Source organism: Variovorax sp. TLI9-5A, from assembly GCF_056867935.1.
Genome location: NZ_CP200310.1, coordinates 2,847,547 through 2,905,217 on the forward strand (window position 1 = coordinate 2,847,547; position 57,671 = coordinate 2,905,217).

At 67.1% G+C, this 57,671-nt stretch carries 48 protein-coding genes (2 of these 48 only partly in view); 34 read left to right on the top strand and 14 right to left on the bottom strand.

Annotated features, from left to right (window positions below):
* The 4 genes from AC1VNX_RS13555 to pip all read right to left on the bottom strand — a co-directional run.
* On the bottom strand, positions 1-185 hold the 5' end (the start) of the coding sequence (locus AC1VNX_RS13555) for a Fe2+-dependent dioxygenase (protein ID WP_483157148.1). The gene continues 502 nt to the left of window position 1, outside the view; only the first 185 of its 687 coding nucleotides appear in the window; the start codon lies at positions 183-185; its stop codon lies beyond the left edge, outside the window.
* Positions 186-218: 33 nt separating this feature from the next.
* Entirely contained in the window at positions 219-2,522 is a 2,304-nt protein-coding gene (locus AC1VNX_RS13560) for a TonB-dependent receptor (RefSeq protein WP_483157149.1), read from the bottom strand.
* Positions 2,523-2,718: 196 nt separating this feature from the next.
* Positions 2,719-3,141: a cupin domain-containing protein gene (locus tag AC1VNX_RS13565; RefSeq protein ID WP_301511418.1), complete on the bottom strand. Its 423-nt coding sequence runs from the start codon at positions 3,139-3,141 to the stop codon at positions 2,719-2,721.
* A 79-nt stretch (positions 3,142-3,220) separates the two neighbouring features.
* Positions 3,221-4,174, bottom strand: a complete 954-nt coding sequence (gene pip / locus AC1VNX_RS13570) for a prolyl aminopeptidase (protein WP_483157150.1) — start codon at positions 4,172-4,174, stop codon at positions 3,221-3,223.
* A 105-nt stretch (positions 4,175-4,279) separates the two neighbouring features.
* Between pip and AC1VNX_RS13575 the strand changes: the two genes are divergently transcribed.
* From AC1VNX_RS13575 to AC1VNX_RS13605, 7 genes are all read left to right on the top strand, one after another.
* Positions 4,280-4,738: an ArsR/SmtB family transcription factor gene (locus AC1VNX_RS13575; RefSeq protein ID WP_483157151.1), complete on the top strand. Its 459-nt coding sequence runs from the start codon at positions 4,280-4,282 to the stop codon at positions 4,736-4,738.
* Complete coding sequence (locus AC1VNX_RS13580) at positions 4,627-5,088, top strand: SRPBCC family protein (protein WP_483157152.1); 462 nt, start codon at positions 4,627-4,629, stop codon at positions 5,086-5,088. Before AC1VNX_RS13575 ends, AC1VNX_RS13580 begins: the two co-directional genes overlap by 112 nt.
* A gap of 11 nt (positions 5,089-5,099) precedes the next feature.
* A complete protein-coding gene (locus tag AC1VNX_RS13585) occupies positions 5,100-6,683 on the top strand; it encodes an MFS transporter (RefSeq protein WP_483157153.1) in 1,584 nt (527 codons plus the stop codon).
* 47 nt (positions 6,684-6,730) lie between these two features.
* Positions 6,731-6,916 carry a hypothetical protein gene (locus tag AC1VNX_RS13590; RefSeq protein WP_483157154.1) on the top strand — a complete coding sequence of 62 codons (186 nt, stop codon included), beginning with the start codon at positions 6,731-6,733 and terminating at the stop codon, positions 6,914-6,916.
* A gap of 32 nt (positions 6,917-6,948) precedes the next feature.
* Entirely contained in the window at positions 6,949-8,067 is a 1,119-nt protein-coding gene (gene aroC, locus AC1VNX_RS13595) for a chorismate synthase (RefSeq protein ID WP_483157155.1), read from the top strand.
* A gap of 17 nt (positions 8,068-8,084) precedes the next feature.
* The gene (locus tag AC1VNX_RS13600) at positions 8,085-9,263 is read left to right on the top strand and encodes an MFS transporter (RefSeq protein WP_483157156.1); all 1,179 of its coding nucleotides are present in this window, start codon (positions 8,085-8,087) and stop codon (positions 9,261-9,263) included.
* A 93-nt stretch (positions 9,264-9,356) separates the two neighbouring features.
* Positions 9,357-11,543 carry a LamG-like jellyroll fold domain-containing protein gene (locus AC1VNX_RS13605; protein ID WP_483157157.1) on the top strand — a complete coding sequence of 729 codons (2,187 nt, stop codon included), beginning with the start codon at positions 9,357-9,359 and terminating at the stop codon, positions 11,541-11,543.
* Between the two features lie 53 nt (positions 11,544-11,596).
* On the opposite strand, the gene AC1VNX_RS13610 is transcribed toward AC1VNX_RS13605, so the two are convergent.
* The 3 genes from AC1VNX_RS13610 to aspT (AC1VNX_RS13620) are packed head-to-tail and all read right to left on the bottom strand — an operon-like array spanning position 11,597 to position 16,720.
* The gene (locus tag AC1VNX_RS13610; protein WP_483157158.1) at positions 11,597-13,240 is read right to left on the bottom strand and encodes a bifunctional aspartate transaminase/aspartate 4-decarboxylase; all 1,644 of its coding nucleotides are present in this window, start codon (positions 13,238-13,240) and stop codon (positions 11,597-11,599) included.
* 52 nt (positions 13,241-13,292) lie between these two features.
* Entirely contained in the window at positions 13,293-14,981 is a 1,689-nt protein-coding gene (gene aspT / locus AC1VNX_RS13615) for an aspartate-alanine antiporter (protein WP_483157159.1), read from the bottom strand.
* 44 nt (positions 14,982-15,025) lie between these two features.
* Complete coding sequence (gene aspT / locus AC1VNX_RS13620; protein ID WP_483157160.1) at positions 15,026-16,720, bottom strand: aspartate-alanine antiporter; 1,695 nt, start codon at positions 16,718-16,720, stop codon at positions 15,026-15,028.
* Between the two features lie 310 nt (positions 16,721-17,030).
* Here aspT (AC1VNX_RS13620) and AC1VNX_RS13625 point away from each other — a divergent pair, with 310 nt between their 5' ends.
* From AC1VNX_RS13625 to AC1VNX_RS13685, 13 genes are all read left to right on the top strand, one after another.
* A complete protein-coding gene (locus AC1VNX_RS13625) occupies positions 17,031-20,030 on the top strand; it encodes a type VI secretion system Vgr family protein (protein WP_483157161.1) in 3,000 nt (999 codons plus the stop codon).
* A gap of 61 nt (positions 20,031-20,091) precedes the next feature.
* Positions 20,092-24,873 carry an RHS repeat-associated core domain-containing protein gene (locus AC1VNX_RS13630; protein WP_483157162.1) on the top strand — a complete coding sequence of 1,594 codons (4,782 nt, stop codon included), beginning with the start codon at positions 20,092-20,094 and terminating at the stop codon, positions 24,871-24,873.
* 92 nt (positions 24,874-24,965) lie between these two features.
* Positions 24,966-25,352: a hypothetical protein gene (locus AC1VNX_RS13635; RefSeq protein WP_483157163.1), complete on the top strand. Its 387-nt coding sequence runs from the start codon at positions 24,966-24,968 to the stop codon at positions 25,350-25,352.
* Entirely contained in the window at positions 25,349-25,687 is a 339-nt protein-coding gene (locus AC1VNX_RS13640) for a hypothetical protein (RefSeq protein WP_483157164.1), read from the top strand. Before AC1VNX_RS13635 ends, AC1VNX_RS13640 begins: the two co-directional genes overlap by 4 nt.
* Positions 25,688-25,767: 80 nt before the next feature.
* On the top strand, positions 25,768-26,022 hold the full coding sequence (locus AC1VNX_RS13645; protein ID WP_483157165.1) for a hypothetical protein: 255 nt from the start codon (positions 25,768-25,770) through the stop codon (positions 26,020-26,022).
* Positions 26,023-26,048: 26 nt separating this feature from the next.
* Positions 26,049-26,543 carry a pentapeptide repeat-containing protein gene (locus AC1VNX_RS13650; RefSeq protein ID WP_483157166.1) on the top strand — a complete coding sequence of 165 codons (495 nt, stop codon included), beginning with the start codon at positions 26,049-26,051 and terminating at the stop codon, positions 26,541-26,543.
* Between the two features lie 46 nt (positions 26,544-26,589).
* Positions 26,590-26,985 (top strand): hypothetical protein, encoded by a 396-nt coding sequence (locus AC1VNX_RS13655; protein WP_483157167.1) that lies wholly within the window; start codon positions 26,590-26,592, stop codon positions 26,983-26,985.
* A 53-nt stretch (positions 26,986-27,038) separates the two neighbouring features.
* A complete protein-coding gene (locus AC1VNX_RS13660; RefSeq protein WP_483157168.1) occupies positions 27,039-31,715 on the top strand; it encodes an RHS repeat-associated core domain-containing protein in 4,677 nt (1,558 codons plus the stop codon).
* Entirely contained in the window at positions 31,712-32,113 is a 402-nt protein-coding gene (locus AC1VNX_RS13665; RefSeq protein WP_483157169.1) for a hypothetical protein, read from the top strand. The genes AC1VNX_RS13660 and AC1VNX_RS13665 overlap by 4 nt, the downstream gene beginning before the upstream one ends.
* A gap of 418 nt (positions 32,114-32,531) precedes the next feature.
* Entirely contained in the window at positions 32,532-33,548 is a 1,017-nt protein-coding gene (locus AC1VNX_RS13670) for a substrate-binding domain-containing protein (protein WP_483157170.1), read from the top strand.
* Positions 33,549-33,580: 32 nt separating this feature from the next.
* On the top strand, positions 33,581-34,540 hold the full coding sequence (locus AC1VNX_RS13675) for an ABC transporter permease (protein WP_483157171.1): 960 nt from the start codon (positions 33,581-33,583) through the stop codon (positions 34,538-34,540).
* Entirely contained in the window at positions 34,540-35,340 is an 801-nt protein-coding gene (locus AC1VNX_RS13680; RefSeq protein ID WP_483157172.1) for an ATP-binding cassette domain-containing protein, read from the top strand. The genes AC1VNX_RS13675 and AC1VNX_RS13680 overlap by 1 nt, the downstream gene beginning before the upstream one ends.
* Complete coding sequence (locus tag AC1VNX_RS13685) at positions 35,333-36,562, top strand: ROK family transcriptional regulator (RefSeq protein ID WP_483157173.1); 1,230 nt, start codon at positions 35,333-35,335, stop codon at positions 36,560-36,562. The genes AC1VNX_RS13680 and AC1VNX_RS13685 overlap by 8 nt, the downstream gene beginning before the upstream one ends.
* On the opposite strand, the gene AC1VNX_RS13690 is transcribed toward AC1VNX_RS13685, so the two are convergent.
* The 6 genes from AC1VNX_RS13690 to AC1VNX_RS13715 all read right to left on the bottom strand — a co-directional run bounded on the left by AC1VNX_RS13690 (position 36,559) and on the right by AC1VNX_RS13715 (position 42,258).
* A complete protein-coding gene (locus AC1VNX_RS13690; protein ID WP_483157174.1) occupies positions 36,559-36,957 on the bottom strand; it encodes a DUF6194 family protein in 399 nt (132 codons plus the stop codon). The two genes, AC1VNX_RS13685 and AC1VNX_RS13690, sit on opposite strands and share 4 nt — an antisense overlap.
* 23 nt (positions 36,958-36,980) lie before the next feature.
* Positions 36,981-38,000 (bottom strand): tripartite tricarboxylate transporter substrate-binding protein, encoded by a 1,020-nt coding sequence (locus AC1VNX_RS13695; protein WP_483157175.1) that lies wholly within the window; start codon positions 37,998-38,000, stop codon positions 36,981-36,983.
* A gap of 13 nt (positions 38,001-38,013) precedes the next feature.
* Positions 38,014-39,438 (bottom strand): sensor histidine kinase, encoded by a 1,425-nt coding sequence (locus AC1VNX_RS13700; protein ID WP_483157176.1) that lies wholly within the window; start codon positions 39,436-39,438, stop codon positions 38,014-38,016.
* Between the two features lie 137 nt (positions 39,439-39,575).
* Entirely contained in the window at positions 39,576-40,241 is a 666-nt protein-coding gene (locus tag AC1VNX_RS13705) for a response regulator (protein WP_483157177.1), read from the bottom strand.
* Between the two features lie 130 nt (positions 40,242-40,371).
* Positions 40,372-41,382 carry a Bug family tripartite tricarboxylate transporter substrate binding protein gene (locus AC1VNX_RS13710; protein WP_483157178.1) on the bottom strand — a complete coding sequence of 337 codons (1,011 nt, stop codon included), beginning with the start codon at positions 41,380-41,382 and terminating at the stop codon, positions 40,372-40,374.
* Between the two features lie 81 nt (positions 41,383-41,463).
* Positions 41,464-42,258 (bottom strand): IclR family transcriptional regulator domain-containing protein, encoded by a 795-nt coding sequence (locus AC1VNX_RS13715; RefSeq protein WP_301511666.1) that lies wholly within the window; start codon positions 42,256-42,258, stop codon positions 41,464-41,466.
* Positions 42,259-42,457: 199 nt separating this feature from the next.
* Here AC1VNX_RS13715 and AC1VNX_RS13720 point away from each other — a divergent pair, with 199 nt between their 5' ends.
* The 14 genes from AC1VNX_RS13720 (at position 42,458) to AC1VNX_RS13785 (ending at position 57,104) form a co-directional block, all read left to right on the top strand.
* Positions 42,458-43,381: a shikimate dehydrogenase family protein gene (locus AC1VNX_RS13720; protein WP_483157179.1), complete on the top strand. Its 924-nt coding sequence runs from the start codon at positions 42,458-42,460 to the stop codon at positions 43,379-43,381.
* 145 nt (positions 43,382-43,526) lie between these two features.
* Positions 43,527-44,360, top strand: a complete 834-nt coding sequence (locus tag AC1VNX_RS13725; protein ID WP_483157180.1) for a shikimate dehydrogenase family protein — start codon at positions 43,527-43,529, stop codon at positions 44,358-44,360.
* Between the two features lie 26 nt (positions 44,361-44,386).
* Complete coding sequence (pcaB, locus tag AC1VNX_RS13730; RefSeq protein ID WP_483157181.1) at positions 44,387-45,601, top strand: 3-carboxy-cis,cis-muconate cycloisomerase; 1,215 nt, start codon at positions 44,387-44,389, stop codon at positions 45,599-45,601.
* Positions 45,598-46,029, top strand: a complete 432-nt coding sequence (locus AC1VNX_RS13735) for a carboxymuconolactone decarboxylase family protein (RefSeq protein ID WP_483157182.1) — start codon at positions 45,598-45,600, stop codon at positions 46,027-46,029. Before pcaB ends, AC1VNX_RS13735 begins: the two co-directional genes overlap by 4 nt.
* Complete coding sequence (locus AC1VNX_RS13740) at positions 46,026-47,258, top strand: Bcr/CflA family efflux MFS transporter (protein WP_483157183.1); 1,233 nt, start codon at positions 46,026-46,028, stop codon at positions 47,256-47,258. The genes AC1VNX_RS13735 and AC1VNX_RS13740 overlap by 4 nt, the downstream gene beginning before the upstream one ends.
* Positions 47,255-48,019: an alpha/beta fold hydrolase gene (locus tag AC1VNX_RS13745; protein WP_483157184.1), complete on the top strand. Its 765-nt coding sequence runs from the start codon at positions 47,255-47,257 to the stop codon at positions 48,017-48,019. Before AC1VNX_RS13740 ends, AC1VNX_RS13745 begins: the two co-directional genes overlap by 4 nt.
* A 134-nt stretch (positions 48,020-48,153) precedes the next feature.
* On the top strand, positions 48,154-50,031 hold the full coding sequence (locus tag AC1VNX_RS13750; protein WP_483157185.1) for a bifunctional sugar phosphate isomerase/epimerase/4-hydroxyphenylpyruvate dioxygenase family protein: 1,878 nt from the start codon (positions 48,154-48,156) through the stop codon (positions 50,029-50,031).
* Between the two features lie 76 nt (positions 50,032-50,107).
* Positions 50,108-51,517: an MFS transporter gene (locus tag AC1VNX_RS13755; protein ID WP_483157186.1), complete on the top strand. Its 1,410-nt coding sequence runs from the start codon at positions 50,108-50,110 to the stop codon at positions 51,515-51,517.
* A gap of 83 nt (positions 51,518-51,600) precedes the next feature.
* Complete coding sequence (locus AC1VNX_RS13760; RefSeq protein WP_483157187.1) at positions 51,601-52,287, top strand: DsbA family oxidoreductase; 687 nt, start codon at positions 51,601-51,603, stop codon at positions 52,285-52,287.
* Between the two features lie 121 nt (positions 52,288-52,408).
* A complete protein-coding gene (locus AC1VNX_RS13765; RefSeq protein ID WP_483157188.1) occupies positions 52,409-52,879 on the top strand; it encodes a hypothetical protein in 471 nt (156 codons plus the stop codon).
* A 44-nt stretch (positions 52,880-52,923) separates the two neighbouring features.
* Positions 52,924-54,489 (top strand): DUF1800 domain-containing protein, encoded by a 1,566-nt coding sequence (locus AC1VNX_RS13770; protein ID WP_483161950.1) that lies wholly within the window; start codon positions 52,924-52,926, stop codon positions 54,487-54,489.
* A 43-nt stretch (positions 54,490-54,532) separates the two neighbouring features.
* A complete protein-coding gene (locus AC1VNX_RS13775) occupies positions 54,533-55,744 on the top strand; it encodes a DUF1501 domain-containing protein (RefSeq protein WP_483157189.1) in 1,212 nt (403 codons plus the stop codon).
* Positions 55,745-55,810: 66 nt separating this feature from the next.
* Positions 55,811-56,320, top strand: coding sequence for a hypothetical protein (locus AC1VNX_RS13780; RefSeq protein WP_483157190.1), 510 nt, complete (start codon positions 55,811-55,813; stop codon positions 56,318-56,320).
* Positions 56,321-56,357: 37 nt separating this feature from the next.
* Complete coding sequence (locus AC1VNX_RS13785) at positions 56,358-57,104, top strand: tRNA-uridine aminocarboxypropyltransferase (protein ID WP_483157191.1); 747 nt, start codon at positions 56,358-56,360, stop codon at positions 57,102-57,104.
* Positions 57,105-57,122: 18 nt separating this feature from the next.
* Here AC1VNX_RS13785 and AC1VNX_RS13790 read toward each other — a convergent pair whose 3' ends face one another.
* Positions 57,123-57,671, bottom strand: partial view of an HDOD domain-containing protein gene (locus tag AC1VNX_RS13790; protein ID WP_483157192.1) — the 3' portion only. Its footprint extends 282 nt past the window's final position; 549 of the gene's 831 nt are visible here — the last part of the coding sequence; the start codon falls outside the window, past its right edge; its stop codon occupies positions 57,123-57,125.

Genomic DNA, 57,671 nt, shown 5'->3' on the forward strand with positions numbered 1-57,671 from the left:
ACGATGGACTGGCACTCGTGCGCCACCGCCGAGGCTTCGTCGATCTGCTGGTTGAACTTGACCGGTGCGCCCTGGTGGCCCGCGGTGACACGGCCGTCGACCCACGCGTCGCCGGCAGCTTCCAGGCGCGAGCGGATCGATGCGAGCGCCTCGCGGTCGAGGATGCCGGGAATGCAGACCAGCATGGCGTGTCTTTCTCTCGAATGCTCCTGCGGACCTCAGAGCCGGTAGGTGAACGACAGCGTGGCGGCGCGGCCCGAGCCCGGCACCGCGCGGCCGCCGTCCGAGGGGATCAGCGCGTCGTAGTAGTGCCGGTTGGCCAGGTTGAACAGGTTCAGCCGGATGTCGTACTTGGGCTGATGGTAAGCGAGCATCGCATCCAGCCGCACGTAGCCGCCGACCTGCACGAGGTCGGTGTTGTTGGCGAAGCGCTTCGCGCTGTAGGTGGTGCCGCCGCCGATCTCCCACTCGGGCGTGATCGCGTAGGTGGCCCACAGGCTGGCCGCGTCCTTCGGCGTGTTGGCGGGCACCTTGCCGAGCGTGCCGGGCGCGATGCCGTCGACGATGGTCGCGTCCAGGTGCGTGTAGGCGCCGAAGAGCTGCAGCTTGTCGGTCACGCGGCCCGCCACGCCCGCGCGCGCGCCGTTCACGCGCACGGTGCCGGTCGCGCTGTAAGTGCCGTCGCTGTTCTGCGAGCGTGCATTCGTCTGCGTGATCTGGAAGGCGGCGGCGGTCAGCGAGAGGTTGCCGTCGTTGAAGTCCCACTTGCCGCCGAGTTCGTAGGCCTTGTTCTTCTGCGGCGGCAGCGGCTGCGTGGCGCCGGTGGTGGCCACGAGCTGCTCGAGCGAGGGGTTGAACGAGGTGCTGTACGACACGTAGTACGACTGCTCCGGTGTCGGCTGCCAGATCGCGCCGGCGCGCACGCTGGTGAAGTCGACGGTCTGGCTTTCGGAGGCGAGTGTGGTCGCGGTCGGAATGCTGTTGTAGATGCTCGCGCGATAGTGGTCCTGCCGCACGCCTGCCACCAGCTTCCATTGCGGGCTCAGCTCGATGGTGTCGTTCACGTAGCCGGCGACGGTGGTCGCGCTCGCGGTGGCCAGATTGCCGGGCAGCGAGGGCGCGGTGCTCGGCGTGTTGCCCTGGTAGGGCGCGAGCAGCGGTGAGCAGGTCGCGTAGCCGCTGGTGCCGCTCGCCGGGTTCAGTGCCACGCCCGCGCAGGTGCCGTTGCGGTAGTAGGCCTGGTTGGAGTAGGTGTCGTGGCCCAGCTCCAGGCCCGCGAGCAGCGTGTGCTTGACGGAGCCGGTGTCGAACTTCGTGTTGAGCTCGGTCAGGTTGAACAGCGACTTGTCGTGGATCGTGCGGTCGTGGCTCTGCTGGCGCACCCAGAGGCTGCTCAGCGGCAGCGAGGAGAACGCGGCCGCCGGCACGGCCGTGGTGCCGGTGGAGAAGGGCGTGAACACGCCCTTGGACGACAGCGTGCCGATGCTCTGCGGCGCGGTCTCGCGCGCGTCGGTCGTCACGTCGTTGTACTGGGTCTGGTTGCGGATCGAGGTGTCGGGCGTGAGCTTGTGCTGCACCACCGCGCTGAAGGCCTGGATGTCGGAGATGGTGCGGTCGTCGCTGAAGCCGTAGGCGGTGTCGCGGTCGACCTTCACCGGATGGCCGTTGAGCGGCGGCAGGCCGTAGTCGGGCTGGTCGCGGTTGTGCTGCACCAGCGCCGAGAGCGTGACCTGCGTGGGCGTGTTGATGCCGAACTTCAGCGAGGCGTCGAGGCCGAAGTCCTTCAGCTTGGTCTGCTCGCGCGTGCTGGCGTCGCCCTGCTGGCCCATTGCGGCGATGCGGAAGGCCGAGGTGTCGGACAGCGGGCGGTTGATGTCGACCGTGGAGCGCACGAGGCCGGTAGTGCTCGCCGACACCGAGACTTCGCCCGAGGGCGTGAGCGAGGGCTTCTTCGTGACCTGGTTGATCACGCCGCCGGTGGAGCCGCGCCCGAACAGCATCGACGAGGGGCCCATCAGCACCTCGACCGACTCGAGCGCGAAGGTGTCGCGGTAGTACTGCGCGCGGTCGCGGGCGCCGTCGAGGTAGATGTCGGTACGGGCCGAGAAGCCGTTGAGGTTGATGTTGGTGCCGATCTGCCCGCCCTCGGCGCCGCCGATGGTCAGGCCCGGCACGTTGCGCAGCGCGCTCGCCAGCGAGGTCGCACCCTGCGACTGCATCACCGCCTGGTTGATCACGGTGATGGACTGCGGCGCATCGCGCAGGTCGGCCGGCAGGCGGCTCAGCGAGGACGCGTTGGCGCCGAAGCTGTCCTTGTCCTGGGCGCCCTGGACCTGCACTTCACGCAGCGTGCCGGGGACCGAGGTGCCGGGCACGGGGGAGGACTGGGCGGCTTGTTCCTGTCGTGGCGGCTGCTGCTGTTGCTGCTGGGCGAAGGCGGCGGGAAGGGGAGAGGCGCACAGGCCGATCAGGGCAAGTGCGACCGGCGTGCGGCGACGCGAGGGAAGTGAGGTGCTGGTCATCGTCGAATCTCGGAAGGTGCGGACAAAAGCACCACCGGCCGGGATTCTGGCTGCGAATGACTCTCGTTTGTGGCTTGCTTGCCCCTGGTGTCTGGCTGAGGAGACAGCTTGCCTTCTTTACCGTGGAGGTCAGGTGGAAGACAGGTTTTCTGCCGTCGGCTTCAGGCCTGCCGTCTTCCGGGCGATCGACCCGGTTTCACTTCCAGGGCGTAGGCGCCGGCACCTCGCACACCGGCTCCACGTCGACGCTCTTGAAGTCCGCAGGCGAGACGATCTCCAGGTACTCCATGTCGGGCGAGTAGTCGAACAGGAAGTGCCGGATGCCCGGGCGCTGGTGCACCACGTCGCCGGCCTCGACCAGCGTTTCCTTGTCTTCGTACATGAAGCGGGCCCAGCCCTTGACCATGATCACGATCTGGAAGTCCGCCTCATGGCGGTGCCAGCCGGTGCCCGTTTCCGGTGCCATGTTGGCCTTGACCAGATGCGCGATCACCTTGCCGTTGGTGGCTTCGGCGATGCCCAGGTCGCGATAGAGAAAAAAGTCACGCAAACCACCCGATACGAACTCGGTGTCGCCAGGCTTCACGTGGGAGAACTGGGTGGCGGTACGGTCCAGCATGGGGCGCTCCTTCGCAGGTGGTGGGTGTTGCGGTGCAACACGCATAAAGCGTTCCCGGGCTGGGCCGGCTGCGAGCGATTCAGCGGCTTGCGAAACCGTCGGTCGCGCGCAGCAGCCGGTCGAGGATGCCGGGCTCCGAGTAGGCGTGCCCCGCGCCCTCGATCAGATGGAACTCCGCCTGGGGCCAGGCCTTGTGCAGTGCCCAGGCGTAGCGCGCGGGGCAGGGCATGTCGTAGCGGCCGTGCACGATCACGCCGGGGATGCCGTGCAGCCGGTGCGCGTCGCGCAGCAGCTGGCCTTCTTCCAGCCAGGCGTCGTGCACGAAGTAGTGGTTTTCCAGCCGTGCGAAGGCCAGCGCGAAATGATCTTCGCCATGCGCCGCGGCAATCGCCGGGCTGGGTAGCAGCGTGATGGTCTCGGCCTCCCACACGCTCCAGGCGCGCGCCGCCTCGATGCGTGCGACCGGGTCGTCGCCGGTGAGCCGCTTGCGGTAGGCGGCGATCATGTCGCCGCGCTCGGCCTCCGGAATGGGCGCCTGGAACTTCTCCCACTTGTCGGGGAACATCTCCGACACGCCGAACTGGTAGTACCACCGGAGCTCCGCCCGGGTCACGGTGTAGATGCCGCGCAGCACCAGTTCGCTCACGCGTTCGGGATGTTTCTGGGCGTAGGCGAGGGCGAGCGTCGAGCCCCAGGAGCCGCCGAACACCAGCCACTTGTCGACACCGGCGCGCTCGCGCAGGCGCTCGATGTCGGCGACCAGATGCCATGTGGTGTTGGCCTCCAGGCCGGCGTGCGGCAGCGAGCGGCCGCAGCCGCGCTGATCGAAGAGTGTCAGGTCGTAGCGTGCCGGATCGAAGAGGCGCCGGTGCTCCGGCGAGATGCCGCCGCCGGGGCCGCCATGCAGGAACACCGCCGGCTTGGCACCGGGCGTGCCGCAGCGCTCGTAGTAGATCCGGTGGCCGTCGCCCACGTCGAGCATGCCGCTTTCGTACGGTTCGATCGGAGGATATGGTTGGCGCAGTTCGGTCATTGGAGGGGCCTTTGCCTGTCGATGATTCAGGATGAATGGTCGCACGAAGGGGCTTTGGGGAAGCGCTGCTTGACGGGCCTGCAGGCCTTCCAGATACTCAACCGCATGGTTCAGTCAACCACCCAACCCGACGCCGACACCCTCGACGCAGTCTTCGCCGCGCTCTCCGATTCCACGCGGCGCGCCGTGCTCGAAACCCTTGGCGAGCGCAGCCTCAGCGTGACCGAACTGGCCGGGCCGCACGACATGTCCCTCACCGGCTTCATGAAGCACCTGCGCGTGCTCGAAGACGCGGGCCTGATCTCTCGCACGAAGGAGGGCCGCATCGTGCGCTGCGAGCTGTCGCCCCGGCCCATGCAGGAGGCCGCCGTGTGGTTGTCCCGCTATGAGAAGTTCTGGACCGGGCGCCTCGATGCACTGGCGCGCTTTCTCTATCACCAGGAGGAGACCGAATGGAGAACCCTTCCGCCGGCGACTCAGAGCGCCCCTCGCTCACCCTCAGGCGGCACTACCGCGTCTCGCCCGACAAAGTCTGGCGCGCGTGGACCGACCCGCAAGCGCTGAGGCTCTGGTTCGGCCCCGACGAAATCGTCTCGGTGCCGATCGCCGAAGTCGATCTGCGCGTGGGCGGCCGCTTCCGCGTCGCCATGCTTGCCAATGACGGCGAAACGCACGACGTGAGCGGCACGTATCTCGAAATCGTTCCGAACCGCAAGCTGGTCTTCAGCTGGGCCTGGCGCAGCACGCCGCAGCGCGAGTCGCGCGTCACCCTGCGCATCGAGCCCGATGCCGAGGGCTGCGAGCTGGTGCTGCTGCACGAGCAGTTCTTCGACGAAGCCGCGCGCGATGCCCACAACCATGGCTGGACCGGCGCGCTCGTCAAGTTGGAAGGCTGGCTGAGCCTCGCCGCCTGAGACCTTTCTCGATGGAACGAATGAAGAACACGCCGCCACCGGCCCGCGCCACGATGCGCGAATGGACCGGCCTTGCCGTCATAGCGCTGCCCTGCATGCTCTATTCGATGGACCTCACGGTGCTGAACCTCGCGATCCCGTCGATCAGCGAAGAGCTCAGGCCCACGGCCTCGCAGCTGCTGTGGATCGTCGACATCTACGGCTTCTTCGTGGCCGGGCTGCTGGTCACCATGGGCACGCTGGGCGATCGCATCGGCCGGCGGCGCCTGCTGCTGATCGGCGCGGCGGCATTCGGCGTCGCCTCGGTGCTCGCGGCCTTCTCGACCAGCGCCAACATGCTCATCGCCACGCGGGCGCTGCTCGGCGTGGCGGGCGCGACGCTGGCGCCGTCCACGCTCTCGCTGATCCGCAACATGTTCCTCGACCCGGCGCAGCGCACCATCGCCATCGGCGTGTGGATTTCGAGCTACTCGGCCGGTGCCGTCATCGGCCCGGTGCTGGGCGGCGTGCTGCTGCAGTTTTTTCCGTGGGGCTCGGTGTTCCTGATCGGCGTGCCGGTGATGGTGCTGCTGCTGGTGCTCGGGCCCTTGTTGCTGCCCGAATACCGCGACCCTGAGGCGGCGGGGCTCGACCTTGCCAGCGTGGCGCTCTCGCTGGGGGCGGTGCTGCCGGTGATCTACGGCGTCAAGCAGATTGCCGAGCACGGGCCGGACGTGGTGCCCTCGCTGTCGATCGCGCTGGGCCTGGCCCTGGGCTGGGTGTTCGTGCGCCGTCAGAAGCGGCTGGCCAACCCCATGATCGACCTGGGCCTGTTCCGCCTGCCGGCCTTCACCGTTTCGCTCGGCGCCTACATGCTGGCCTGCTTCGTGATGTTCGGCATCTTCCTCTACAACGCCCAGTACGTGCAGCTGGTGCTGGGCCTGTCGCCTTTGCATGCCGGCCTCTGGAGCATGCCGGGGGCCGGGGCGTTCATCGTCGGCTCCATGGTCGTTCCGGCGCTGGTGCGGCGCATGCGTCCGGCCTTCGTGATGGGCGGCGGGCTGGCGGTGGCTGCGCTGGGGTTCGGCATGCTGGCCGTGCTGCCATCGCAGGGCGGTTTGGCCTGGATGGTGGGCAGCGCGGTCGTCTCCTCGCTCGGGCTGGCACCGGTGTTCACGCTGGCGACCGACCTGGTGGTGGGCAGTGCGCCGCCGGAGCGCGCGGGCGTGGCCTCCGCGATTTCCGAGACCAGCTCGGAGTTCGGCGGTGCTTTGGGCATCGCGATCCTCGGCGCCATCGGCGCGGCCATCTACCGCGGCACCATGGCCGATGCCGTGCCCGCGGAGCTGGCGGGTACTTCGGAGGTTGAAGCCGCCCGCAGCACGCTGGGCGGAGCGGTCGCGCTGGCCGGGCAGATCGGCGGCAGTGCGGGTGTGGAACTGCTCGACGCGGGCCGCGATGCCCTGATGCGGGGCATGCGGCTCACGGCGGGCGTCTGCGCGGCAGTGCTGCTTTTCGTGGCCGGGCTGGTGGCGATCCGGCTGCGTGGGGCGGGTGGGGCAGGGCAGGCACTCCCCGTGGATTCCCCGGGTGCCGCCGCATTGCCGGAGCGCTGACGAAACCCCATACTGGGGCTTCCACGACGCGACCACCGGAGCCTTCCATGAGCAACGAACTGCGCAAGAAGCTGCACGACCTGGCCGAACTCGGCGACAAGGCCCCAGACCCGCAGACCAAGGCCCTCATCGAGGCGATCCGGCTCCAGACGGCCGTGTTGAACGAGCGGCTCTTTGCCATCGAACTGCAGGTGGCGGCCTTGTCCAAGCGCCTCGAAAACACGACCAACTGAGAGGGGAGCGCTTTGGCGGGATAATCCCCGCCATGAGCGGCAACACCTTCGGAACTCTTTTCGCGGTCACCAATTTCGGCGAGTCGCATGGCCCGGCCATCGGCTGCGTCATCGACGGATGCCCCCCGGGCATGGAACTCAGCGAGGCTGACATCCAGGGCGACCTGGACCGCCGCCGTCCCGGCACCAGCCGCCACGTCACCCAGCGCAACGAGCCCGACACCGTGCAGATCCTCTCGGGCGTGTACGAAGGCAAGACCACCGGCACACCCATCGCGCTGCTGATCCAGAACACCGACCAGCGCAGCAAGGACTACGGCCAGATCGCCCAGCAGTTCCGCCCGGGCCACGCCGACTTCACCTACTTCAAGAAATACGGCATTCGCGACCCCCGCGGCGGCGGGCGCTCCTCGGCGCGGCTGACTGCACCCATGGTCGCCGCCGGCGCGGTCGCCAAGAAGTGGCTGGCCGAGAAGTACGGCATGGTCTTTCGCGGCTGCATGACGCAGATCGGCGAGATCGCCATTCCCTTCGAGAGCTGGGACCACGTGCCCAACAACCCCTTCTTCGCCCCCATCGCCGACGTGAGTGCGCTGGAGGACTACATGGACCGCCTGCGCAAGGCGGGCGATTCGTGCGGCGCGCGCATCCGCGTGAGCGCCTCGAACGTGCCGGTGGGCCTGGGCGAGCCGCTCTTCGACAAGCTCGACGCCGAGATCGCCTACGCCATGATGGGCATCAACGCGGTGAAGGCGGTCGAGATCGGCGCAGGCTTCGACAGCGTCACCCAGCGCGGCACCACGCACGGCGACTCGATCACGCCCACAGGCTTCGTCACCAACAACGCGGGCGGCATCCTCGGCGGCATCAGCTCGGGGCAGGACCTGGAAGTGACCATCGCGATCAAGCCCACCAGCTCGATCATCAGCCCGCGCCAGTCCATCGACATCCACAACAACCCCGTCGAGGTGGTCACCAAGGGCCGCCACGACCCGTGCGTGGGCATCCGCGCCACGCCCATCGCCGAGGCGATGCTGGCGTTGGTGGTGATCGAGCACGCGCTGCGCAACCGCGCCCAGTGCGGCGATGTTTCTCAGGGCCCGCTGGGCAGCAAGACAGAAGCCGCGTCGCCGCAGGCGTCCTTCCTCTAGTGCCCGCGCCGCCACCAGTGGCCGCCGCCAAACGCGGCCACCTGCTGGCGTTCGCTGGCCTTTCGGCCAGCTATTTCGCGCACATCGGTTTCTTCAACCCCTACCTGCCGCTCTGGCTGAAGGACCTGGGGCTGCCGATCTTCACCATCAGCCTGCTGGCGTCGGTGCAGTCGATCACGCGCGTGTTCGCGCCCTATGCATGGGGCGCGCTCAGCGACCACACGGGGCAGCGCGTGAAGCTGCTGCGCTTCAGCGCGGCGGTGGCGCTGGTCAGTTCCTTCGGCTTGTGGTGGCACGGCGGGGCGTGGTGGCTTGCGCTGGTGCTGCTGGTGATGTTCACCCACACCAGCTCGATGATGTCGCTCACCGAGGCAGCGATGGCGCAGCTCGTGGCCGGCGACTGGGGGCGCTACGGGCGCATCCGGCTTTGCGGCTCGGCGGGCTTTCTGCTCACGGTGTTCGTGGCGGGCGAGTGGTTCGACCGCTTCGGCATGAAGCACTTTCCAGCATGGGCTGCGGGCACGCTGGCCATCGTGCTGATCGCTACGATGAAGCTGCCCGACGTGCGAGAGCCACCCGCTGCGCACGACGCGGTGAAGGAGCCCATCGGGCCGGTGTTGCGCAACCCCTCGGTGCAGTGGTTCTTCGCGGCACTGTTCTTCCAGGTGATGTCGCACTTCTCGGTGTACGCGTTCTTCTCGCTGTATCTCGATTCGATCGGCTACGGCAAGAGCACCATCGGGCTGCTGTGGGCGCTGTCGGTGGTGGCGGAGATCGTGTGGTTCTTCCTGCAGGGCCGGCTCATCGGCCTGATGCCGATGCCGCGATGGATGCTGGTGTGCGGCATCGCGGCCGTCGCGCGGCTCGGGCTGACCGCGGGCCTGGGCGGATGGATCGCTGCGCTCATCCTTGCGCAGTGGCTTCATGCACTGAGTTTCGCGGCGCATCACACGACCTGCATCGCGGTGGTGTCGCGGCGATTCCCTGGTCATCTGCGCGGGCGCGGGCAGGCGCTGTTTACGGTTATCGGCTATGGCTTCGGTGGCGTGCTGGGTGTTCTGCTCGGTGGCGCAGTCGCGCAGGCCTTTGGATATCGCACGATGTTTACAGCTGCGGCCTTGCTGGCGGTGCTTGGCAGTGCATGTGCGTGGCGGGTGATGAAGTTGGATCGGATGGAGCGCGCGGTCAGGGCCTGACCTGATCTCCCGGCAAAGTGTCATGGGCCTTACATGCCCACGTCACCGCGAATTTTTACGCTGCGCGCTCCGTAATCCTTTCTCCTGATTTCCATGTCCGTTTCAGACGACTCGCGCGGCGCACGCACGCCGCGCCTCCTTGCTCCTGCCGCATCGAACGCTTCCGAACAGAACAACGACAACAACACGCCGCCGCGCCGGCAGGTGCTCAAGCTCGGAGCTTCGCTTCTCACGGTCGGCAGCAGCGGAGCCTTGCTTGCGGCCTGCGGTGGTGGCGGCAGCGATGGGCCGGCCCTTGGTCCGTTCCCGGCCTCGACGCCTGCCCCGGCTCCCGCACCCGCACCTGCGGCAACGCCCGCTCCTCCGGCGGCCGCAGCCAAGATATCGAGCTTCTCGATCGCAGTGATGCCCGACACGCAGTTCTATGCGCGCTACGCCACGGTGGCCGAGAGCGACCAGTACAACAAGCGCTTCGGCAGCGCTCCCTTCGCCGCGCAGACGAAGTGGATCGCCGACAACGCCAAGGGGCTGAACATCCCGTTCACCATCCACCTCGGCGACGTGGTCGACCAGGTCGGAAAGCCCGACCAGTGGAAGGTGGCCGATGCCGCCATGAAGATCCTCGAAGACGCGAAGCTGCCCTACAGCGTGCTGGCCGGCAACCACGACGTGCTGAGGGATGTCGACTACAGCGTCGATTCAGTCGGCGGCACCGATAAGGACCGTACCCCGGCCACCGAGCCCTACATACAGTGGTTCGGCACGGAGCGAGCGAAGAAGCAGGCCACCTTCGGCGAGCGCGACACCAGCGGCTTCCACGAATACCACGTGTTCGAGGCGCAGGGCCAGAAGTTCATGGTGCTGTCGCTGTCGTGGCGCATTTCCGATGCCGGCATCGCGTGGGCCCGCCAGGTGATCAGGAAGAACCCGACGCTGCCGGTGATCCTGGTGAACCACCAGCTGCTCAACATCGCGCCCGACGGCACGAGTCCGCTCGAAACCGACTACGGCAAGATGCTGTGGGAGAAGCTGATCCGCGACAACGACCAGATCTTCATGACGCTCAACGGCCACCACCATGGCGCGGCGCACCTTTCGAAGATCAACGACTTCGGCCACAAGGTCGAGGAAATGGTGGTCGACTACCAGATGGCTTACCAGGGCGGCAACGGCCTGATGCGCCTATACGAGTTCGACCTGACCAACAAGAAGATCAAGGTGCTGTCGTTCTCGCCGTGGGTTCCGCAGAAGCCGGCGGCCACGCTCAACAGCTTCGACCAGGCGGTGCTCACCACCGCCAACGAAGCCTTCACCATCGACATGGACTTCGCGCAGCGTTTCTCGGGCTTCAACAAGAGCTTCGGCACCGGCAGTGCCACTATCGAAGGCTCGCTGGTGGACAAGGCCCGCGCGATGATCCTTGCGAACTACAAGGAGCCGGCGACGGTCGCGCAGCGGCCCGCCGCGAACTCGGACGACTACCCCAAGGTCGCGAACACGCTGGCGCACTGGCGCTTCTTCGGCGGTACGGCCAACCAGCCTGTGCTGCCCGGTGCTGTCATTGCAGACGTCACGGGCAACAACCCGCTGCACCGCGACGCGCTCAACCAGGGCGCCGTCGTGGGCGCTACCGATGGTGACATCGTGTGGACGGACGATCGCCATTACCTTTCGGCTGCTCCTGGCTCGGTGCGTTTCCTGAACACCAACAAGAACACGCCGCGCCTGAGTTATTTCCTCACCGAAGCTGCGGCGCCGATCAATGCACAGACGCTGGAGAACGGGTACACCATCGAGGCGTTCATCAAGATCGATAAAGCCTGGACCTCCGACAACAACGCCTGGATGAACATCATGACGCGCGACGGACGCAGCGGTGATCTACCCGGCTACGCGGGCGATGGCGATGCGCCGCCGATGTTGTTTGCCATTTCGAGCTTGCGTGAGGTGCAGTGGGAGGTAGTTCCGAGCCCCGCCGGGCCCAATGCAAAGACCAACTGGTCGGGCGAGGTGATTGCCGACCGCTGGATCCACATAGCAGTTGTCAACGACCCGGTGTCCTACGATACGACCATGTATGTAGAGGGCGCACCGGTGCTGCGCAACGTCACAGCGGCCAAGGGGCTGGCGACCCTCTCGGCCACTTCGCAGTGGGTCGTGGGTGGCGGTTCATGGAATCTCGTGCGGGGGGACGGCTTCTTCGGCAACATCGGCGAAGTCCGCGTCGTGGCCGCAGCGCTGACTCCGGCCCAGTGGCTCACGGCACGCAAGCCGACCTAAGCAGAGCCCCCGACCTTCCCGCTATCCGTGATGCGGGAAGGCCGGCTCGTCTCCTATTTCTTCTTGCCGGCCTTCCCCGCCTTTGCCGTCTTCTCCGCCTTCACGGCACCCTTGCCGTTCTCCTTCTCGAACATCGCAAAGTACTCCGAAGCCAGCTTCCGCAGCGACCGCCCGATGTTCGCGTAGTCGTATTCGTTGAGGTTCGCCAGCGACACCCGCCCCGACGCGTGCTTGCCGCCGAAGCCACGCCCCGGCAGCAGCACGATGCTGGTTTCCTCTGCGATGCGGAATAGGGCTTCGTTAGGCTGCAGCTTCGTCACGATCCATTTGCCAAAACGTTCGCCGTGCATCTGCGTTGCGATCTCCTGCAGGTCGAGCAGGTGGTAGTAGCTGACCGAATTGGGGTCCACTTCCAGCGGCAGGCCGAGTTCGCGGTACAGCGCTTCCTTGCGGCGAAGGACGATGCGCTTCATCGATTTCTTGTACGCCTCGGGTTCGTCCATCAGGCAGAACAGCGAGAACATCACCATCTGCGCCTGCACCGGCGTCGAGAGGCCGGCCGTGTGGTTCAGAGCCACGGTGCGGCTGTCGGCCACCAGGCGGTCGATGAACTTCAGCTTGCGCGGCTCGGTGGTGATGGAGCTGTAGCGCGCGTCCAGCTCCTTCAGCCTGGCCTCGGGCAGTTGCGCGATCTTGCGGTCGATGATGTTGTCGTCGTGCGTGGCTACCACGCCCATGCGCCAGCCTGTCGCGCCGAAGTACTTGGAGAACGAGTACACCAGGATCGTGTTGTGCGGGCAGATCGCGAAGAGCGAGCGGAAGTTGTCCGCGAAGGTGCCGTACACATCGTCCGTGAGGATGATGAGGTCGGGCCGCTGCTTCACGATGTCTGCGATGTAGCCCAGCACCTCGTCGCTGATCTTCACCGACGGCGGATTGCTCGGGTTGCACAGGAAGAATGCCTTGACCTTGGGGTCGAGCAGCTTCTGCAGTTCCTTTCTGGTGAACTGCCAGTTGTTCTCGGACGGCGCGTCGATCAGCGTCTCGATGAGCTGGTAGTCGTTCAGGTGCGGAATCTCGATGTACGGCGTGAAGATCGGCATGCCCAGCGCGATGGTGTCGCCGGCCTGCAGCAGGTGGTTCTCGCGCAGGCTGTTGAACAGGTAGGTCATGGCGGCCGTGCCGCCTTCCACCGCGTACATGTCGAAGGTGCCCACGAAGGGGTAGGTGCCGATCATCTCCTTGTGGATGTACTTACCCACGATGATCTCGCTCAGGCGCAGCATGCGGTCGGGCACCGGGTAGTTGCAGCCGAGGATGGCCTCGCACATCTCGTAGATGAAGTCGCCGGCCGACAGGCCGAGCTGGTCACGCACGTACGACACGGCCGCCTCGATGAAGCGCACGCCAGGCTCGCCCTCGTGCGACTTGGTGAAGATCTCGAAGCGCGCCTCGATGCCCTCGCGCTGCGGGAAGCCGCCCACGCCCTCCATGTAGATGTAGGAACGCTCGCTCTCGGTCATCGCGAAGAGGCCGAACTGGAAGAAGCCGTGGCGCGGCGTGGTCGCCAGGAAGTTCGGGTTGCCGCGTCCCGCGTTCAGCATCAGCCGGTCGCTCTGCCGGGCGACCTGGATGAGGGCATCCTTCAGTTCGAAGGGGCTCAAGCCGCCGAGTTTTTTCACGTCGCTGAAATCCATTGGATGCTCCTGGTTGAATGGATGGGAAAAGAAGGAAGGTCGTCTGTCGCGTTCAAACGAGCGCGACGATCAGCGGGCCGAGCAGCGTGAGGAACACGTTCGCCAGCGCATAGGTGATGGCGAAGGGCACGGTGGGAATGGAGTTCTCGGCCTTGTCGAGTACTTCGCCGAAGGCCGGGTTGGCGCTGCGCGAGCCGCTCAGCGCGCCCGCGAATATGGCCACGTTGCCGTAGCGCAGCACGTAGCGGCCGAACAGCATGGTCAGCAGCATCGGCACGATGGTCACGACCACGCCCACGCCGAAGATGGTCAGGCCCAGCTGCTTGATGGTCTGCACCGCCTGCAGGCCGGAAGACAGCCCCACCACCACCACGAAGCCCGCCAGGCCCAGGTCCTTCAACAGTTGCACCGCGCTCGGGGGCAGGGCGCCGAAGGTCTGCCGCTTCGCGCGGTACCAGCCGAAGAGCAGGCCCGAGAGCAGCGCGCCGCCTCCCGCGCCCAGCGTGAGCGGGATGCTGCCGATCTTCACGCTCAGCAGTCCGACCAGCAGCCCCACGACGAGGCCGGCGCCGAGGTAGACGAAGTCGGTTTTCGCGCTGGGCACGATCACGTCGCCGACGACGGCGGCCACGCGCTTCACGTCTTGTTCGGCACCGAAGATCGAGACCAGGTCGCCGGTCTGCACCACGGTGTCGGGCTTCATCGGCAGCACCTTGCCCATGCGGCTGATCTGCACCACGAAGATGCCGTGGCGCACGCCGCCGGCGGTGGCCTTGCGGATCTCGTTGACCGTCTTCTGGTCGAACTCCCTGTTGGTCAGAACGATCTCGCGCTTCTGCATGGTGAGCTCCATGCCGTCGACCCCGTAGACCTCCTTGCCCAGCAGCGGCGCGCTGGCCACCACCGCGTCGCGCCGGCCGACGGCGAGCACGATGTCGCCCTGCTGCAGCATGAGTTCGGGCCGCACCTCGACGAACTTGCCGTCGCGCTTCACGCGTTCGATGGTGATGGTGGTGGCCGGGTTCGCGTTCTCGATGTCGGCGATCGTGCGCTTAGGGTCGGCCACGAGCTCGTAGATGCGGCCCACCAGCGAGGGCGCGGCTTCTTCCTGGTCGGGGCCCAGCACCTTCACGCCGGCCTGCTGCGCAGTCTCGGCCGCGATGGCGTCGTCGCGGATGGTGCGGCCCATGAACTTCGGCAGGATGTTGACGCACACGATGATCGCGCCGAAGGAACCGAACACGTAAGTCACCGCATAGCCGATGGCCACGTTGGCCTGCAGCCGCGCTGTCTCGGCGGCATCGAGACCGAGCTTGCCGATGGCGTCGCCCGCCGTGCCGATGATGGCCGACTGCGTGAGCCCGCCCGCCGCCACGCCCGCGGCCAGGCCCTTGTCGAGCTCGCACAGCTTGGCCATGACCACTACCGTGGCAAGGCCGGTGGCCGCCATCACCGCGGCCAGGATGATCTCCTTCACCGACTGCCTGCCGAGCGAACTGAAGAACTGCGGCCCGCTCTCGAAGCCCACCGCGTAGATGAAGAGCGCGAAGAGCACGGCCTTCACGCCCGCGTCCACCTGCACGCCGACCTGGCTCACCACCACCGCCACCAGCAGCGAGCCCGCCACGCCGCCGAGCTGGAACTTGCCGAACTTGATCTTGCCGATCCAGTAGCCGACCGCCAGCGAGAGAAAGAGCGCCATCTCCGGCGACTTCTTGAAGAGTTCGTGCAGCCATTCCATGAGTCAGGGTCCTTTCGGTTTGCCGATGTCTTTCTCGTCCAGGCTCATTTCGCCGCGTGCGCCACCAGCCCGGCCAATGCCACGATGAGCGGGCCCATCAGCGGCAGCACCACGTTCGAAATTGCATAGGTGATCGTGTAGCCCAACAGCGGCGTCGCGTTGCCGGCGGCGTTCTGCACCGCGCTGAGCGCGGGCGTGCTGCACTGCTGGCCCGCGATGGCGCCCAGCAGCACAGGGGCCTCGAGCTTGAGCAGCCGGTGTCCGACGAACAGCGAGATGCTGGCCGGCACCACCGCGACGGCCACGCCGACCAGCGGCAAGGCAACGCCGAACTTCTTGACGAGCGCCAGCGCCTGTGGCCCCGAGGCGAGACCCACGCAGGCGATGAACGTGGCCAGGCCCAGGTCCTTCATCAGCGCCAGCGCTTCGGGTGGCACGCTCAGCCGGTGCGGGTTCTTCGACTGGTACCAGCCGAAGACCAGGCCTGTGAGCAGCGCGCCGCCGCCCGTGCCCAGCGAGAACGGAATGCCGCCGAGCTTGACGCTGAAGCCGCCGATGAACACTCCCAGCAGGATGCCCATGGCCGCGTAGCTGATGTTGCTGTGCGTGGATTCGACGACGCGGTCGCCGATCAGCGGCAGAGCCCGGGCCACGTCGAGCACCGGCCCGTAGAGCTTGAGCACGTCGCCGCGCTGCAGCTTCACGTCGTGCAGCAGCGGCATGGCGTTGCCGTCGCGGGTCAGGCCGACGATCTGCACGCCCGGTGGTAGCGGTGCGTGCTGCAGCTCGTGCAGTTCACGGTCGAACCATTCGCGCTGGTTGACCACGACTTCTGTGGTTTCGACGACGGCATCGAAGGCCGTGGTGTTGGCGAACTCGCGGCCCAGCAACTCGGCCACGTTCACCAGCACGCTGCGCCGTCCGATGGCGAGCACCTGGTCGAAGGGCTGCAGGCGCAGCGTCGGATCGACGGCCAGGCTCTGCCCGCGCCGGACCACGCGCTCGATGCTGGCGCGGCCGCCGAAGATCGAGGTCAGCTCGCCGACGGTGCGGCCTCGGCCCACGGTGACCAGGAACACGCGGCCGATCATCTCGGGCGTGGCGCTGGCGGCGTCGGGATCGGCATCGCCGCCTCCCATCGTCTTCCAGAGGCGGTCGGCCTCGGCGCGCAGGTCCACGCGCAACAGCAGCGGAAAGACCTGGCTCGTGACCACCACGATCGCGATCAGCCCGAACACGTAGGTGATGGAGTAGGCCGTGACCACGTTGGCCTGCAGCTGCCGGATGTCCGCGAGCGACAGCGCGAGCTTGGAGATGGCGTCGGTTGCGGTGCCGACCACGGCCGATTCGGTGGCCGCGCCCGCCATCAGGCCCGCGGCGGTGCCCTGGTCGAGCGAGAGGAAGAAGGTGGCGCCGAGCACCAGCACGAGTACCGTCACGACCTCGACCAGGCACAGGAGCCCGATCCGCAGCCCCTTGGCATCGAGATTGGCAAAGAACTGCGGCCCGCCCGCATAGCCGAGCGCGAAGATGAAAAGCATGAAGAACACGTTCTTCACGCTGTCGTCGACATGAATACCGAGCTGGCCGACGACGAGGGCGGCAATCAATGTGCCGCAGATGCCACCGAGCTGAATAGGGCCGAAACGGATCTGGCCGACCGCATAGCCAATGGCGAGCACGAGGAATAGCGCTATTTCGGGCTGGCTTCTGAGTATTTCGACCAGATCGCCAATCACGATCAAACCCTTTGCCCGGAATGTGCTAGCAGACGGGGCATGGCCTCAATTGCCCGATGGCTGTTTCGGGCTTCGTAATTCATTCGAATCTCGCCGGTGTGACTTTGGAAACTGGCAGCCACGGATTGCGAACTTTATGTTGATTTGGCGAATCGTCTATTTTTCGCATTGGTTCTTACGATAAATCAACACTTAGAATAATTGTGAAAATATGCATCGGGGAGGTGAGCATGCAGCTCAATTTGCAAACAATATTCTTATCAATTGAATTTCAATTAGGCGATTTGTCTTATCTGCAAGCCGAGGCGCAATGACCCGGCGCGTCAATATCGAGACGCCGGCAGGCGAGGCACTGCAATTCCGCCAGCTGGTAGGCCGGGAGGCTCTGAGCCAGCTGTACGCCTTCGACGTCGAACTGCTGGGCAACAGCAACGCCATCGACCCCAAGAGCTTGCTGGGCAAGGCCTGCAACGTGTCGGTGGAGACCGAAGGCGGCGTGCGCTACCTGGGCGGCATCGCCACCCGGTTCGGCCTGCAGCAGGAGGACGCGCGCCACTCCTTCTACCGCCTGCGCCTGCGCCCCTGGCTTTGGCTGGCCACGCGGCGCAGCGACTTCCGCATCTTCCAGGGCAAGAGCGTTCCCGAGATCGTCATGGAAGTGCTCGGGCGCTACGGCCACCCCATCGAACAGAAGCTCAGCCGAGGCGACTACCGGCGCTGGGACTACTGCGTGCAGTATCACGAGAGCGACTTCGACTTCGTCTCGCGCCTGTGCGAACTCGAAGGCATCTACTACCACTTCAGGCACGAGGCCAGCCAGCACGTGCTGGTGTTCGCCGACGACATCGTCAACTCCCACAGCCCGCTGCCCGGCGGCGAGGAGGTGCGCTACCACCCGCTGGAGAAGTCCGGCATGGGACAGCGCGAGCGCATCTACGCATGGGAGATCGCCGAGGAGGTGCGCTCGGGCCATCACTACAACGACGACTACGACTTCGAGAAGCCCAAGGCCGAGCTCTCGCACCTGCGGCAGATGCCGCCCGGACATGACCACGACGCCTACGAGCAGTACGAATGGCCCGGCGGCTTCGTGCAGCATGGCGACGGCGAAACTTACGCGCGCCTGCGCAGCGAAGAGCAGCTCAGCCAGCGCAACCGCGTCACCGGCCGTGCCAACCTGCGCGAGCTGGCCACCGGCCACACCCTGCGCCTGACGGGCCACCCCAAGGCCGACCAGAACCAGCAGTACCTGCTCGTGGGCGTGAGCTACCACCTGCAGGAGAACCTGCAGGCCAGCGAAGGCGTGGAGGGCACCGAGGGCTCCGTGCAGCGCTTCGCCTTCGAGGCCCAGCCCACCAGCTACGCATGGCGCGCGCCGCGTACCACTGCCAAGCCGCGCACGCGCGGCCCGCAGACCGCCATGGTCGTGGGCCCGGCGGGCGAAGAGATATGGACCGACCAGTACGGTCGCATCAAGGTGCAGTTCCACTGGGACCGCATCGGCCAGGACAACGAGAACTCCAGCTGCTGGGTGCGCGTGTCCACCGCGTGGGCCGGCGCCACCTTCGGCATGACCAGCGTGCCGCGCATCGGCATGGAGGTGATCGTCGACTTCCTCAACGGCGACCCCGACTACCCCATCGTCACCGGTTGCGTGCACAACGCAGACACCATGCCATCGTGGGAGTTGCCCGGGCAGAAGCACCTGTCGGGCATCCGCAGCAGGGAGCTTGGAGGCGGGCGCGGCAACCACCTCGTGCTGGACGACACGCAGGGCAAGATCCAGGCGCAGTTGCGCAGCGACCACCAGTCCAGCCAGCTGAGCGTGGGACACATCGGGCGGATCGAGGACACGGCGGGGCGCAAGGAGTCGCGCGGGCAGGGCTTCGAGCTTCGTACCGATGGGCACGGGGTGCTGCGTTCAGGCAAGGGCTTGCTGGTGACGACCGAGGCCCGGCCGAATGCGCAGGCGCACGCCACCGACATGGGCGAGACGGTGGGCCGTCTCACGCAGGCCCGCGATCTGCACGAAGGCCTGAGCGGACTGGCGCAGGGCGCGCAGGCCCATGAAGCTGGCGACCAGGACGAAGTCGCCACGAGCATCAAGGAGCAGAACGACGCCATCAAGGGCCAGGGCGGCAATCGCGAGCAGGGCGATTTCCCCGAGTTCCAGGAGTCGCACCTGACACTGGCCAGCGCCAAGGGCCTGCAGACCGTGGCGCAGGGCTCGACGCACATCGTGAGCAACGAGCACAGCGCGCTCACCAGCGGCGGCCACACGAGCGTGAGCGCGGGCAAGAGCATGCTGGTGAGCGTGCAGAGCGCGATCCGCATGTTCGCCGCCAAGGCCGGCATGCGGCTGGTGGCGGCAGGTGCGGACATCGACATCAAGGCGCTGAAGGACAGCGTCAACGTGCTGGCCAAGCTCAACATCACGCAGACGGCCAACAAGATCACCATCCAGGCGAAGGAAGAGGTGGTGATCAACGGTGGCTCGAGCTACAGCCGCTGGAGCTCGGGCGGCATCGAGCACGGCACCTCCGGCACCTGGCGCGAGCACGCCGCGGTGCACAGCCTCGTAGGGCCCGCCAACGATGGCAAGCCCGCGCTGCCCAATCCGCCGCAGGTGCCGAAGGGGCAGCTCGACCTGTATCACCAGTACATCAAGCCGAGCGGCGAAAAGCGGCAGGGCGTGGCGCAAGGCGACTTCACCGTGGTCGACTCCGAAGGCGGCACGCATGCCGGCACCTTCGACCGCAACGGCTTCGCGACGGTTTCGGGCCTGCCCATCGGCACTGCCAAGGTCACGTTCGGCAAGGACCCTCGCGACCCCTGGGAAGAGGGCAGCTACTACGGCACGCCCGAGGACTGGAAGGCGAAGGGCGCGACGGGCGCCGCGGCCAACGGAGCAGGCGGCGGGGTGTCCGGAATCTCGGGTCTGATGGGCGGCGTTGCCGGCTTGACCGGTTCGGCGGGTGGCGCCGCAGGCGCCCTCGCGGGTGTAGCAGGCATGGGCAGCAAGGCCGCGAGCGCATTGAACCAGGTCACCCAGGCCGCAGGCGTCACGCAGCAGGCCGTGGGCGCGGCCCAGGCGCTCCAGCAGGGCGGCGCCAAGGCGCTTCTGGGTCAGGCAAGCCAGGCTGCAACCGGCATGGCGATCCAGGCAGCCGGTGCCAAGCTCGGGCCGATGGGCGTACCCATCACCGGCGTGATGAGCGGCATGGCTTCGGGCGCCATGAAGCCACCCGGCATCGTGACGGCGGTTGCAAACCCGGTGTCGACAGGCCGAACGCCAGGCTTCGCGGGCTGACCCTGCGCGGCGTCCCTGACTTCACCAACCTGAGGCGAGAGTTCGGAGAGAACAAGAAAAAATGGCAGAACAGGACGCGGCATCGAAGCCGCAGGCAACCGAGCGCGAACCACAGACGGCGGTAGCGCCGCTGAACACGATCGTGAAGGAGGACATCGCCGCAGCCAGCAAGGCAGTGGACGACTGGCTTCGCTCGTTCAGTGGCGGCTACGTGACGCTGGAGCGGCTGACGATGGTGCTGGGCAGCATCCCGATAGTTGGCAACATCATGGCGCTGGTGGATGTGTTCCTGGACATCATCAACATCGTCGAGAAGAAGGCCAAGGACGGCGTCGACGCGTTTTTGAACTGGGTGAGCCTGGGCATCAACCTGATCGGGCTGATCCCGATTCCGCCGAGCATGGCTGCCGCACGGATGAGCCTGCGCCCGACGCTGCACCTGGTGAAGCAGGAGCTGAAGTCGGCAGCCTCGAATCTGGGGGAAGCCATTGTCACGACGCTGGTGGGGCACCTGAACGCCACCATCATGGGAGAGCTGGACACGTTCATCGACGGAGCCATCGCCAAGCTCGATGGCATCCTGAAGAGCTGCGCGGATCTTGCGGACAAGATCATCGACAACCTGGTGGATATCCTGCGTCGGGTGCTGGGGCAGAAGGACCTGTTCACGGTGGGCACCCCAGCATCACCAGAAACGAAGGTGCACGACCCGAAGACGCAGAGCACGTGGAGCCGGATGTGGGGTGCTGCGGTGCGCTATTCGAAGCAGTCGGCGAACTATGTGGCCAAGGCGGCGGCGAGCCAGTTGCCGGATGGGGTTGCGAGCAAGGTCAATGGCGTGATCACGCAGATGCTGGACTTCAAGCGGCTGCTGAGGGGGCAGCTGTCGAGGCTGGCGGACAAGGAGGCGCAGGCCAGCATCATGTGGCTGCTGCACAAGCTGCGGGATGCGTTGCTGAAGAAGAAAGGCAGGCATTCGGCTATCGTCCCGCCTCAAGCGGGCGCGGTGGCCCAGAAGGACAAGCCCGGTGACCAACTCGGGCATATCAGCAAGCAGGCGCCGGCCAACGGGCGGGGATGCAGTCTCAAGAATCGACCCGCACCTGCGCGCAAGGGCGGCTCCATCAGCCTCTCACTGGGTGACGAGAGCTTCACCCACACCGACTTCGTTCTCGCAGCGCCGCTGCCGATCGAATGGGCGCGCACCTACGCCAGCGACCTGGATTCCTTCGACCGGGGCAGCCTCGGAGCACGCTGGATCACCCCCTACAGCATGCGCGTGGACATCGCCACGCCGACACGCGGCGCACGCCAGGGGCAGGCCAGCCTCGTCTACCACGCGGCCGACGGCCGCAGCCATGCCTACCCCGTGCTGGCCGTGGGCCAGGTCTACTTCGACCCGATCGAGGAAGTCCGCGTCTCGCGCCTGAGCGAGAGCCTGCTGGTGCTGGACTTCGGCAAACCCCTGCCCGAAGGCGAGCCCAGCGATTGGCGCGAGATCTACGAGTACGTCGACAGCAGGCAGCCCCACTTCAGGCTCGTCGCGCAGCAGGGCAGGGACGGCATGTCCATCGGCCTGCGCTACGACCACGTCATTGCAGCGACGGGCGAGCGCGTGCTCAGCGACGTCATCAGCAAGCACGGCGAGGCCGTCATGGCGCATGTAGGCACGAAGCCTGATGCGCAGACCGGGCTCATCCAGTCGCTGTGGGAGCTCAAGGACGGCCAGGTCGTGCGCCAACTGGCCAACTACACCCACGACGGCGAGCGCGACCTCGTCGCCGCGCAGGACGAAGACGGCGCCAGCTGGAGCTACACCTACAGCCACCACCTCGTGACCCGCTACACCGACCGCACCGGCCGGGGCATGAACCTCGAGTACGACGGCACCGGCCCCGATGCCAAGGCCGTGCGCGAGTGGTCCGACGACGGCAGCTTCGCGCTGAAGCTGGAGTGGGACCGCAACATCCGCCTGACCTACGTGACCGATGCGCTGGGCGGGGAGACCTGGCACTACTACGACATCCAGGGCTACACCTACCGCATCATCCATCCGGACGGGCTGCAGGAATGGTTCTTCCGCGACGACGCGAAGAACATCACGCGCCACGTGCACACCGACGGCACGACCGACGACTACACCTACGACGCCGACGGCAACCTGCAGACGCACACGCGTGCCGATGGAAGCCGGGTGCACTACGAGTACGACAGGCTGCACCGGCTCACGGGCATCCGTGACGGGGAGGGCGGCGCGTGGAAGCGCGACTACGACGCGCAGGGCCATCTCACGGAAGAGATCGATCCGCTGGGGCACAAGACCGAGTACGCGTACGACAAGGCCGGCAGGCCAGTACGAATCACCGATGCCAAGGGCGGCACGAAGCTGATGAGCTTCACGCCTCGCGGCCGGCTCGCGAGCCTCACGGACTGCTCGGGCAAGACCAGCCGCTGGACATACGACGAGCGCGGCCGGCTCGCCACGGCTGTGGACCCTGCAGGCAACGTCACGCGCCATCTCTACAGCCTTCCGGAAGAAGACGCGGCGCTGCGTGCCGAAGGCAGCCTGCCGGGCCGGATCCACGAGATCGTCCTGGCCGACGGGACGCGCGAGCAGGCCCTGCACGACCCCGAGGGGCGCTTGCTCGCGCACGTCGATGGGCTCGGGCGCCGCACGCGCTACAGCTACAGCCGCGCAGGACTGATCTCGGGGCGCACCGATGCCGAGGGGCATTCGCTCAGGTACCAGTGGGACCTGCTGGGCCGTCTCATCGAATTGCGCAACGAGAACGGCAGCCGCCACAGCCTGCGCTATGACTCTGTGGGTCGGCTGCTTGACAAGACCGACTTCGCTCACCGGACCACGCGGTACCGCTACGAAGAAGGCACCGGCCGGCTCGTCGAGGTTGCGGCGGGCGGACGGGTAGTGCAACTGCAGGCCGATGCGATGGGCAGGATGACGCAGCGATCCGCGGGCAGCCAGGTCGAGCACTTCGCCTTCGACCGCAACGGACGCATGGTCGAGGCGTCCAACAGCGACGCGCGCCTGCAGTGGTTCTACGACCCGGCCGGTAACCTGACGCGAGAGCACCAGCACGATCTGCAGGTCGGTCGCACGGCGATATGGCAGCACCGCTACGACGCGCTCAACCAGCGCGTCGCCACGATCCGCCCCGACGGCCACACGACCCAGTGGCTCACCTACGGTTCGGGCCACGTGCACGGCCTGTTGCTGGACGGGCACGACATCGTCGGCTTCGAGCGCGACGACCTGCATCGCGAAGTGCTGCGCGAGCAGCGCAACGGCCTGACCCAGAAGCTGCGTTACGACAACGCAGGGAGGCGGCTGGAGCAGCAGGTCGTGCCGGGCCAGGCGAGCGCACCCGGCGCGCTGCAGCTGCAGCTGCAGCGCACCTACGGCTACGACAAGTCAGGGCAGCTGATCGCCATCGGCGACAGCCGTCATGGCAACCTCGACTACCGCTACGACCCCGTCGGCCGGCTCGTCGAGGCCAACGGCCGGCTCGGACGCGAGACCTTCGCCTTCGACCCCGCGGGCAACATCGTCGATCCCGACAGCACGGCCGGCGGCAGCCGGGCTCCCGTCTCCCCCTTGCTCGACAACCTGCTCAGGGCCTATGCCGGCGTGCGCTACCGGTACGATGAGCACGGCAACATGGTCGAGCGCGTGTGCAATGGCCGGGCGACCACCTTCGCCTGGGACGGTTTCGGCCGGCTGAGCTCCGCCACGGACGAAGACGGCACGCAAACCTCATTCGCCTACGACCCGCTGGGCCGCCGCATCTCGAAACGCTCGCGAGACAGCATCACCCGATTCGGTTGGGATGGCGACACGCTCGCCTTCGAGAGCACGCAGAGCCTCGCCGCGGAGCAGGAAGACGACGGACGCGGCTGGAGCGTGCACTATGTCCACGAGCCGCGCTCCTTCGCTCCGCTGGTTCAACTGCGCCAGGCGCATGCGATCGTGCCGGGCAGGACGCCCGACGTGCGAGAGCTCATGGCCGCCAACGGCGGCGCCTACGATATCGAGCAAGATCCGCTGTGGAACGGAGAACTCCAGCCCGGACAGCGCAGCTTCGAAGACGACGAGGTCGCCTTCTACCAGTGCGACCACCTCGGCACGCCGCGGGACCTGACCGATCACGAGGGCCGCGTCGCCTGGTCGGCCCAGTACAAGGCCTGGGGCGAGGCGCGCGAAGTCATCAGCGAAGCGGGGCGACGTGCCGGCCTCTCGAACCCGATCCGGTTTCAGGGGCAGTACTTCGACGCAGAGACAGGGCTGCACTACAACCGCTACCGCTACTACGATCCGGCGAGCGGCCGGTATGTCTCGCCCGACCCGCTGGGGCTTGCGGGCGGCCTCAACCTGTACGCATACGTCGGCGGCAACCCCGTTCGCGGCATCGACCCGCTGGGGCTGGTCGACATCAACCTGTTCCCGCACAACGAGGCGATCCGCCAGTCGGCCGACAACATCCCAAGCCCGCCCGGCACGTTCACGGTCGGCTCCCATGGCAACCCGAGCATCATGACCGACACCGCGCTCAGGGGCGTCACCCCTGCACAGATGGCAGAGCGGATCAAGGCGCACCCGTCCTATACGGAAGGCCAGAAGGTGCAGCTGATGTCGTGCGAGACCGGCAAGGGCACCGACCCCTACGCCCAGAAGCTGGCCAACGAGCTCAATGCGCCTGTCGTGGCGCCCGACAAGCTCCTGTGGATCTGGCCCCACGGCGCCTACAAGCCTGCCGGCCAGAAGGCCGACGGCACCATGGACACCGCAGATCCCGGCGTCTGGCATACCTTCAACCCCAAGTCATGAAGAACATCGATCTCAGGTTCGGCGCAAAGCTGGCAGTGCTTCTTCCTCTTCTTCTGAACCTCTCAGTCTCTTACGCAACGGAGAACCAAGCCATGGACAAGCCCGACGCCGCACCAGCCTCTTCTTCTTCTTCGCCCATCTCGGGTGCCCAGTCCTATTCACTGACAGATGTGCAGCGAGCCGAACTGGTCACGAAGGCCGAGGCCGGCGACGCCGAGGCTGCGTTCCGTCTCTCGCTGTACTACACCTTCGCGTCTTCTGACGAGGCTCAGCGCACCCGCTGGCTGACGGTCGCGGCCAAGGCCGGGCACGTGGTCGCTCAGCACAACCTGGCCTACGACCTCTACATGAGCGGCAAGGACCTCGCCGAAGCCGCGCATTGGGCAGCGGAGTCGTCGAAGAGCGGCAATGCGGAGGCAGGCGATCTGCTCAAGGAAATCGAAGCGGCCCGCGCGAAGGCCCGGGGCTCGCGTCCGTGAGCGACGGCCTCGATGGTTCGGCCGCGCCGCTCTTCGAGATCGAGTCGCCGGATCGGCTGCTGCTCAACACCCCGGTGGTGATCGCATTGGGCAACGCTTTCAGGCTGTTCGAGAAGACCGGGCAAGACCTGAATAACTTCGACGTCCGCATTGCCGAAAGGCGGAAAGAGAACGGCGAGGACGAAGACGGTGTCGACACCATCGGCATCGCCTTCTCTGCCAAGCTGCCGCCCAGGCAGAAGGGACTTGGCAACGCCAGCAGGTTGGGGCGGTCGATCATGTACATCGCCTCGAGGACCACGGGCGAAATGCTTCGGGAGCAAGGAAGCAGGTAGTGGTCCCGACGCTGGGACTGTTTCAAAAGACGCCGCGGCCGACTGAGTCTGCGGCTTTCAATTTTGCGAGGGAGAAAAGAATGAACGAAATCATCGAAGTCGATGGCCTGGTGGCACAGGCGATTGCAGTGGCCTGGGAGGACGGGCGGTCTTCTGGCCTGCGATTCGAGAACTACAAGCTCGTGTTGGTCGATGCATCCGACGGATACAGGGTTACGTGGGAAGCGTCGAACAAGCCGCAGGGTCATCGCGGTGCTCTGCCCGGCCTGGCTGAGCCGCAACTGCTGATCGACAAGTTCAGCGGCCGAGTCCTTCAGAAGCATCTGTCTCGCTGAAGAGATAGCGAACCGAGGGGCATCGAGTGTCTTCCCAGATCATCATCCTCGCCCACGACATGTGGCGCAAAGGCGCAGGCGGTGCTCCCGCCGGGCTCGTCGGCCAGGCCGACAGCTTCGCCTATGCGGGGCTCGACCTGGGCCTTGCCCAGTTCGCCGCTACGACCTTCGCAGGTACGAGCTTCACCGCCACCAGCTTCAAGCAGGCGGGCTGGAGCGGCTGCCAGTTCACGGGCTGCAGCTTCACCCAGTGCGACTTCAGCGGCATCTCGATCACCGGCTGCACGTTCATCAACTGCAGCTTCACGCGCGCGAACTTCGATGGCGCGAGCATCGGAAGCAGCACGTTCCGCCAGTGCCAGTGGGACGACATCAGCTTCGCTGGCGGCAGCTGGAACGACGTCGGCGTGCTGGACTGCAGCGGCACCGTGGTGCATGCGCAGGGGCTGCAGGGACGCAGCGTGGACTTCACCGGCAGCACCTTCGAGCAGCTCGAGTTCCAGGGCGCCAACATCAACTGAGCCCTGAGGGGCAACCACATCCCATCAATTCATCGATTCCATGTTCATGAAAAACATCAAGACCGTATTCGTCGCCGCTGCTTTCCTCGGCGCTGCTTCCTTGTGTGCCGCGCAAGCCGAGATGAAAACCACGCTGACCAAGCTTCACCAGAGCTACGAGAAACAGGGCCGCCGTGCGCTTGGCATGCCCGAATACGGCAAGCGCGTGCAGTTCCCGGCGGTGGTTGTCGAGGCATCCGATTCCTTCGGTGGTACGTCGCTGATCCGCGCTGCCGATGTGCGAGGCAGCCAGGAGCTGGCGCGCCTGACCCCGGCGGACGATGCACAGAACCAGAAGATGGGTGAGATGCGCAGCGGTGCGAAGTTCATCGCGAGCTGCGAGGTCGGCTTCGCGATGGGGTCGGCGTTTCTCACGATGAAGGACTGCGTGATCCGGCCCTGAAGAGCACGGATTCACAGCACAGCCAGGGTATCAGCCAGAGGCAGGGAGAAAAGATGGCAGGAACAGAAGGCCCGCAACAACAAGGCCAGAAGCCGACCGAGCGCGAACCACAGACGGCGGTAGCGCCACTGAACACGATCGTGAAGGAGGACGTCGCCGCAGCCAGCAAGGCGGTGGACGACTGGCTGCGCTCGTTCAGTGGCGGCTACGTGACGCTGGAGCGGCTGACGATGGTGCTGGGCAGCATTCCGATCGTCGGGAACATCATGGCGCTGGTGGATGTGTTCCTGGACATCATCAACATCGTCGAGAAGAAGGCCAAGGACGGCGTCGACGCGTTTTTGAACTGGGTGAGCCTGGGCATCAACCTGATCGGGCTGATCCCGATACCGCCGAGCATGGCGGCAGCGCGCATGAGCCTGCGGCCGACGCTGCACCTGGTGAGGCAGCAACTAACGACGGCGGCCTCCAACCTGGGCGAGGCCATCGTCACGACGCTGGTGGGTCACCTGAACGCCACCATCATGGGAGAGCTGGACACGTTCATCGACGGAGCCATCGCCAAGCTCGATGGCATCCTGAAGAGCTGCGCGGATCTTGCGGACAAGATCATCGACAACCTGGTGGATATCCTGCGGCGGGTGCTGGGCCAGAAGGATCTGTTCACGGTGGGCACCCCAGCATCACCAGAAACGAAGGTGCACGACCCGAAGACGCAGAGCACGTGGAGCCGGATGTGGGGCGCGGCGGTGCGCTACTCGAAGCAGTCGGCGAACTACGTGGCGAAAGCGGCTGCGAGCCAACTGCCGGACGGCATCGCGAGCAAGGTCGAAGGCGTGATCGCGCAGATGCTGGACTTCAAGCGGGAGCTGCGGGAGCAGTTGTCGCGGCTGGCGGACAAGGAGGCGCAGGCCAGCATCATGTGGCTGCTGCACAAGCTGCGGGATGCGCTGCTGAAGAAGAAAGGCCAGCGCGCGGCGATCGTGGCTCCGCAGGCGGGAGCCAAGGCAGAAAAGGAAAATCCCGGAACGCAGCTCGGTCACATCAACAAGCAAGCCGATGCACAAGGGACCGCAGGCTGCAAGAACTGCCCAGCGCCGGCACGCATCGGCTCTTCCATCAGCCTGAGCACCGGCAACGAAAGCTTCACCCACACCGACTTCGTTCTCGCAGCGCCGCTGCCGATCGAATGGGCGCGCACCTACGCCAGCGACCTGGATTCCTTCGACCGGGGCAGCCTCGGAGCACGCTGGATCACCCCCTACAGCATGCGCGTGGACATCACCACGCCGACACGCGGCGCACGCCAGGGCCAGGCCAGCCTCGTCTACCACGCGGCCGACGGCCGCAGCCACGCGTACCCCGTGCTGGCCGTGGGCCAGGCCTACTTCGACCCGATCGAGGAGGTCCGCGTCTCGCGTCTGAGCGAGAGCCTGCTGGTACTGGACTTCGGCAAGCCGCTGCCCGAAGGCGAGCCCAGCGAGTGGCGCGAGATCTACGAGTACGTCGACAGCAGGCAGCCCCACTTCAGGCTCGTCGCGCAGCAGGCCAGGGACGGCATGTCCATCGGCCTGCGCTACGACCACGTCATTGCAGCAACGGGCGAGCGCGTGCTCAGCGACGTCATCAGCAAGCACGGCGAGGCCGTCATGGCGCACGTGGGCACCAAGCCCGATGCGCAGACCGGGCTCATCCAGTCGCTGTGGGAGCTCAAGGACGGCCAGGTCGTGCGCCAGTTGGCCGCCTATACCCACGATGCCGAGCGCGATCTCATCGCGGCACAGGACGAAGACGGCGCCAGCTGGAGCTACACTTACAGCCACCACCTCGTGACCCGGTACACCGACCGCACCGGCCGGGGCATGAACCTCGAGTACGACGGCACAGGCCCTGACGCCAAGGCCGTGCGCGAGTGGTCCGACGACGGCAGCTTCGCGCTGAAGCTGGAGTGGGACCGCAACATCCGCCTGACCTACGTGACCGATGCGCTGGGCGGGGAGACCTGGCACTACTACGACATCCAGGGCTACACCTACCGCATCATCCATCCGGACGGGCTGCAGGAGTGGTTCTTCCGCGACGACGCGAAGAACATCACGCGCCACGTGCACACCGACGGCACGACCGACGACTACACCTACGACGCCGACGGCAACCTGCAGACGCACACCCGTGCCGATGGAAGCCGGGTGCACTACGAGTACGACAGGCTGCACCGGCTCACGGGCATTCGCGATGCCGAAGGCGGCGTGTGGAAGCGCGACTACGACGCGCAGGGCCATCTCACGGAAGAGATCGATCCGCTGGGGCACAAGACCGAGTACGCCTACGACAAGGCGGGCCGACCCGTGCGAATCACCGATGCCAAGGGCGGCGTCAAGGCGCTCGTCTACTCGCCATCGGGCCAGTTGCTGAGCTACACCGACTGTTCCGCCAAGACCAGCCGCTGGGAATACGACGAGCGCGGCCGCCTGGTCAAGGCCACCGATGCCGCAGACAACGCCACCAGCTATCGCTACGCAGCCGGCCAGCTGGAAGAGATCGAACAGCCCGACAGGACGAGCGAACACTTCGCGCACGACGCCGAAGGCCGCCTGCTTCTGCACACCGACGCACTGGGTCGCGCCACACGCTACAGCTACACGCGCGCCGGCCTGATCTCCGGCCGCACCGATGCCGCTGGCCGCTCGCTCAAGTACCACTGGGACCTGCTGGGTCGCCTGACCGAACTGCACAACGAGAACGGCAGCCGGTACGACTTCCGCTACGACCCCGTAGGCCGACTGCTCGAAGAAACCGGCTTCGACCGCAAGGCCACGCAGTACGTCCACGAAGAAACCACGGGCGTGCTCGCCGAAGTGATCGAGGCGGGCCACCGCACCGAACTCGAATTCGATCCTCTCGGCCGCCTGAGCGAACGCCGCGCCGGCGGGCAGTCCGAACGCTTCGCCTACGACCGCAACGGCCGCCTGCTCGAGGCGACCAACCGCGATGCGCGACTGCAGTGGTTCTACGACCCGGCTGGCAACCTGACCCGCGAACATCACCATTACCTGAAGCGCAGGCGCACGGCAGTCTGGCAACACCGCTACGACGAACTCAACCACCGCATCGCCACCGTGCGGCCCGACGGGCACGTCACCCAGTGGCTGACCTATGGCTCCGGTCACGTGCACGGCCTGATGATCGACGGCCAGGACATCCTGGGCTTCGAGCGCGACGACCTGCACCGCGAGATCGCACGCGAACAAGGCAACGGCCTGAGCCAGCGGCAGAAATACGACCCGGCGGGGCGGCTGCTCGAACAGCACATCTCCCGCACCAGGCCAGGCGCCATCGAATCGACCACCGGCATCCAGCGCCGCTATACCTACGACAAGGCCGGCCAGCTGGTGACCATCGGCGACAGCCGCCGAGGCAGCCTGAACTACCGCTACGACCCCGTGGGCCGCCTGCTCGAAGCCAACAGCCGCGTCGGGCGCGAGATCTTCGCCTTCGACCCCGCAGGCAACATCGTCGATCCGCCCCCGACCAACGAGCCACTGAGGCACCCGGCCGGCAAGCTGCTGGACAACCTGCTGAAGAACTACGCCGGCACCAGCTACCGCTACGACGAACGCGGCAACATGACCGAGCGCGTACGCAACGGCTGGCGCACCGTCTTCGCATGGGACGGCTTCAACCGCATGACAGCGGCGACCGATCACAGCGGCATCACCACCACCTTCAGTTATGACGCGCTGGGGCGGCGTCTATCCAAGAGTTCGGGCGACACCACGACCCTGTTCGGCTGGGACGGCGACGTGCTCGCCTTCGAGAGCACGCAGAGCAGCTCAGCGATCGAGGAGGGCGGCGCGCACGGCTGGAGCGTGCACTACATCCACGAGCCGAACTCGTTCGTGCCCCTGATGCAGGTGCGCCGTGCGAGCGCGATGGCGCTGAGCGAGACGACGGATGCGAAGGCGCTGATGGCGGCTAACGGCGGCGTCTATGACATCGAGCAGGATCCGCTGTGGAACGGTGAGCAGAGGCAGGTGCCGCCGGCGTTTGACAGAAGGGAGATGGCGTTCTATCAGTGCGACCACCTGGGCACGCCGCAGGAGCTGACGGACCACGAAGGCAGTGTGGCTTGGTCGGCGCAGTACAAAGCGTGGGGGGAGGCGCGAGAAGCGATCAGCGAGGCTGGGAGAAGGGCGGGGTTCAGGAATCCGATTCGGTTTCAGGGGCAGTATTGGGATGAAGAGACGGGGCTGCACTACAACCGGTATCGGTATTTCGATCCGCGAATTGGAAGATTTCTAAGTAAAGATCCCGTAGGGCTTGAGGGTGGGATTAATGTCTACAGCTACGCCTCCAACCCTGTTGAATGGGTTGATCCAACGGGGTTGACCAGAAATCCTGGGGGTGAGGGGAGAAAAGTAAAATCAGAAAAGCCCAATCAAAATTCAAAAAAGAAATGTCGAAAGCATTGGGAGGTTGATCGGTTTGATCGGGTTTGTGACGGTCACGTCAGAGGTGTCGGGCATGTTAAATATCTGAGGGATCCGTCAACCGGTCTTTGGTGGTCAAGCGACCAAACAGGACATGGAGGTAGTACGTGGAAGGTTCACGACAAAGACGGCGGGTGGGTTGCCGATGCGGATATTTATGGGGACTATATGAGCAAGCATAAAGGCGCCGCGGGAAAGTCGATCGATTTCAAAGAAATGAATTGCAAGAGCGTAAAATGATTGAGTCCGCAGAAGAATTTGTACGACTTCGAGATAGCGAAGAAAAGGCTGAATACGATAGATCGGCGCTCGAGGAAGCTCCTGTGTCAGTTTGGAGGGATGTTATTTTTCGTTATCCGAGTTATCGAAAATGGGTGGCTCACAATAAAACTATTCCTTTGGAGATTCTTGAGGAATTGTGTCAGTATGAGGCGGATGTGAAAATATTCGTCGCCATGAAAAGGCAGTTGTCCAACGATTTGTTTGTGCGTCTCGCGGCCGACCCAAGTGCAGTAGTTCGGCAGCAGGTGGCTGCAAATAAAAAAGTCCCTTTGGACTTATTGAAGAACTTGAGTTTGGACCTCGATGAAGATGTGGCTCGTGTTGCTAGATTCAATTTAAACGGTCGAAGCAAATAAAATTTGCTACCGAGCGCGACAACGTCGATGCCTACTACATTGGGCAGGATTCGCTGTGGAACGGTGGGCAGAGGGTGGTGCTGCGGTTGCTTGACCAGAATGAGATGGCGTTTGACCAGAGATCACGTTCACACCGCAGGAGCCATGGCAAGCATTGAGAGGGGCGCAGTACAAAGCAGGGCGGAGGCATGTGACAGACGTCCCCCTGCGCAAAACCCTCGTTCATCTGGCCGCAGCCCGAGCCACGGGCTTCGACGCCTCTGCCTCCGCTGTCTTCGGGTTTTCGATAACTAAATCACCTTGATTTAGTCCCTCCGCTGCCCGATAGTCCCCTTGCGCCCGGACGCCCGCTTCCCACCACGCGATCCGGATCCAAAACCGCAGGCGCAAACCAACCGCCCGCCCAAGGAGACAAACCATGCACACCAGCCCCCGCTCCATCCTCGCCCTGGCAGCACTGTCCCTCGCCGCAGTCACCGCGTCGACCGCAACCTTCGCCGCCGATGAACCCATCATCGGCCTCGTCACCAAGACCGAAACCAACCCCTTCTTCGTCAAGATGAAAGAAGGCGCCCAGGAAGAAGCCAAGAAGCAGGGCGCCAAGCTGCTCTCCGGCGCGGGCAAGGCAGACGGCGACAACGCCGGGCAGATCACGGCCATGGAGAACATGATCGCCGCCGGCGCCAAGACCATCCTCATCACGCCGAGCGACGCCAAGGCCATCGTTCCCGCGATCAAGAAGGCGCGCGACAAGGGCGTGATGGTGATCGCGCTCGACAGCCCGGCCGATCCGCCGGATGCGACCGATGCGCTCTTCGCCACCAACAACTACACCGCCGGCGTGCTGATCGGCGAGTACGCCAAGGCCGCGATGGCGGGCAAGCCGGCGAAGATCGTCGCGCTCGACCTGCTGCCGGGCCACCCGGTGGGTGCGCAGCGCCACAACGGCTTCATGAAGGGCTTCGGCCTGCCGGCCAACGACGCGAAGTCGAACGAGCTGTCGAAGGCGCCCGAGATCGTCTGCATGGCCGACAGCTACGGCGACCAGGCCAAGGCGCAGACCGTGATGGAAAACTGCCTGCAGAAGGCGCCCGACGTAAACCTCGTCTACACCATCAACGAGCCCGCCGCGGCCGGTGCATACAACGCGCTCAAGCGTGCCGGCAAGGAGAAGGGCGTGATGATCGTGTCGGTCGACGGCGGCTGCCAGGGCATCAAGGACACCACCGCCGGCATCATCGCCGCGACCTCGCAGCAGTACCCGTTGAAGATGGCCGCCATGGGCGTGGCCGCGGGCGTGGAGTTCGCGAAGACCGGCAAGAAGGCCTCGGGCTACGTGGACACCGGCGTGACGCTGATCGCCGGCAAGCCGGTGGCGGGCGTCGACAGCAAGGACACCAAGACCGGCGCCGAGCTGTGCTGGGGCAAGAAGTAATCCGGGACTCCGAGGCAAGAAAAAGAGAAGCCATGGCTAAGTCTCCAACGCACCACATTCCGTGGGGCGCCCTCGGGCCGTGGCTGGCTCTTCTGGGCGCGTGCATCTTCTTCGCGACCCAGTCCGACCGCTTTCTGACGGGCGGCAACCTCTCGCTGATCCTGCAGCAGGTGATGGTGGTCGGCGTGATCGCCATCGGCCAGACGCTGGTCATCCTCACGGCGGGCATCGACCTGTCGTGCGGCATGGTGATGGCGCTGGGTGGCATCATCATGAGCAAGTTCGCCACCGAGCTCGGCCTGCCGGCGCCGGTGGCCATCCTCTGCGGCATCGGAGTGACGACGCTGTTCGGCCTGCTCAACGGCCTGCTGGTCACGCGCATCAAGCTGCCGCCCTTCATCGTGACGCTGGGCACGCTGAATATCGCCTTCGCGATCACGCAGCTGTACTCGTCTTCGCAGACCATCACCGACCTGCCCGGCGGCCTCACGGGTCTGGGCGCCACCTTCACCATCGGCAGCGCCGAGGTGGCGTGGGGGTCGGTGCTGATGGTCGCGCTCTACTTCCTCGCGTGGTTCGTGCTGCGCGAGACGGCGGCGGGGCGGCATGTCTATGCCGTGGGCAACAACGCCGAGGCGACGCGCCTCGTGGGCATCCCGACCCAGCGCGTGCTGCTGGGTGTGTACGTGATGGCGGGCGTGCTCTATGGCATCGCCTCGCTGCTGTCGGTGGCGCGCACCGGCGTGGGCGACCCGAACGCGGGCCAGACCGAGAACCTCGACGCCATCACGGCCGTGGTGCTCGGCGGCACCAGCCTCTTCGGCGGCCGCGGCATCGTGCTGGGCTCGCTGATCGGCGTGCTGATCGTGGGCGTGTTCCGCAACGGGCTCACGCTGATGGGCGTGTCGTCCATCTACCAGGTGCTGGTGACGGGCATTCTCGTGATCCTGGCCGTGACGGCCGATCAACTCTCGCGCAAAGGGTCCCGCTGATGACCGCCGCTGCAAACCCCCGCAAGATCGTGATGCAGGCCAAGGGCCTGGTGAAGCGCTACGGACAGGTCACCGCGCTGGCCGGTGTCGATTTCGAACTGCGCGAAGGAGAAATCCTCGCGGTGATCGGCGACAACGGCGCGGGCAAGTCCTCGCTCATCAAGGCGCTGTCGGGCGCGATCGTGCCCGACGAGGGGCAGATCCTGCTCGACGGCGAGCCGGTGCACTTCCGCAACCCGCTGGAGGCGCGCCGCGCCGGCATCGAGACGGTCTATCAAGACCTGGCCGTGGCGCCCGCCATGACCATCTACGAGAACCTGTTCCTCGGCCGCGAGTTGCGCCGCCCCGGCTTCATGGGCAACGTGCTGCGCATGCTCGACAAGAAGAAGATGCTGAGCGAAAGCACCGCCCGCATGGCCGACCTGAAGGTCGGCATCCAGTCTATGACGCAGGCGGTCGAAACGCTCTCGGGCGGCCAGCGCCAGTGCGTGGCGGTGGCGCGCAGCGCCGCCTTCGCGCGGCACGTGGTCATCATGGACGAGCCCACCGCCGCGCTCGGCGTGAAGGAGGGCAACATGGTGCTGGAGCTGATCCGCCGCGTGCGCGATCGCGGCCTGCCCGTGGTGCTCATCAGCCACAACATGCCGCACGTGTTCGAGGTGGCCGACCGCATCCACGTGGCCCGCCTCGGCCGCCGCGCGGCCGTGCTCGATCCGAAGAAGATCAGCATGAGCGACACCGTCGCCGTGATGACCGGCGCCATGCCGGCCGACCAGTTGCCCGCGGAGGCGCATGCCTGATGCGCACGCACCCGCTGCTGCGCGCACCCCCGACCTGCTGCGGCCCCGCGGCTCCAACCAGGTCGGCATGCGCCAGTTCAACGAGCGCACGGTGCTGCAGGCGCTGCGCGTTCACGGCAGCCTGCCCAAGGCCGACCTGGCCCGGCTGACGGGGCTCAGCGCGCAGACCATCGGGCTCATCACCGCGCGGCTGGAGGAAGACGGGCTCATCGTCAAGCAAAGCCGTGTGCGCGGCCGCATCGGCCAGCCTTCGGTGCCGCTGGCGCTCAACCCCGACGGCGCCTTCGCCATCGGCATCAAGGTGGGCCGGCGCGGCGCCGAATGGCTCCTGATCGACTTCACCACGCAGGTGCGCGAGCGCCACGCCATCGGCTACGACTTTCCCGATGCCGACGAGCTGCTGCCCGCCATCGCACAGCACATCCACCGGTTGCGCGACGGGCTGGGTCCGCTCGCCGCTCGCAACGTCGGCGTTGGGCTGGCCGCGCCGTTCCTGCTCGGCGGCTGGCACCGCACGCTAGGGCTGTCGAAGGCGCAGTCCGATCTCTGGAACCAGATGGATCTGGCCGCCGAGGTGCGTGCACGCTGCGACGTGCCGGTGAGCTTCGCGCGCGACACCGTGGCCGCCTGCGTGGCCGAACTGGTTGGCGGGCGCGGGCACGACCTCAAGAGCTTTCTCTACATCTTCGTCGACACCTTCGTGGGTGGCGGGCTGGTCATCAACTCGCACCTGCACACCGGCGCGCATGGCAACGCAGGTGCGTTGGCGTCGCTGCCGATGCAGCCGCCGGGCAGCCGCGGCGCGCTGCCGCCGCAACTGGTCGCGCAAGCCTCGCTGTGGGAGCTGGAGCAGCGCCTGACCGGCGAAGGCCTGGACCCGATGGCTGCCTACGACGACCGCGCGCTGCAGCCGCCTTTTGCTCGCGCGACGACGGCCTGGCTGGCGAGCGCATCGCAGGCGCTGGCGCATGCCATCGTCTGCGGCACCGCCATGCTCGATCTGTCCGACGTGGTGGTGGATGGCTCCATGTCACGCCCGCTGCTGCAGGCGCTGCTCGACCAGACCCGCGACGCGCTGGACCACTGCAACTGGGAAGGCCTCTGGCAGCCGCAGCTGCATGGCGGCAAGGCCGGCGCCCAAGCTTGCGCGCTAGGTGGCGCGATGCTGCCGCTGCACGCCAACTTCGCGCCGGACCACGACGTGTTCCTGAAGGCGGCCTAACCCGCTCGGCGCGATCGCGCGAGGCTCAGCGCCTCGGCGATCAGCGGCTTCACGGTCTCGAAGGTCTTCGCGCTCGGGTTGATCACGCTGACCCAGTACATCTTCGCGTACAGCGGATGCGGCATCAGCGTGTCGAGCGCGCCGTGGTCGGGCGCGGCCGTCTCCTCGCCGAACAGCGCGCGGAAAGTCTCCTTGCCCACGCCGATGTTCAGCCGGAACACGCCCGCGCGGTCCAGCTTCGAGGCGTTGTCGAACTCGTTGTCCTTCGTCACGATGGTCGCGAAAGGGAATTTGTTGTCCCCGTCGTGGAAGAAGAAGGTGTTGTCGTCGGCGATCTGGAAATGGCCGCCGGCCAGCATGTCGATGATGTGTTGGGTGATCGCGTCTTCGGTCATGGCCGCGATCTTGCCTGTATTCCTCAGGAGGAGGGCCAGCGCCGCAGCCCCAATTCGCCCGCCAGCCGCTGGTAGGCCTTGATCTGCGCCTGCACGTAATCGTCCAGCGCGGTGCCGGTGAGGGCGAAAGGGTAGAGCCCGTGCTGCTCGCGCAGCGCCGCATAGCCGGGCGCAGCGCTCGCTTCGCGGAACGCGTTGGCCCAGGCGCGCACGGCGGCTTCGGGCACATCGGCACTCAGGTACAGGCCCCGCACCGTCGGCCACACCAGCTCCACGCCTTGCTCGCGCGCGGTCGGCACGCCGGTGAGGGCGCCGCCCAAACGGCTCTCCGACAGCACCGCGAGCAGGCGCACGGCCGCTCCGCCCGCGATGGCCTGCAGCGCCTCGGCCGCGTCGCCCGGAAACGCATCGACATGGCGGCCCTGCAGTGCGCTCAATGCATCGCCGCCGCCCTCGAAGGAGACGAAGCGCATCGCCTTGTGGTCGCGCCCCGCGGCCCGCACCAGCAGCGCGGCCTTCACCCAGTCCTGGCTGCCCACGGTGCCGCCCGCGCCGAAGGCGATGCGCGACGGGTCCTGCCGCAGCGCGGCGACAAGATCCTGAAGGCGCTTGTAAGGCGAATCGCGGTGCACCGCGATCACGCCGTAGTCGGTGCCCAACGTGGCGATCCAGCGCACGGCCGAGGGCGAGTGCGGCCCGAAGCGCCCCTGCGCGAGGTTGAGCAGCGAGCCGCTCGAGAATGCCACCAGCGTGCCCGGCCCGCCGAGCTTGCCGGTGGCGATGCGGTCGAAGGCCACGGCGCCGATGCCGCCCGGCAGGTAGCGCTGGGTGAGCGGCGGGCGCGCGGGCCGCACGGCCTGCAGCGCGTCGCGGGCGAGGGCGCAGGTCAGGGCGAAGCCGCCGCCGGCCTTGGCAGGGATCACGCAGTCGGCCGCTTCTTCGGAAGGATCGCCCGCGGCCATCGCGCGCATGCCGAACGACGGCGCGAGCAGCGCGCACAGCGCGCGCAATGCGTGGCGTCGATTGGAGGCAGAGGAGGGCATGGCGGCGGGCCTGTCAGTCGGAGGCCGGGGCCGAGGAAGCGCGCGGCCACCAGATGATCGCATGCAGCCCCGGACCGGCTTCGCGTGCTTCGAGCCGCAGTTCGCCCCGATGCCGCTGCGCGATGGAGCGCGCAATGGCCAGCCCGAGCCCGAAGCCGCCCTTGCCCGCACGCGCGCTGCGGCGGAAACGCTGGCCCAGCGCGGCGCGTTCCTCTTCGTCGATGCCGGGGCCGTTGTCCTCGACGTTGAGGCTCCAGCCCGCCGCGTCGCCGGCAGCGAAGAGCGTGACCGTGCCTTCGGCCGGCGTGTAGGCGATGGCGTTGCTCACCAGGTTCCCCAGCGCCTCGCGCATCAGCCCGCGATCGGCCACGGCGGGGAATTCGGGCGTTGGCGAATGGATGCCCAGGTCGATGCGCTTTGCGCGCGCCAGCGGCAGCAGGTCGACCGCCACTTCGCGCAGCAGCGCCGCAAGGTCGAATTCGGCGGGCTCCACCGATACCGTGTCGCTGCGGCCGAGCGCCAGCAGCTGCTGTGCGCTGCGCGTGGCGCGGCCGATCTCGGTGCCGAGCGCGTCGAGCGCCACCTGCACCTGCGCCGGGTCTTCCTCGCGCCGCGCGTAGTCGGCCTGCATCTGCAGCGTGGTCAGGTGCGTGCGCAGCTGGTGCGAGGCGTCGTCAAGGAACTGGCGCTGCTGCGAAACCAGCTCCTGCGTGCGCGACATCTGCTGGTTGACTGCCGCCACCAGCGGCTGCACTTCGGCGGGCAGGTCGGTCTCGGCAATGCGCGTGAGGTCGTCGCTCGTGCGCGCGCCCACCTCGCGAGCCAGCCGCGAGAGCGGCCGCAGCGCCGCCGCGAGCGCGATGGCGGTGCCGCACAGCAGCATCGCCAGCACCAGCCCGTCGCGCAGCGCCGCACTGCGCACGAAGCGCGCGCTGAACTCCTGCCGCGAGCGCGTGCTCTCACCCACCTGGATCAGCACGCTGCGCCCGGTGCTGCCGGCCGGCGTGCGGTCGAGGTCGCGGCGGTAGGCCGCGAGCCGCACCGCCTCGCCAAAATAGGTGGCGTCGTAGAAGGCCGGCACGCCCATCTTCAGCTCGGCGGGCGGGGCGGGCAGGTCGGCGCTGCCGAGCTCGACCAGCCCGTCGGAGGTCGAGACCCGGAAGAACACCTGCCCGCTCGCCGTCAGCTCGAAGAACTCGAACATCGTGTACGGCAGCTCGACCGAGAGGCCGCCCGAGGCGGTCGAAATGTTGGCGTCGATGGACTTGAGCGCGCCCAGCAGCGAGCGGTCGTAGGCCGCGTTGGCGGCGGCCAGCGCGTCGTGCCGCGTCATCCACAGCTCCAGCGCGGTCACCACCAGCAGGGCCGGAAAGAGCAGCAGCGCGAGCCGCTGCCACAGGCTCGCGCGCCGCAGGCGGTCCGTGATATTCAGCGACATACCCACGATGCACGAAATCCAGACGGCCTCTTCGTGGGACACCGCGGAACCGGCTCCGCCGGGCCGCAGGTGTCGCCCCCGGCGAGAGGGGAGAAGAAGCGACACGAAGTGCGCGAAGCCTGGGGGAGTGCTCTCATCTAGTCCGACTCGAGCACATAGCCCAGCCCGCGCAGCGTGACGATGCGCACGCCGCTGCCATCCAGCCGCTTGCGCAGCCGGTAGACGAAGACTTCCACCGCCTCGGGGTGCACTTCTTCATCGTCGGAGAACACGCGCTCCAGGATCTGCTGCTTCGACAGCGGCTCCCCGCTGCGCTGCACCAGCACCCGCAGCACCGCCAGCTCGCGTGGAGAGAGCGCCAGCGCCTCGCCGTCGAGCGTGAAGTGCCGCCGCGCGCCGTCGTACACCAGCGGGCCGCAGGCCTGGCGCGGATGCTCCACGCCGCGCGCGCGGCGCACCAGCGCATGCAGCCGCGCCTCGAGCTCTGCCAGCGCGAAAGGCTTGGCGAGGAAGTCGTCGGCGCCTGCGTTGAGCGAGGCCACGCGCTCGTTCACCGAGTCGCGCGCCGTCAGGATCAGCGCCGGCAGCCGCTGGTCGCGTTCGCGCAACCGCTGCAGCACCGTGTGCCCGTCGAGCCCGGGCAGGCCCAGGTCGAGCACCAGCGCGTCATGGTCGCGCTGCTGCAGCGCCCGGTCGGCCAGCCGCCCGTCGTCCACCCATTCGACCTGGATGCCCGCGTGCTCCAGCGCCTTGCACAGCCAGGTGCCCAGGGTGTGTTCGTCTTCGGCAAGAAGAATGCGCATCGACCGATCCTAGTGGCGCCGGGTCTTTTCGCGAAACACCGCGGAACCGGCTTTGCCGGGCCGCAGGTGTTGCCCCCTGCAAGGGGGTGGCATAGCGACACGAAGTTCGCGAAGCCTGGGGGTTTGCCAATCAGTCAGGCTTGATGTTTGCCCTTGCGATGACCTTCTGCCAGCGTGCCTGCTCGGAAGCGATGAACTGCGCGAACTGCTCCGGCGTGCCGCCGATGGCTTCGGCCGCGTCGTTAGTCAGCCGCTGCATCGAGTCGGGCGACTTCACCGCCTTCATCGTCTCGGCCGAGAGCTTGGCCATCTGCGCGGGCGTGATGTTGGCGGGCGCGAGCATGCCGTACCACTGCGTCATCTCGAAGCCCGGGAAGCCCTGTTCGGCCACGGTCGGCACGTCGGGCAGCTGCGGCAGGCGCTTGGCCGAGCCGGTCGCGATGCAGCGCACCTTGCCCGCCTTGATGAACTGGAGGACCGCCGCAGCGCCGATGGCCGATGCGTCGAGGCGGCCCGAGAGCAGGTCGGTCACCATCGGGCCGGTGCCGCGGTAGGGCACGTGCAGCATGAACACGTCGGCCGTCATCTTCAGGTACTCGAAGGCCAGGTGCCCCGCGCTGCCGTTGCCCGCCGAGCCGTAGCTGAGCTTGCCCGGCTTCGACTTGGCGTAGGCGATGAATTCCTTGAGGTTCTTCGCCGGCACGTCGGGGTGCACCACGTAGAGGCTGGGCACCTTGGCCAGCAGGCTCACGGGCTTGAAGTCCTTGTTCGCGTCGTAGGGCAGCTTGGCGAAGATGTACGGATTGACCGCCAGCGTGCCGATGTGGCCCAGGATGATCGTGTGCTGGTCGGTGGCGCGCGCCACCTCGCCCATCGCGATGTTGCCGGCCGCGCCCGGCTTGTTGTCGACGAACACGCTCTGGCCGATGGTGCGCGAGAGTTCCGCTGCGGTCGAGCGCGCGACGATCTCCGAACTGCCGCCGGGGGCGAAGGGCACGACGAAGCGGATCGACTTGCTGGGCCACGCGTCTTCGGCGGAAGCCAGTGAGGGGAGCAGGCCGCCGAGGGCCATGGCGCCGCCGGCTTGCAGGAGGCCGCGGCGGTTCAGGCGGGCGTGGTCGGGCGGAAAGAGGTTGGGCATGGGTTGTCTCCAGCGCTTCTTGGATTGAAAGCGCGCATCGTGCCCGGCGGATGCTGTCGGAATGCTGTCAGTCGCTCGACGTCAGATCAGGTTGCGCATCGCCTGCGCCGTCTCCCGCAGCACCGGCAGCACCCGCGCCACCGCGTCCTCCGAGCTCTCGTGCCCCATCGGCATGGTGATGTTCAGCGCCCCGACCAGCGTGCCGTGGCGGTCGCGCAAGGGCACCGCGATGCCGCGCGAGTTCAGGTCGAGCTGCTGTTCGGAAAGGGCCCAGCCCTGGGCGCGGATGCGGGCGAGTTCGAGCTTCATGCGCTCCATGCTCGCGATGGTGTGCGAGGTGAACACGGTGAGCTGGCGCGTCGTGAGCCATTCGTCCAGCTCGGCGTCGCTGCGCAGGGCCAGCATCAGCATGCCCGAGGCCGTGACCTGCGCCGGCACGCGCGCGCCGAGGACGTAGCCGGTGCTCATGCTGCGGTTGGGGCCGTTGCGGGCGATGTAGACCACCTCGTCGCCGTCCATCACGCTGAGGTAGGCGATCTCGTTGGTGCCGGCGGCCACCCGCTGCAGGAAGGGCTGCACCACGCGGGGCAGGCGGGCCGATTCCAGGTACGACTGGCCCAGGCGCAGCACGCGCGGCGTGAGCCAGAAGAGCTTGCCGTCGCTGGCCACGTAGCCCATGTGCTGCAGGGTCAGAAGGTAGCGCCGCGCGGCGGTGCGGGTCATGTTCGTGCGCTGGCCGGCCTGGCTGGCGGTGAGGCGTGGGTTGGCGTCGTCGAAGGCTTCGATGATGCTCACGCCGCGCTCCAGGCCGGCGATCCAGTCGCGCTTGTCCAGGCCGGGCGGCGGTGCCGGGTCGTGATTGCTGTCCTTGCTCATGGGCGGAAGTGTGATCTGGGTAGAAGGGTTCGAGTTTGCAATTGGTGCAGGTGAAAACCCTCGAATTGATCGATTATTGAATTTTAGAGATCGATAGTCGTACGTTTTAATGACCCAAAGGCTGCACGAGTTGGCTGGAGGGACTATAAAGCTCGCCATCCGCCCTCGAAAAGAGCGATTGACGAACGGAAGCACGCACATGAGCCATTCCATCAGCGGCAGCACCCAGGCCTACCTGATCCCCGGTGACCCGGTTCGCAATGTGCGGCTGCCGCGCATGTTCAATGCGGCATTCCAGCGCTACGGCATCGACGCGGTGCTGCTGCCCATGCAGGTGCCGGTGCGCGACTTCGCGGTGTTCTTCAAGTCGGCCTTTCTGGCGCGCAACGTGCGCGGCATGGTGATCGCGCCGCCGCACAAGCCGCTGGTGGTCGACCTGCTCGAAGGCTGCGGGCTCTTCGGCCGCGTGGCGGGTTCGGTGAACGTGGTGCGCCGCACCGAGGGCGACCAGCTCGAGGGCGACCTCTTCGACGGTGAGGGCCTGATCGGCGCGCTCGATCACTACAACATTCCCTTCCGCGGCAAGCGCGTGCTGATCCTCGGGGCGGGCGTGAGCGCCGCCGCCATCGGCGTGGCGCTGGCCGAGGGCGGCACGGTCAACGGCGCGGCGCACATCGCCATGTACGACAAGGCCGCCGGCAAGGCGGCCGGCGTGGCCGCCAAGCTCGACGCCTTCTTCGACGCCAGCGTGGTCGCGGCCGACAGCAACGCGCCCGAGGGCTTCGACCTGGTCGTCAACGCCACGCAGCTGGGGCTGAGCGACGACGACGCGGCGCCAGTCGACGTGGCGCGCATGGACAGCCACGCGGCGCTCTTCGACATTCTCTTGCGCAACCAGCCCACGCCGCTGGTGCGCGCGGCCCGCGCGCGCGGGCTCAATGCGCAGGCGGGCTTCGAGATGCTGATCCAGCAGATGCCGCACTACTTCCGCTACTTCGGCCATCTCGATGCGGCGGAGGCGATGACGGCCGACGCCGGCTTCCTGCGCGAAATCATCTATCCGCCGGCGATGCACGCCGAGATCGCGCAGCCCCTGCGCTACCACTCACCGAGCGTGGCGTAGATGGCTCACCCCCAGGCTTCGCGCACTTCGTGTCGCTTCGCCAACCCCCTTGCAGGGGGCAATGCCTGCGGCCCGGCAAAGCCGGTTCCGCGGCATTCCTGGAAGAAACCTTCATCGACCTTTGATTGCACAGAGTGATTCCTCAATGATTTCCGGCAAATCCACCCTCATCGCCCACATCGGCTTTCCCACGGAGGCCTTCAAGGCCCCGATGATCTACAACCCCTGGTTCGACAAGCACGGCATCGACGCCGTGGTCGTGCCCATGGGCGTGAAGCCCGAGGACTACGCGGTGTCGCTGCCGCAGATCTTCAAGTTCAGCAACATCCGCGGCGCGCTGGTGACCATGCCGCACAAGGTGACGACGATGTCGCTGGTCGACGAGGTGACGCCCACCGCGCGCGTGGCCGGCGCCTGCAATGCCATCCTCAAGCGCCCGGACGGTACCCTGCTGGGCGACCAGTTCGACGGCGCCGGCTTCGTGCGCGGCGTGGAGCGCAAGGGGCGGCTCTTCAAGGGCACGCGGGTGCTGGTGTCGGGCACGGGCGGCGTGGGCTCCGCCATCGCGGCGTCGATCGCCGCGGCGGGGGCCGCCGAGCTGATGCTGTTCGACATGAGCGAGGCTTCGGCCAATGCGCTGGCCGCTCGGCTGCGCGAGCACTATCCGCAGATGAAGGTGGCCACCGGCTCGAAGGATCCGGCCGGCTACGACGTGGTGGTCAACGCCACACCGCTGGGCATGAAGGAGGGCGATCCGCTGCCCTTCGACGTGGACCGCATCGCTCCTTCAACCTTCGTCGGCGAGGTCGTGATGAAGACCGAATACACGCCGCTGCTGCAGGCCGCCAAGGCCAAGGGTTGCCAGGTGCAGGTCGGTACCGACATGCTGTTCGAGATGATCCCGGCGTACCTGGAGTTCTTCGGCTTCGGCACCGCGTCGCCCGAGGAACTGCGCGCCGTGGCGCAACTGAAATACTGAATGAAAAAGAAAGGAAGGCTCGCCAGATGAGCATTTTCGAAGGCTTCCTCTCCACGTCCGAAACGCTGGGCGCCTTCAGCGACCGCGCCTTCGTCGACGCCATGCTGCGCTTCGAGGCCGCGCTGGCGCGCGCGCAGGCGGCCGAGGGGCTGATCCCCGAGAGCGCCGCGAACTCGATCGTCAGCAGCTGCAAGGTCGAGCTGTTCGACGTCGCCAAGATCGTGCGCGAGAGCGGCCGCGCCGGCAGCGTCGCGATCCCGCTGGTGAAGGCGTTGCGCGAGGCGGTGGGCCTCTTCAACGCCGAGGCCGCGTCCTTCGTGCATTTCGGCAGCACCAGCCAGGACGTGATCGACAGCGCGATGGCGCTGGTCACGCGCGAGGCTGTCGCGCTCGTCGAGGCCGATCTGGCCAAGGCCGCCGACGCGTTGCTGCGCCTGGCCGTGACGCACGCCGAAACGCCGATGCTCGCGCGCACGCTGATGCAGCCGGCCTCGGTCACCAGCTTCGGCTTCAAGTGCGCCGGCTGGGCCGCGCCGCTGGTGCGCAGCCGCATCCGCCTGCGCGATGCCGCGAGGCACGCGCTGCAGTTGCAGCTGGGCGGCGCCATCGGCACGCTGGCGCAGATGAAGGGACAGGGCGCCGCCGTGCGCAAGCGCATGGCCAAGGAACTCGGCCTGGGCGACCCCGGCGCGACCTGGCACACGCAGCGTGACGAATGGGTCGCGCTCGGCTGCGAGCTGGGCCTCATGACCGGCAGCCTGGGCAAGATCGCGGTCGACATCTCGCTGCTCGGGCAGTACGAAGTCAGCGAAGTCACCGAGCCCAGCGAACCGGGCCGCGGCGGCTCGTCGGCCATGCCGCACAAGCGCAATCCGGTGGCCTCGATGGTGGCCATCGCCGCCGCGCACCGCGCGCCGCAGCGCGTGGCCGCGTTGCTCGGCGCCATGCCGCAGCAGCACGAACGCGCTCTCGGCGCCTGGCAGGCCGAGCTGGCCGAATGGCCGCAGCTGCTGATGTCGGCCCACGGCAGCGTGCGCGCGATGGCTGCCGCATTGCCCGGCCTGCAGGTCGACGCCGCACGGATGCGCGCCAACATCGACCGGCTGCGCGCCGAACTCCCGCGCGACGCGGCGGACGAATGGTTCGCCCCCGCGCTCGCACACGATGCCGGACAGACCGCGCTTGCCGAAGTGAAGGCGCTGCAGGCCCGGCTCGATTCAGACAAGGAACTCTCCAGATGACCACCCCCGAAAACCCGCCCGTCGAGCCCGGCGCCTACGAAGCCGGCCTCGTCAACCGCCGCCGCGTGCTCGGCGATGCCTGGGTCGACAAGTCGCTCGCCAATCGCAACGGCTTCAACGCCGAGTTCCAGGAACTCATCACGCGCCACGCCTGGAACGACATCTGGGGCCGCCCCGCGCTGGGCGACAAGACGCGCCGCTTCATGGTGCTGTCGATGATGCTCGGCATCCACGCCTATGAAGAGTTCGCGATGCATGTGCGCGCCGCGCTCGACGGCCCGCCCGAGTCGCGCCTCACGCCCGACGAGATCAAGGAAGTGATCATGATGGCCGCCATCTACTGCGGCGTGCCCGTGGCCAACCACGCCTTCGGCATCGCGACGGGCATCCTGCGCGACAAGGGCCTGCTGCCGCCGCTGGCGCAGTGACCGCGCCACCAGATCCAAGGAAGGGCCGGAAGGGCCGCTTCGACGTCACTTTTCCACTGCTGCTGCCGCTGCTGCTCGCAGCGCAGCCGGTGGCCACCGACAGCTACCTGCCCGCGCTCCCCGCCATCGCGAAGGAGCTCGGCTCGGCCAGCACCAGCCTCACGCTGTTCGTGCTGGCCTTCGGCTTTGCGCAGCTGCTGTGCGGCCCGCTGGCCGACCGCTTCGGGCGCCGGCCGGTGCTGCTGGCGGGGCTGGGCTGCTACGCGCTCGCGGCGTTGGGCGGCGCCTTCGCGGGCAGCGTGGCGCTGCTCGCGGGCTGGCGCACGCTGCAGGGCTTCTCGATGGCGGCGATCCTCGTGTGCTCGCGCGCGGCCGTGCGCGACCTGTACCCGGCGCACGAAGGCCCGCACGTGATGGCGCGCGGCCTCACCGGCCTGGGCATCGTCGGGCTGATGGCGCCGCTGCTCGGCGCATGGCTGGTGCAGGGCGCGGGCTGGCGCTGGGTGATGGCGGCGATGGCGCTCTATGCCGCGGCGCTGTTCGCGCTGTGCTGGCGCTCCTTCGCCGAAACGCGCAGGCCGCCGGGCGAGGGCGAGCCTTCCGCGCCGCGCGGCAGCACGCGCGCGGTGTTCGCGAGCCGCAGCTTCCGGGCCTGGGCTTCGGTGGCGGCCACGACCTACGGCGGGCTGTTCTGCTTCCTGCTGCTGTCGCCCATGGTCTACATCGGCTACCTGGGCTGGTCGCCCGCCTGGTACGGATGGATCCCGGCCGGCGGCTCGCTGGTCTACATCTTCAGCACCACCATGTGCCGCACGCTGCTCAGGCGCTACGGGCCGGTGCGCACCGTGCGGCTGGGCGCATCGCTGAGCCTCACCGGTGCCGTCATCCAGGCGCTGGGCTGCTTGCTCATGCCGCTGAGCGCGGTGCCGCTGCTCTTCGGCCATGCCGTCTACTGCCTGGGACACGGCATCCACCAGCCCTGCGGGCAGGCGGGCGCGGTGGGCGACCTGCCGCACCTGGCGGGCCGGGCCGTGTCCTGGTCCGGCTTCGGCATGATGATGGTCGCGTTCTGCGCGGGGCAACTGGCCGCGCGTTTCGTCGATGCCGATTATTCCAACGGCGCCTGGCCGATGGTCGTGCCCATGCTGCTGGCCGGCAGCGTGCTGGTGGCGATCGCGTTCTTCTGGCTGCCGCGTCTGCAACACCCGAAAAAGGAAACCACACCATGACCCGTTTGAATGTCGTTCGCGAGGGCGATGGCCCCATCGTCGTGCTCAGCCATGCGCTCGGTTGCGACCTGAGCATGTGGGACGGCGTGGCCGCGCAGCTCTCGCGCGCCCACACGGTGCTGCGCTACGACCACCGCAACCACGGCGCCTCCGAGGTGCTGCCCGGCGCGCTGCGCATCGAGACGCTGGCGCAGGATGCGGCCGAGCTCATCCGGCGCGAGGCGGGCGGCGAGCCGGTGCACTTCGTCGGCCTGTCGATGGGCGGCATGACGGGGCAGGCGCTGGCGGTGCGCCATCCCGAGCTGCTGAAGACGATGGTGATCGCCAATTCGGCCGCGCACTATCCCGACCAGGCGCCCTGGCGCGCGCGCGTGGAGACGGTCGCCGCCAGGGGCGTGGCCGCCATCGCCCCCGGCGCGGTGTCGCGCTGGATCACGCCGGCCTGGGCTGCCACGCCGGAGGGCGCGGAAGCCGCGAAGAAGCTGCACGACGTGCTGGTGCGCACCGACGCGCAGGGCTACATCGAGAGCTGCAACGCCGTCGCCGCCATCGATTTCCGCGAGAGCAACCACCGCATCGCCGTGCCCACGCTGGTGATCGGCGGGCTGCAGGACGAGGCCACGCCGATGGCGATGTCGCAGGCCATGGCCAGCGCCATTCCGCACGCCCGGCTGCAAACCATCGACGCGGCGCACCTGAGCGCGGTCGAGCGGCCAGTGGAGTTCGCACAGCTGCTGATCGATTTCTGGCGCAGCCTTTGAGTGCCGCTGGCAGTGCGTGGGGCCTAGGTGTATCCCGTATTTCGTGCGAATAACGGTTGCAGATGATCGATGATCGATCAAAGGGGCTCTGAATAGATTGTGACGGGGGCCGGGTGTTCCTAAAGTCCACCCCCATGCACCGCTCCATCGCCACCGTCTCGCTCAGCGGCACGCTCCGCCAGAAGCTCGAAGCCGTCGCCGCCGCCGGCTTCGACGGCATCGAGCTGTTCGAGGCCGACTTCATCAACTTCAAGGGCACGGCCGCCGAACTGGGCCGCATCGCCGGCGACCTGGGCCTGAGCATCGACCTGTACCAGCCGTTGCGCGACTTCGAAGGCATGCCCGAGCCGCAGTTCCGCCGCAGCCTGGAGCGCGCCGAGCGCAAGTTCGACCTGATGCAGGCCATGGGCGCGCCCATGGTGCTGTGCTGCTCCAACACCTCGCCGCTGGCCATCAACGATCCGTCGCTGGCCGCTGCCCAACTGCACGAGCTGGCCGAGCGCGCCGCGCGCCGCAACCTGCGCGTGGGCTTCGAGGCGCTGGCCTGGGGCCGCCACACCTCGCTGTACGGCCAGGCCTGGGAGATCGTGAAGCAGGCGAACCACGCTCACCTGGGCCTGATCCTCGACAGCTTCCACACGCTCTCGCTGAAGGACGACCCGGCCGGCATCGCCGCCATTCCGGGCGACAAGATCTTCTTCCTGCAGATGGCCGACGCGCCGCTGCTGTCGATGGATGTGCTGCAGTGGGCGCGCCATCACCGCTCATTCCCGGGGCAGGGCGACTTCGACGTGGTCGGTTTCTTCGAGCAGGTGCTGCGCGCGGGCTACACCGGGCCGCTGTCGCTGGAAATCTTCAACGACATCTTCCGCGAGACGCCGAATCGCCGCACCGCGGTGGATGCGATGCGCTCGCTGCTGTATCTCGAAAGCGAAGCACGCGGGCGCCTTGCAGCGCCTGTGGCGCCGCAGCGCGTGACGCTGTTCGATCCGCCGCCGGTGCCCGCGCTCTCGGGCCTGTCCTTCATCGAGTTCGCGGCCGATGAGGCTTCGGCCGCGACGCTGGCAACGCTCGTGAAGCAGCTCGGCTTTCGCCGCATCGGCAGGCATCGCTCCAAGGCGGTGACGCTGTACCGCCAGGGCGAGATCAACCTGATCGTCAATGCCCAGCCCGACTCCTTCGCGCGCGAGCGCTTCGAGGCGCATGGCACCTCGGTGTGCGCGCTGGGCGTGCGCTGCGACGATCCGCTGGCTGCGGTGGGCCGCGCCACCGCCATGCGCTCGCAGCGGCACGACAGCCCCGTCGGCCCCAACGAACTGCGTGTGCCGGCCATCGTGGCGCCGGGCGGCAACCTGATCCATTTCGTGCCCGAGGCGCTAGGCGCCGATGGCCTGTACGAGGTCGACTTCATCCTCGAAGACGAAGGCTCGGGCAGCAACGACGCCGGCCTGCAGCGCATCGACCACGTCGCGCTGGGGCTGGCGCTCGACCAGCTCGACACCTGGGTGCTGTTCACCCGCGCCGTGCTCGGCCTGGAGCCCGGCGAGAGCCTGGAGCTGGCCGACCCCTTCGGGCTGATCCGCAGCCGCGGCGTCGCCAATGCCGACCGCAGCCTGCGCCTCGTGCTCAACGTATCGCTGAGCCAGCGCACCCGCACCGCGCGCACGCTGAGCGTGACCGGCGGCGGCGCGGTGCACCACATCGCGCTGAGCTGCGCCGACATCTTCGAGACGGCCGCGAAACTGCGCGCCAACGGCACGCGCTTCGTGCCGATTTCCGACAACTACTACGACGACCTGGCCACGCGCATCGACATCGAGCCCGCGCTGCTTTCGCGCATGCGCGAGGCGGGCGTGCTCTTCGACCGTTCGCCGGCGGGCGACTACCTGCACATCTATACCGAGAGTTTCGAGGGCGGACTGTTCTTCGAGGTCGCGCAGCGCGTGGGCAACTACGACGCCTATGGCGCCCTCAATGCGCCGGCGCGCATGGCCTCGCAGGCGCAGGACTGACCGGTCGAGCGGCAGATTGATTGATTGACCGACAGAGAGCTGATTTCATTTTTTTCGTCACCACTGGAGACAACACATGGCAAACACCTCAGCCCGGGAGCCGCAAGGCAGGCACCAGTCGAAGAAGGCCGCTGCAAGCGGCTGGATCGGCTCGGCGCTCGAGTACTACGACTTCTTCATCTACGCCACCGCGGCGGCGCTGATCTTTCCGCAGATCTTCTTTCCCAAGGGCGATCCGACGACCGCCATCGTCGCCTCGCTCGCGACCTACGGCGTGGGCTATGTCGCGCGCCCCATCGGCGCCTTCGTGCTCGGCCACTGGGGCGACACGCACGGGCGCAAGCAGGTGCTGGTGCTGTGCATGTTCCTGATGGGCTTCTCGACCGTGGCGGTCGGCCTGCTGCCGACCTATGACCAGGTCGGCCTGCTGGCTCCGGTGCTGCTGGTGCTGCTGCGCCTGGTGCAGGGCTTCGCGGTGGCGGGCGAGATTTCGGGCGCGAGCTCGATGATTCTTGAACATGCTCCATTCGGGCGACGCGGCTTCTTCGCGAGCTTCACGCTGCAGGGCGTGCAGGCCGGCCAGATCCTGGCGGCCGCCGTGTTCCTGCCGCTCGCGCACTACATGCCCGAGGAAGCATTCAACTCGTGGGGCTGGCGCATTCCGTTCCTGCTGAGCTTCCTGGTGATCGTGGCGGGCTACATCATCCGCCGCGAGGTCGACGAGACGCCGGCCTTCGCCGAAGTCGACAAGAAGGGCGAAACGGCCAAGGCGCCGATCGTCCAGGCCTTCACCGACAGCTGGGCCGACATGCTGCGCGTGGTCTGCATGGCGCTGATGAACGTGATTCCGGTGGTGGCCACCGTGTTCGGCGCGGCCTATGCCGTGCAGGCCGCCTACGGCATCGGCTTCCAGAAGGACGTGTACCTGTGGATTCCGGTGCTCGGCAACATCCTGGCCGTGATCGTCATCCCGTTCGTGGGCAACCTCTCGGACCGCATCGGCCGCCGCCCGCCGATCATCATCGGCGCGCTGGCCTCGGGCCTGCTCTCGTTCGTGTACCTGTATGCCATCAGCATCCGCAACGTGCCGCTGGCCATCGCCATGTCGCTGCTAATGTGGGGCGTCGTGTACCAGGGCTACAACGCGACCTTCCCGAGCTTCTATCCGGAGCTGTTCCGCACCCGCAACCGCGTGTCGGCCATGGCCATCTCGCAGAACATCGGCACCACCATCACCGCGCTGCTGCCTGCGCTGTTCGCCGCCGTGGCGCCTCCCGGCTCCACCAACGTGTGGCTCACCGTGGGTGCCATCGCCTTCGCGGTGACGGTGCTGGCGGCCCTGGCCGCGCTGAGCGCACGCGAGACCTACCGCATCCACATGCGCGACCTGGGCGATCCGAACGCCGTGCCGGTCGACAAGCAGGAGTACGACCGCATGCGCGAGAAGACGATGCAGGACGCGCGCCTGGCCAAGGCTGCGGCCTGAGAGAGCAGGACACAGGGGCAGAGGGGGCGCAGGCCGAAGACCTTTCGCCTGCCAAGGGTTGTGGCGCCATGAAGAATGGCGCCATGACTACCCTCTCTTCGCCCCACCTCAAGATCGATTTCGTCTCCGATGTGTCCTGTCCCTGGTGCGCCATTGGCCTGAGCTCGCTCGAGGCGGCGCTCGGGAAGGTGGCACCGGAAATCACCGCGGACCTGCACTTCCAGCCCTTCGAGCTGAACCCGCAGATGCCTCCCGAAGGCCAGGACACCTTCGAGCACCTCAACCAGAAGTACGGCTCCACGCGCGAGCAGCAGGCCCAGTCGCGCGAAATGATCCGCCAACGCGGCGCGGCGGTGGGCTTCGAGTTCAGCCCCGAAGGCCGTCCGCGCGTCTACAACACCTTCAATGCGCACCGCCTGCTGCACTGGGCCGAGCTGGAAGGCCCGGCCAGGCAGGCGGCCCTGAAGAAGCTGCTGCTGAAGGCCTACTTCACCGACAGCCAGAATCCGTCCGACCCCGAAGTGCTGGTGCGTGCCGCCACCGAAGCGGGGCTCGACGCGGCCCGTGCCCGTCAGATCCTGGACAGCGACGAGTTCGCGCAGGAAACCCGTGAGCGCGAGCGCATGTACACCGACGCCGGCATCCACTCGGTGCCCGCGATCATCATCAACGACCGGCATCTCATTTCAGGTGGCCAGCCCGTCGAAGTGTTCGAGCGGGCCCTGCGCCAGATCGCGGGCGCTGCACCTTCGGGCCTTGCCACAGCCTGACTTAGCTGGCGCTTAGGCGCCAGCTTTGCGCAGCGTTACGACGGTAAAGACCGTCAACCCGAAGCAGGCTCCGGCGGTTGAGGAGGCGTCCCTGAACCACTGTCACACAGGAGCCCCGAAGATGAAGAAGAAAAGCCTAATCGCCGCGCTCGCCATCATGGCCGCGGCCTCGCTGCCGGCACTGGCGGACGAATACGGCAGGCACCCGTTCTACCTCCACGCCTTGTCCGACCTGCGCACCGCGGCCTGGAAAGTGGAGCACCGCCGCCCCGAGGACGGGCAGGTCTCGCGCGACGAGCAGGTGGTGATCGACGAGATCCACGCCGCCATCGGCGACCTGCAGCATGCGGCGTGGCTGGACGGCAAGCCCGTCGAATGGCGCGAGCCCACCGATGCATGGCTGCCGCGCGAAGGCCGCCTGCACGCAGCGGTCGATCTGCTGCGAAAGGTGCGCTCCGACGTCGCCCGCGAGGAAGACGATCCGCGCTCCCGGCCTTATCAGCAGCGCGGCCTGGAGCACGTCGACCTCGCGCTGGCTACCGCGCAGCACGCCATCGGCGACGTGCGCCACCACGACCTGCGCAGGGAGTAAGGGCGGTGCCGGCCACCGCTGTTTCGCCGATCTTCTGTTTCCCGATGCGGCGCGCGTCGATGGCGCTTGGCGCCTGCGCGCTCGCGCTGCTCGCGGCCTGCGCGAGCACGCCGGGGGACCATCGGCCGCTGGTTTCGGTTTCGCTGCCTTCGCAGCAGGTGGACGAGGCCACGCGGCTGCGCTGGCTCGACCGCGTGAGCTGGGGCGCCAATGCGAGCAGCGACGCGCAGCTCGCGAAGCGCGGCCTCCCGCTGTGGATGCGCGACCAGCTCAACCCGCGGCCCGCGCCACTGCCGCCGGCCGCGCAGGCGCAGATCGACGCGATGGAAATCTCGCGCACGCCGCTCGAGCGGCTCGTCACCGAACTCGACGCGCAGCGCAAGGCGGCCGATGCGCTGCCCGACGAAGACCAGAAGAAGGCCGCCCGGCAGGCCTACCAGCAGCGCCTCAACGCGCTGGTGCGCGAGGCGCAGCAGCGCTTCGTGCTGCGCGCGCTCTATTCGCCCAACCAGCTGCTGGAGCAGATGACCTGGTTCTGGATGAACCACTTCAACGTCAACCTGCGCAAAGACAACATCCGCGCGATGGTGGGCGACTACGAGGAGAACGCCATCCGCCCGCACGCGCTCGGCAGGTTCCGCGACCTGCTCGGCGCCACGCTGCACCACCCGGCGATGCTGCGCTACCTCGACAACGCGCAGAACGCGGCCAACCGCATCAACGAGAACTACGCGCGCGAGCTGATGGAGCTGCACACGCTGGGCGTGGGCGGCGGCTATTCGCAGGCCGACGTGCAGGAACTCGCGCGCGTGCTCACCGGCGTGGGCGTGAGCTACCAGCCGCTGGACGCGCCGCCGCCGAACGTGCGGCCGGCCGTGCGCGCCGACTACGTGCGCAAGGGCCTCTTCGAGTTCAACCCGAACCGGCACGACTACGGACCGAAGACGCTGCTGGGCCAACCCATCCAGAGCCGTGGGCTGGCCGAGGCCGACGAGGCGCTCGACCGCCTCGCGCGCGCACCGGCCACCGCGCGCTTCGTCTCGCGCAAGCTCGCCGTGTACTTCGTCTCCGACGATCCGCCGCCGGCGCTGGTCGATCGCATGGCTGCAGCCTTCACGCGCAGCGATGGCGACATCGCCATCACGTTGAAGGCGATGTTCGAGTCGCCCGAGTTCAGCGCCTCGCTGGGCCGCAAGTTCCGCGACCCGGTGCACTATGTGATGGCAGGCGTGCGCCTCGCGTACGACGACCGCGTGGTGACCAACGTGAACCCGATGCTCGGCTGGATCAACCGCATGGGCGAGCAGCTCTACGGCCACGAGACGCCCGACGGCTATCCGCTCAACGAGGCCGCCTGGGCCAGCGCGGGCCAGATGAACACCCGTTTCGAGATCGCGCGCGCCATAGGCGCCAACGGCGCCGTGCTGTTCCGCGCGGACGACAAGGCGCCGCTGGAGAAACCGGCGTTCCCGCCGCTGGCCGATTCGCGCGCGGTTCGCACGATGCAGGTCGGCATGAGCGCGGACACGCGCGAGGCACTGGCGCAGGCGAAGAACCCGCAGGAGTGGAATACCTTCCTGCTGGCTTCGCCCGAGCTGATGCGGCGGTAGCAAAGAGAAGATAGAGAGAAGACAAAGAAAAGGGGCATCCGTCATGCAACGTCGAGAACTCCTCAAGCTCGCGGCCGCCGCACCGTTCGCCGGCACCGCCGCCAGCGTGATGGCCGCGCCGTCCGCCGAAGGCACCAAGCTGCTGGTCGTGTTCCTGCGCGGCGCCTACGACTGCAGCAACCTGCTCGTGCCCACGAGCAGCGACTTCTACTACGCATCGCGCCCCAACATCGCCATCGCCCGGCCCGGCTCGCCCAACGGCGCGCTGCCGCTGGACGGTAACTGGGGCCTGCACCCCGCACTGGCGCAGAGCGTGATGCCGATGTTCCAGCAGAAGCAGGCGTCCTTCATCGCCTTCGCGGGCACGGACGACCTCACGCGCAGCCACTTCGAGACGCAGGACTCCATCGAACTGGGCCAGGCGCTCGACAAGCGCCGCGACTACCGCTCGGGCTTTCTCAACCGGCTGGCCGGAGTTCTCGGCGCGGGGCCCGTCACCGACGTGTCGCCCATCGCCTTCACCGACCAGTTGCCGATCTCGATGCGCGGCAACGCCAAGGCCGCCAACATGGCGCTGGCCGGCAATGCGCGCTCGGGCATCGACGCGCGGCAGAGCCAGGTCATCGCCTCGATGTACCGCAACACCACGCTGGCCCAGCCGGTGGCTGAAGGCTTCCAGGTGCGCGACGAGGTCATGCGCGCGGTGCAGGCCGAGATGGACGCCGCCAGCCGCAACGCCATGACCGCCAAGGGCTTCGAGCTGGTGGCGCGCCGCATGGCCTTGCTGATGCGCGACCGCTTCGACCTCGGTTTCGTCGACGTCGGCGGCTGGGACACCCACGTGGGGCAGGGCGGCGCCACCGGCTATCTCGCCAACCGCTTCGAGGAACTGGGCCGGGGTGTCGCCGGCTTCGCGCAGGAGATGGGCGACGACGCATGGCGCCAGACCGTGGTGGTCGTCATCAGCGAGTTCGGCCGCACCTTCCGCGAGAACGGCAACCGCGGCACCGACCACGGCCACGGCACCGTCTACTGGGTGCTCGGCGGCGGCCTTTCGGCGCAGGCCGGCGGGCGCGTGGTGGGCGAACAGCAGGCGCTGACGCAGGCGACGCTGTTCCAGAACCGCGACTACCCGGTGCTCAACGAGTACCGGGCGGTGTTCGGCGGGTTGTTCCAGCGGATGTACGGGCTGTCGCCGGCGCAGCTGGGGCGGGTGTTCGAGGGCGTGGCGCCGAAGGACTTGCGGCTGGTCTAGCAGCGTCGGCTCCAAGGCGGCATGAGCCATGATCCGGGCTGACACAGGAAGGATCGAGAAAGAAACATGGCCGCGATTGCCGAACACCTGCGAATGTCCGAGCTGCAGCGGCTCGGAGCATCCGCTCCGCTGATGCAGCTGGCTGCCGGCCAGTGCATCCACGAGGCGTTCCGGGACTCCTGCCTGGGGCCGCCGTTCTACGTCTACAACGGCGCGGACGTGCCCGAGGGGCCCACGCTGGTTCCGCTGTGGGATCACGGCAGCAGGGTCTGCGGCCTCCGGGCGGGAGAGGGGAGCCTGGAGTTCATCGAGTTCAGCATCGAATTGCCTCAGGACTTCGAAAGGGTTGCCGGCACCGAACAGGGATTCTGGGCGACGCGCTTCGACTTCCTCTATGAATGCGATCTGTCCGATGAAGTGTTGCTCGATGCCGCCGGACTGGTCGGATTCCGCTTCCTTGAGCGGTATCTGACGGCGAGGGAAGCCTTCGAGGAGCAGCTGGGCGGCTTCAGCGCCCACCGGGCGTGGCTTCAGGAGCTGGTCGCCGGCATCGACCGGGACGCCATTTCAGCCTGATCGCCGGGCGGGCTGCAGCACCGCCGAGAATCCCCGCATGCCTCACGCCGTTTCCCTTCTTCGCGCCGCACGCCTGGCGCGAAGCGCCAAGCCTTTTCTTGCCCGTGGCGGCTTCAAGCGCGAGCGTTGTGCGGGCTGCCGGCTGGTGCCCAGCCATTGCATGTGCGCCATCCGCCCCTCGGTCGCGACGCGCGCGGGCGTCTGCCTGATCATGGCGGACATCGAGCCGCTCAAGCCCACCAACACCGGCTGGCTGGTCGCCGACGTGGTGGCCGACACCTTCGCCTTCGGCTGGGCCCGCACCGAGGTCGACCCTGCACTGCTGGCGTTGCTGAACGATCCGCAATGGCAGCCCTACGTGGTGTTTCCGGGGCAGTACGCGGAGCCGGAGCGTGTGGTGCCGAGCGTCGAGCAGCCCGCCGCAAAGCGCCCGCTCTTCATCCTGTTCGACGCGACTTGGGCCGAGGCGCGCAAGATGTTCCGCAGGAGCCCTTACCTCGACCGGCTGCCGGTGCTGAGCCTTCGCCCGGAGCAGATCACGCAGTACAAGCTGCGCAACTCGGGCCGGGACGACCACTTCTGCACCAGCGAAGTCGCCGCGATGTGCCTGAACCTGGCGGGCGAGCATGCGGCAGGGCAGACGCTCGAAGCCTATCTGCCGGTGTTCTCGCACCACTATCTGCGCGCGAAGAACCAGCAGCCAATTGCGTGGGATGGTGCCGAGCACCAGCGGCTGCGCGAGGTAGTCGCCGCGCAGTCCGCGCAGGCTTCGCAGGCTTCGTAGAGGCCGACGGCGCCGCCGTCAGGCGATCATCGATTCGAGTTCCGCCGCCAGTTCGCGCGGCGCCGGCATTTCCTGGACGATGTCCTCGGTGATGCCGGCCGCGATGGCCGACTGGCTCGGCCAGACGCCGCCCAGGTTGCCCAGGTCCACGCCCTGGCGCTCCAGCGCCACGCGCCACACGGCCAGGTGCAGAACGCTGCCGAGCGCATCGGCATGCTCCAACTGGTCGGGGCTCACGAAGCTCGAAAGCCCGCCGACCAGATCGGGCGCGAAGCCCCAGCGCTGTGCCAGCGAGGCGCTCACGTCGCCGTAGTGGTAGCCGAATTCGACCAGCTCCAGCTGCGCGCGCCCCAGCGCCTCGAAGGGATGGAGGGCGTTCAGCGCGGCGATCCGGCCGGGCATCGCCTGCGCCATGATCAGATGGCCGATCGCATGCATGCTGCCCGCGGTGAATGCCAGGTTGGGGTCGACGTGCCGGGTCTTGGAAGCCAGGTACCGCGACGCCGAAGCCACGCGCAGGCTGTGCGCCCAGAAGGCCGGGAGGCTGACGCCCTCCACCTTCCTGAA

What these genes read in the sequence shown, in the direction of transcription:
- AC1VNX_RS13560 (WP_483157149.1), bottom strand. Translation starts at nt 2,522, where the DNA reads ATGACCAGCACCTCACTTCCCTCGCGTCGCCGCACGCCGGTCGCACTT.
- AC1VNX_RS13565 (WP_301511418.1), bottom strand. Translation starts at nt 3,141, where the DNA reads ATGCTGGACCGTACCGCCACCCAGTTCTCCCACGTGAAGCCTGGCGAC.
- pip (WP_483157150.1), bottom strand. Translation starts at nt 4,174, where the DNA reads ATGACCGAACTGCGCCAACCATATCCTCCGATCGAACCGTACGAAAGC.
- AC1VNX_RS13575 (WP_483157151.1), top strand. Translation starts at nt 4,280, where the DNA reads ATGGTTCAGTCAACCACCCAACCCGACGCCGACACCCTCGACGCAGTC.
- AC1VNX_RS13580 (WP_483157152.1), top strand. Translation starts at nt 4,627, where the DNA reads ATGGAGAACCCTTCCGCCGGCGACTCAGAGCGCCCCTCGCTCACCCTC.
- AC1VNX_RS13585 (WP_483157153.1), top strand. Translation starts at nt 5,100, where the DNA reads ATGGAACGAATGAAGAACACGCCGCCACCGGCCCGCGCCACGATGCGC.
- AC1VNX_RS13590 (WP_483157154.1), top strand. Translation starts at nt 6,731, where the DNA reads ATGAGCAACGAACTGCGCAAGAAGCTGCACGACCTGGCCGAACTCGGC.
- aroC (WP_483157155.1), top strand. Translation starts at nt 6,949, where the DNA reads ATGAGCGGCAACACCTTCGGAACTCTTTTCGCGGTCACCAATTTCGGC.
- AC1VNX_RS13605 (WP_483157157.1), top strand. Translation starts at nt 9,357, where the DNA reads ATGTCCGTTTCAGACGACTCGCGCGGCGCACGCACGCCGCGCCTCCTT.
- AC1VNX_RS13610 (WP_483157158.1), bottom strand. Translation starts at nt 13,240, where the DNA reads ATGGATTTCAGCGACGTGAAAAAACTCGGCGGCTTGAGCCCCTTCGAA.
- aspT (WP_483157159.1), bottom strand. Translation starts at nt 14,981, where the DNA reads ATGGAATGGCTGCACGAACTCTTCAAGAAGTCGCCGGAGATGGCGCTC.
- AC1VNX_RS13625 (WP_483157161.1), top strand. Translation starts at nt 17,031, where the DNA reads ATGACCCGGCGCGTCAATATCGAGACGCCGGCAGGCGAGGCACTGCAA.
- AC1VNX_RS13630 (WP_483157162.1), top strand. Translation starts at nt 20,092, where the DNA reads ATGGCAGAACAGGACGCGGCATCGAAGCCGCAGGCAACCGAGCGCGAA.
- AC1VNX_RS13635 (WP_483157163.1), top strand. Translation starts at nt 24,966, where the DNA reads ATGGACAAGCCCGACGCCGCACCAGCCTCTTCTTCTTCTTCGCCCATC.
- AC1VNX_RS13645 (WP_483157165.1), top strand. Translation starts at nt 25,768, where the DNA reads ATGAACGAAATCATCGAAGTCGATGGCCTGGTGGCACAGGCGATTGCA.
- AC1VNX_RS13655 (WP_483157167.1), top strand. Translation starts at nt 26,590, where the DNA reads ATGAAAAACATCAAGACCGTATTCGTCGCCGCTGCTTTCCTCGGCGCT.
- AC1VNX_RS13660 (WP_483157168.1), top strand. Translation starts at nt 27,039, where the DNA reads ATGGCAGGAACAGAAGGCCCGCAACAACAAGGCCAGAAGCCGACCGAG.
- AC1VNX_RS13665 (WP_483157169.1), top strand. Translation starts at nt 31,712, where the DNA reads ATGATTGAGTCCGCAGAAGAATTTGTACGACTTCGAGATAGCGAAGAA.
- AC1VNX_RS13670 (WP_483157170.1), top strand. Translation starts at nt 32,532, where the DNA reads ATGCACACCAGCCCCCGCTCCATCCTCGCCCTGGCAGCACTGTCCCTC.
- AC1VNX_RS13675 (WP_483157171.1), top strand. Translation starts at nt 33,581, where the DNA reads ATGGCTAAGTCTCCAACGCACCACATTCCGTGGGGCGCCCTCGGGCCG.
- AC1VNX_RS13680 (WP_483157172.1), top strand. Translation starts at nt 34,540, where the DNA reads ATGACCGCCGCTGCAAACCCCCGCAAGATCGTGATGCAGGCCAAGGGC.
- AC1VNX_RS13685 (WP_483157173.1), top strand. Translation starts at nt 35,333, where the DNA reads ATGCCTGATGCGCACGCACCCGCTGCTGCGCGCACCCCCGACCTGCTG.
- AC1VNX_RS13690 (WP_483157174.1), bottom strand. Translation starts at nt 36,957, where the DNA reads ATGACCGAAGACGCGATCACCCAACACATCATCGACATGCTGGCCGGC.
- AC1VNX_RS13695 (WP_483157175.1), bottom strand. Translation starts at nt 38,000, where the DNA reads ATGCCCTCCTCTGCCTCCAATCGACGCCACGCATTGCGCGCGCTGTGC.
- AC1VNX_RS13700 (WP_483157176.1), bottom strand. Translation starts at nt 39,438, where the DNA reads ATGTCGCTGAATATCACGGACCGCCTGCGGCGCGCGAGCCTGTGGCAG.
- AC1VNX_RS13705 (WP_483157177.1), bottom strand. Translation starts at nt 40,241, where the DNA reads ATGCGCATTCTTCTTGCCGAAGACGAACACACCCTGGGCACCTGGCTG.
- AC1VNX_RS13710 (WP_483157178.1), bottom strand. Translation starts at nt 41,382, where the DNA reads ATGCCCAACCTCTTTCCGCCCGACCACGCCCGCCTGAACCGCCGCGGC.
- AC1VNX_RS13715 (WP_301511666.1), bottom strand. Translation starts at nt 42,258, where the DNA reads ATGAGCAAGGACAGCAATCACGACCCGGCACCGCCGCCCGGCCTGGAC.
- AC1VNX_RS13720 (WP_483157179.1), top strand. Translation starts at nt 42,458, where the DNA reads ATGAGCCATTCCATCAGCGGCAGCACCCAGGCCTACCTGATCCCCGGT.
- AC1VNX_RS13725 (WP_483157180.1), top strand. Translation starts at nt 43,527, where the DNA reads ATGATTTCCGGCAAATCCACCCTCATCGCCCACATCGGCTTTCCCACG.
- pcaB (WP_483157181.1), top strand. Translation starts at nt 44,387, where the DNA reads ATGAGCATTTTCGAAGGCTTCCTCTCCACGTCCGAAACGCTGGGCGCC.
- AC1VNX_RS13735 (WP_483157182.1), top strand. Translation starts at nt 45,598, where the DNA reads ATGACCACCCCCGAAAACCCGCCCGTCGAGCCCGGCGCCTACGAAGCC.
- AC1VNX_RS13745 (WP_483157184.1), top strand. Translation starts at nt 47,255, where the DNA reads ATGACCCGTTTGAATGTCGTTCGCGAGGGCGATGGCCCCATCGTCGTG.
- AC1VNX_RS13750 (WP_483157185.1), top strand. Translation starts at nt 48,154, where the DNA reads ATGCACCGCTCCATCGCCACCGTCTCGCTCAGCGGCACGCTCCGCCAG.
- AC1VNX_RS13755 (WP_483157186.1), top strand. Translation starts at nt 50,108, where the DNA reads ATGGCAAACACCTCAGCCCGGGAGCCGCAAGGCAGGCACCAGTCGAAG.
- AC1VNX_RS13760 (WP_483157187.1), top strand. Translation starts at nt 51,601, where the DNA reads ATGACTACCCTCTCTTCGCCCCACCTCAAGATCGATTTCGTCTCCGAT.
- AC1VNX_RS13765 (WP_483157188.1), top strand. Translation starts at nt 52,409, where the DNA reads ATGAAGAAGAAAAGCCTAATCGCCGCGCTCGCCATCATGGCCGCGGCC.
- AC1VNX_RS13770 (WP_483161950.1), top strand. Translation starts at nt 52,924, where the DNA reads ATGCGGCGCGCGTCGATGGCGCTTGGCGCCTGCGCGCTCGCGCTGCTC.
- AC1VNX_RS13775 (WP_483157189.1), top strand. Translation starts at nt 54,533, where the DNA reads ATGCAACGTCGAGAACTCCTCAAGCTCGCGGCCGCCGCACCGTTCGCC.
- AC1VNX_RS13780 (WP_483157190.1), top strand. Translation starts at nt 55,811, where the DNA reads ATGGCCGCGATTGCCGAACACCTGCGAATGTCCGAGCTGCAGCGGCTC.
- AC1VNX_RS13785 (WP_483157191.1), top strand. Translation starts at nt 56,358, where the DNA reads ATGCCTCACGCCGTTTCCCTTCTTCGCGCCGCACGCCTGGCGCGAAGC.